General features: G+C 41.1%; 48 protein-coding genes, 1 tRNA gene and 2 pseudogenes (1 of these 51 cut by a window edge). 22 read left to right on the top strand and 29 right to left on the bottom strand.

All coding sequences use genetic code 11. The features are described from left to right. Nucleotides 1–46: 46 nt before the first annotated feature. The gene (locus tag ACLFKQ_RS26840) at nucleotides 47–847 is read right to left on the bottom strand and encodes a bestrophin-like domain (RefSeq protein WP_449002719.1); all 801 of its coding nucleotides are present in this window, start codon (nucleotides 845–847) and stop codon (nucleotides 47–49) included. A gap of 697 nt (nucleotides 848–1,544) precedes the next feature. Between ACLFKQ_RS26840 and ACLFKQ_RS26835 the strand changes: the two genes are divergently transcribed. Further along, nucleotides 1,545–2,312, top strand: coding sequence for a hypothetical protein (locus ACLFKQ_RS26835; protein ID WP_449002718.1), 768 nt, complete (start codon nucleotides 1,545–1,547; stop codon nucleotides 2,310–2,312). 21 nt (nucleotides 2,313–2,333) lie between these two features. Here ACLFKQ_RS26835 and ACLFKQ_RS26830 read toward each other — a convergent pair whose 3' ends face one another. Then, nucleotides 2,334–2,594 (bottom strand): hypothetical protein, encoded by a 261-nt coding sequence (locus ACLFKQ_RS26830; protein ID WP_449002717.1) that lies wholly within the window; start codon nucleotides 2,592–2,594, stop codon nucleotides 2,334–2,336. 956 nt (nucleotides 2,595–3,550) lie between these two features. On the opposite strand from ACLFKQ_RS26830, the gene ACLFKQ_RS26825 reads away from it, so the two are divergent. After that, nucleotides 3,551–5,224, top strand: coding sequence for a DUF3685 domain-containing protein (locus tag ACLFKQ_RS26825; protein WP_449002716.1), 1,674 nt, complete (start codon nucleotides 3,551–3,553; stop codon nucleotides 5,222–5,224). A 53-nt stretch (nucleotides 5,225–5,277) separates the two neighbouring features. Here ACLFKQ_RS26825 and ACLFKQ_RS26820 read toward each other — a convergent pair whose 3' ends face one another. Together ACLFKQ_RS26820 and ACLFKQ_RS26815 are read right to left on the bottom strand one after the other, a co-directional pair. After that, entirely contained in the window at nucleotides 5,278–6,222 is a 945-nt protein-coding gene (locus tag ACLFKQ_RS26820; RefSeq protein WP_449002715.1) for an NAD(P)H-dependent glycerol-3-phosphate dehydrogenase, read from the bottom strand. A gap of 84 nt (nucleotides 6,223–6,306) precedes the next feature. Further along, entirely contained in the window at nucleotides 6,307–6,567 is a 261-nt protein-coding gene (locus tag ACLFKQ_RS26815; RefSeq protein WP_449002714.1) for a SemiSWEET transporter, read from the bottom strand. Between the two features lie 524 nt (nucleotides 6,568–7,091). Here ACLFKQ_RS26815 and dnaK point away from each other — a divergent pair. After that, nucleotides 7,092–9,023 (top strand): molecular chaperone DnaK, encoded by a 1,932-nt coding sequence (dnaK, locus tag ACLFKQ_RS26810; RefSeq protein WP_449002713.1) that lies wholly within the window; start codon nucleotides 7,092–7,094, stop codon nucleotides 9,021–9,023. A 145-nt stretch (nucleotides 9,024–9,168) separates the two neighbouring features. On the opposite strand, the gene ACLFKQ_RS26805 is transcribed toward dnaK, so the two are convergent. The 3 genes from ACLFKQ_RS26805 to ACLFKQ_RS26795 all read right to left on the bottom strand — a co-directional run bounded on the left by ACLFKQ_RS26805 (nucleotide 9,169) and on the right by ACLFKQ_RS26795 (nucleotide 13,533). Continuing rightward, nucleotides 9,169–10,179: a diguanylate cyclase domain-containing protein gene (locus ACLFKQ_RS26805; protein WP_449002712.1), complete on the bottom strand. Its 1,011-nt coding sequence runs from the start codon at nucleotides 10,177–10,179 to the stop codon at nucleotides 9,169–9,171. A gap of 180 nt (nucleotides 10,180–10,359) precedes the next feature. After that, nucleotides 10,360–11,274 (bottom strand): FecR domain-containing protein, encoded by a 915-nt coding sequence (locus ACLFKQ_RS26800; RefSeq protein WP_449002711.1) that lies wholly within the window; start codon nucleotides 11,272–11,274, stop codon nucleotides 10,360–10,362. A gap of 135 nt (nucleotides 11,275–11,409) precedes the next feature. Next, the gene (locus ACLFKQ_RS26795) at nucleotides 11,410–13,533 is read right to left on the bottom strand and encodes a glycosyltransferase family 2 protein (protein ID WP_449002710.1); all 2,124 of its coding nucleotides are present in this window, start codon (nucleotides 13,531–13,533) and stop codon (nucleotides 11,410–11,412) included. 94 nt (nucleotides 13,534–13,627) lie between these two features. On the opposite strand from ACLFKQ_RS26795, the gene ACLFKQ_RS26790 reads away from it, so the two are divergent. After that, nucleotides 13,628–14,434: a DUF4079 domain-containing protein gene (locus ACLFKQ_RS26790; protein WP_449002709.1), complete on the top strand. Its 807-nt coding sequence runs from the start codon at nucleotides 13,628–13,630 to the stop codon at nucleotides 14,432–14,434. A gap of 6 nt (nucleotides 14,435–14,440) precedes the next feature. Here the strand turns inward: ACLFKQ_RS26790 and ACLFKQ_RS26785 are convergent, their stop codons facing one another. Continuing rightward, complete coding sequence (locus ACLFKQ_RS26785) at nucleotides 14,441–15,034, bottom strand: FKBP-type peptidyl-prolyl cis-trans isomerase (protein WP_449002708.1); 594 nt, start codon at nucleotides 15,032–15,034, stop codon at nucleotides 14,441–14,443. 147 nt (nucleotides 15,035–15,181) lie between these two features. Next, the gene (locus tag ACLFKQ_RS26780; protein WP_449002707.1) at nucleotides 15,182–16,135 is read right to left on the bottom strand and encodes a hypothetical protein; all 954 of its coding nucleotides are present in this window, start codon (nucleotides 16,133–16,135) and stop codon (nucleotides 15,182–15,184) included. A 168-nt stretch (nucleotides 16,136–16,303) separates the two neighbouring features. Here ACLFKQ_RS26780 and ACLFKQ_RS26775 point away from each other — a divergent pair, with 168 nt between their 5' ends. Beyond that, nucleotides 16,304–17,443, top strand: a complete 1,140-nt coding sequence (locus tag ACLFKQ_RS26775; RefSeq protein ID WP_449002706.1) for a DegT/DnrJ/EryC1/StrS family aminotransferase — start codon at nucleotides 16,304–16,306, stop codon at nucleotides 17,441–17,443. A 217-nt stretch (nucleotides 17,444–17,660) separates the two neighbouring features. Here ACLFKQ_RS26775 and ACLFKQ_RS26770 read toward each other — a convergent pair whose 3' ends face one another. After that, on the bottom strand, nucleotides 17,661–18,407 hold the full coding sequence (locus tag ACLFKQ_RS26770; RefSeq protein ID WP_449002705.1) for a DUF561 domain-containing protein: 747 nt from the start codon (nucleotides 18,405–18,407) through the stop codon (nucleotides 17,661–17,663). Between the two features lie 74 nt (nucleotides 18,408–18,481). Then, nucleotides 18,482–18,706 carry a hypothetical protein gene (locus ACLFKQ_RS26765; RefSeq protein WP_449002704.1) on the bottom strand — a complete coding sequence of 75 codons (225 nt, stop codon included), beginning with the start codon at nucleotides 18,704–18,706 and terminating at the stop codon, nucleotides 18,482–18,484. A 267-nt stretch (nucleotides 18,707–18,973) separates the two neighbouring features. Here ACLFKQ_RS26765 and gshA point away from each other — a divergent pair, with 267 nt between their 5' ends. Together gshA and ACLFKQ_RS26755 are read left to right on the top strand one after the other, a co-directional pair. After that, nucleotides 18,974–20,113: a glutamate--cysteine ligase gene (gshA, locus tag ACLFKQ_RS26760; protein WP_449002703.1), complete on the top strand. Its 1,140-nt coding sequence runs from the start codon at nucleotides 18,974–18,976 to the stop codon at nucleotides 20,111–20,113. A 148-nt stretch (nucleotides 20,114–20,261) separates the two neighbouring features. Then, nucleotides 20,262–20,750 (top strand): tRNA (cytidine(34)-2'-O)-methyltransferase, encoded by a 489-nt coding sequence (locus ACLFKQ_RS26755; protein WP_449002702.1) that lies wholly within the window; start codon nucleotides 20,262–20,264, stop codon nucleotides 20,748–20,750. Between the two features lie 22 nt (nucleotides 20,751–20,772). On the opposite strand, the gene ACLFKQ_RS26750 is transcribed toward ACLFKQ_RS26755, so the two are convergent. Next, a complete protein-coding gene (locus ACLFKQ_RS26750; protein ID WP_449002701.1) occupies nucleotides 20,773–21,516 on the bottom strand; it encodes a DUF1995 family protein in 744 nt (247 codons plus the stop codon). A 133-nt stretch (nucleotides 21,517–21,649) separates the two neighbouring features. Here ACLFKQ_RS26750 and ACLFKQ_RS26745 point away from each other — a divergent pair, with 133 nt between their 5' ends. Further along, on the top strand, nucleotides 21,650–21,988 hold the full coding sequence (locus ACLFKQ_RS26745) for a P-II family nitrogen regulator (protein WP_449002700.1): 339 nt from the start codon (nucleotides 21,650–21,652) through the stop codon (nucleotides 21,986–21,988). Nucleotides 21,989–22,122: 134 nt separating this feature from the next. Then, a tRNA-Leu gene (locus ACLFKQ_RS26740) sits at nucleotides 22,123–22,204 on the top strand. Nucleotides 22,205–23,270: 1,066 nt separating this feature from the next. Here the strand turns inward: ACLFKQ_RS26740 and ACLFKQ_RS26735 are convergent. Next, the gene (locus ACLFKQ_RS26735) at nucleotides 23,271–26,870 is read right to left on the bottom strand and encodes a WD40 domain-containing protein (protein ID WP_449002699.1); all 3,600 of its coding nucleotides are present in this window, start codon (nucleotides 26,868–26,870) and stop codon (nucleotides 23,271–23,273) included. A gap of 410 nt (nucleotides 26,871–27,280) precedes the next feature. Between ACLFKQ_RS26735 and ACLFKQ_RS26730 the strand changes: the two genes are divergently transcribed. From ACLFKQ_RS26730 to ACLFKQ_RS26715, 4 genes are all read left to right on the top strand, one after another. Further along, nucleotides 27,281–28,513, top strand: coding sequence for a hypothetical protein (locus ACLFKQ_RS26730; RefSeq protein WP_449002698.1), 1,233 nt, complete (start codon nucleotides 27,281–27,283; stop codon nucleotides 28,511–28,513). Between the two features lie 273 nt (nucleotides 28,514–28,786). Then, nucleotides 28,787–29,020, top strand: coding sequence for a hypothetical protein (locus ACLFKQ_RS26725; protein WP_449002697.1), 234 nt, complete (start codon nucleotides 28,787–28,789; stop codon nucleotides 29,018–29,020). A gap of 188 nt (nucleotides 29,021–29,208) precedes the next feature. Further along, complete coding sequence (locus tag ACLFKQ_RS26720; RefSeq protein ID WP_449002696.1) at nucleotides 29,209–29,466, top strand: hypothetical protein; 258 nt, start codon at nucleotides 29,209–29,211, stop codon at nucleotides 29,464–29,466. 25 nt (nucleotides 29,467–29,491) lie between these two features. Next, complete coding sequence (locus ACLFKQ_RS26715) at nucleotides 29,492–30,460, top strand: pentapeptide repeat-containing protein (protein ID WP_449002695.1); 969 nt, start codon at nucleotides 29,492–29,494, stop codon at nucleotides 30,458–30,460. A gap of 171 nt (nucleotides 30,461–30,631) precedes the next feature. On the opposite strand, the pseudogene ACLFKQ_RS26710 reads toward ACLFKQ_RS26715, so the two are convergent. Together ACLFKQ_RS26710 and ACLFKQ_RS26705 are read right to left on the bottom strand one after the other, a co-directional pair. Next, a pseudogene (locus tag ACLFKQ_RS26710) lies at nucleotides 30,632–31,048 on the bottom strand (PIN domain-containing protein). Between the two features lie 3 nt (nucleotides 31,049–31,051). After that, nucleotides 31,052–31,291, bottom strand: coding sequence for a hypothetical protein (locus tag ACLFKQ_RS26705; RefSeq protein ID WP_449002694.1), 240 nt, complete (start codon nucleotides 31,289–31,291; stop codon nucleotides 31,052–31,054). A 1,179-nt stretch (nucleotides 31,292–32,470) separates the two neighbouring features. Between ACLFKQ_RS26705 and ACLFKQ_RS26700 the strand changes: the two genes are divergently transcribed. Beyond that, the gene (locus tag ACLFKQ_RS26700) at nucleotides 32,471–33,685 is read left to right on the top strand and encodes a calcium-binding protein (RefSeq protein WP_449002693.1); all 1,215 of its coding nucleotides are present in this window, start codon (nucleotides 32,471–32,473) and stop codon (nucleotides 33,683–33,685) included. A 130-nt stretch (nucleotides 33,686–33,815) separates the two neighbouring features. On the opposite strand, the gene ACLFKQ_RS26695 is transcribed toward ACLFKQ_RS26700, so the two are convergent. The 3 genes from ACLFKQ_RS26695 to ACLFKQ_RS26685 form a co-directional block, all read right to left on the bottom strand. Then, nucleotides 33,816–33,980 (bottom strand): hypothetical protein, encoded by a 165-nt coding sequence (locus ACLFKQ_RS26695; protein WP_449002692.1) that lies wholly within the window; start codon nucleotides 33,978–33,980, stop codon nucleotides 33,816–33,818. Between the two features lie 347 nt (nucleotides 33,981–34,327). Further along, complete coding sequence (locus ACLFKQ_RS26690; RefSeq protein ID WP_449002691.1) at nucleotides 34,328–34,540, bottom strand: helix-turn-helix domain-containing protein; 213 nt, start codon at nucleotides 34,538–34,540, stop codon at nucleotides 34,328–34,330. 2 nt (nucleotides 34,541–34,542) lie between these two features. Next, nucleotides 34,543–35,010, bottom strand: a complete 468-nt coding sequence (locus ACLFKQ_RS26685) for a helix-turn-helix domain-containing protein (protein ID WP_449002690.1) — start codon at nucleotides 35,008–35,010, stop codon at nucleotides 34,543–34,545. 240 nt (nucleotides 35,011–35,250) lie between these two features. Here ACLFKQ_RS26685 and ACLFKQ_RS26680 point away from each other — a divergent pair, with 240 nt between their 5' ends. The 4 genes from ACLFKQ_RS26680 (at nucleotide 35,251) to ACLFKQ_RS26665 (ending at nucleotide 39,441) form a co-directional block, all read left to right on the top strand. Next, on the top strand, nucleotides 35,251–35,514 hold the full coding sequence (locus ACLFKQ_RS26680; protein ID WP_449002689.1) for a hypothetical protein: 264 nt from the start codon (nucleotides 35,251–35,253) through the stop codon (nucleotides 35,512–35,514). 79 nt (nucleotides 35,515–35,593) lie between these two features. Beyond that, nucleotides 35,594–36,724, top strand: a complete 1,131-nt coding sequence (locus ACLFKQ_RS26675; RefSeq protein ID WP_449002688.1) for a PriCT-2 domain-containing protein — start codon at nucleotides 35,594–35,596, stop codon at nucleotides 36,722–36,724. 174 nt (nucleotides 36,725–36,898) lie between these two features. After that, nucleotides 36,899–38,455: a primase-like DNA-binding domain-containing protein gene (locus ACLFKQ_RS26670; protein WP_449002687.1), complete on the top strand. Its 1,557-nt coding sequence runs from the start codon at nucleotides 36,899–36,901 to the stop codon at nucleotides 38,453–38,455. 461 nt (nucleotides 38,456–38,916) lie between these two features. Further along, nucleotides 38,917–39,441 (top strand): FHA domain-containing protein, encoded by a 525-nt coding sequence (locus tag ACLFKQ_RS26665; protein WP_449002686.1) that lies wholly within the window; start codon nucleotides 38,917–38,919, stop codon nucleotides 39,439–39,441. Nucleotides 39,442–40,051: 610 nt separating this feature from the next. On the opposite strand, the gene ACLFKQ_RS26660 is transcribed toward ACLFKQ_RS26665, so the two are convergent. Next, nucleotides 40,052–40,351: a hypothetical protein gene (locus ACLFKQ_RS26660; protein WP_449002685.1), complete on the bottom strand. Its 300-nt coding sequence runs from the start codon at nucleotides 40,349–40,351 to the stop codon at nucleotides 40,052–40,054. 1,042 nt (nucleotides 40,352–41,393) lie between these two features. On the opposite strand from ACLFKQ_RS26660, the gene ACLFKQ_RS26655 reads away from it, so the two are divergent. From ACLFKQ_RS26655 to ACLFKQ_RS26640, 4 genes are all read left to right on the top strand, one after another. Next, entirely contained in the window at nucleotides 41,394–42,098 is a 705-nt protein-coding gene (locus ACLFKQ_RS26655) for a hypothetical protein (protein ID WP_449002684.1), read from the top strand. A 1,035-nt stretch (nucleotides 42,099–43,133) separates the two neighbouring features. Then, nucleotides 43,134–43,598 carry a GNAT family N-acetyltransferase gene (locus ACLFKQ_RS26650; protein ID WP_449002683.1) on the top strand — a complete coding sequence of 155 codons (465 nt, stop codon included), beginning with the start codon at nucleotides 43,134–43,136 and terminating at the stop codon, nucleotides 43,596–43,598. A gap of 150 nt (nucleotides 43,599–43,748) precedes the next feature. Beyond that, complete coding sequence (locus tag ACLFKQ_RS26645) at nucleotides 43,749–43,997, top strand: hypothetical protein (protein ID WP_449002682.1); 249 nt, start codon at nucleotides 43,749–43,751, stop codon at nucleotides 43,995–43,997. Nucleotides 43,998–44,365: 368 nt separating this feature from the next. Continuing rightward, a complete protein-coding gene (locus ACLFKQ_RS26640) occupies nucleotides 44,366–47,917 on the top strand; it encodes a caspase family protein (protein ID WP_449002681.1) in 3,552 nt (1,183 codons plus the stop codon). Here the strand turns inward: ACLFKQ_RS26640 and ACLFKQ_RS26635 are convergent. From ACLFKQ_RS26635 to cysH, 10 genes and pseudogenes are all read right to left on the bottom strand, one after another. Next, nucleotides 47,914–48,315 (bottom strand): annotated as a pseudogene (locus ACLFKQ_RS26635) (aldo/keto reductase); the annotation flags it as partial. The gene ACLFKQ_RS26640 and the pseudogene ACLFKQ_RS26635 sit on opposite strands and share 4 nt — an antisense overlap. Before the next feature lie 548 nt (nucleotides 48,316–48,863). Next, nucleotides 48,864–50,057, bottom strand: a complete 1,194-nt coding sequence (sat, locus tag ACLFKQ_RS26630) for a sulfate adenylyltransferase (protein WP_449002680.1) — start codon at nucleotides 50,055–50,057, stop codon at nucleotides 48,864–48,866. A 62-nt stretch (nucleotides 50,058–50,119) separates the two neighbouring features. Continuing rightward, nucleotides 50,120–51,916 (bottom strand): SLC13 family permease, encoded by a 1,797-nt coding sequence (locus ACLFKQ_RS26625; RefSeq protein ID WP_449002679.1) that lies wholly within the window; start codon nucleotides 51,914–51,916, stop codon nucleotides 50,120–50,122. A 12-nt stretch (nucleotides 51,917–51,928) separates the two neighbouring features. Then, nucleotides 51,929–52,264, bottom strand: coding sequence for a hypothetical protein (locus tag ACLFKQ_RS26620; RefSeq protein ID WP_449002678.1), 336 nt, complete (start codon nucleotides 52,262–52,264; stop codon nucleotides 51,929–51,931). A 37-nt stretch (nucleotides 52,265–52,301) separates the two neighbouring features. Continuing rightward, nucleotides 52,302–53,042 carry a phosphoadenylyl-sulfate reductase gene (locus ACLFKQ_RS26615; protein ID WP_449002677.1) on the bottom strand — a complete coding sequence of 247 codons (741 nt, stop codon included), beginning with the start codon at nucleotides 53,040–53,042 and terminating at the stop codon, nucleotides 52,302–52,304. A gap of 320 nt (nucleotides 53,043–53,362) precedes the next feature. Further along, entirely contained in the window at nucleotides 53,363–54,175 is an 813-nt protein-coding gene (cobA, locus tag ACLFKQ_RS26610; protein WP_449002676.1) for a uroporphyrinogen-III C-methyltransferase, read from the bottom strand. Nucleotides 54,176–54,252: 77 nt separating this feature from the next. Next, nucleotides 54,253–55,029: a sirohydrochlorin chelatase gene (locus ACLFKQ_RS26605; RefSeq protein WP_449002675.1), complete on the bottom strand. Its 777-nt coding sequence runs from the start codon at nucleotides 55,027–55,029 to the stop codon at nucleotides 54,253–54,255. Between the two features lie 3 nt (nucleotides 55,030–55,032). Next, the gene (gene grxC, locus ACLFKQ_RS26600; RefSeq protein ID WP_449002674.1) at nucleotides 55,033–55,341 is read right to left on the bottom strand and encodes a glutaredoxin 3; all 309 of its coding nucleotides are present in this window, start codon (nucleotides 55,339–55,341) and stop codon (nucleotides 55,033–55,035) included. A gap of 248 nt (nucleotides 55,342–55,589) precedes the next feature. Next, nucleotides 55,590–57,350, bottom strand: coding sequence for a sulfite reductase, ferredoxin dependent (gene sir / locus ACLFKQ_RS26595; RefSeq protein WP_449002673.1), 1,761 nt, complete (start codon nucleotides 57,348–57,350; stop codon nucleotides 55,590–55,592). 68 nt (nucleotides 57,351–57,418) lie between these two features. Continuing rightward, nucleotides 57,419–57,671: the 3' portion of a phosphoadenosine phosphosulfate reductase gene (gene cysH / locus ACLFKQ_RS26590; RefSeq protein ID WP_449002672.1), read on the bottom strand. Its footprint extends 500 nt past the window's final position; the window shows 253 of its 753 coding nt (coding positions 501–753); the start codon falls outside the window, past its right edge; its stop codon occupies nucleotides 57,419–57,421.

Genomic DNA, 57,671 nt, shown 5'->3' with positions numbered 1-57,671 from the left:
TAACACACAACCCAGATAAAGAAGGGTTGGACTATAATACTTCACATTAGTTATCCAATGAGTTCAGTTTTTCCTGAAGTTCTATCAGGGGTTTTTGGCTCACATCGAGGAAAACACTTTTGGCAGAGTCATCGAGATCTACTATGATTAGTATGACTGCTGAAAACATCAAAGCCAGCAATAGGAATCCGAGGGGACTGCTCGAACTGGTTAGTCCAAATTCATAACCTACGCTCATCATTGTCAGTATAGTTATAAAATAAACCAGAAACCAGACACCTCTCGGAATACGATATTGAATACCCGTCACCACCCGCTTCGAATGTAGGTCAATGAGCTCGTTGAGCGAGTCGATATAGCGTCCGAGCAATTCAGGGTCTTGCGCCTGATTCGAACTGTCGTTTGCAAGAGTCCAAAGGCGATCTTGTATCGCTTCCGAATCTACCAAGGCCTGTGGTATCTTTTCACGATGTTGGACGGCCTCAACTCGAAGATTCACATATTCTTTAAGAAGTTTTCGAGACTCAATACGCGGAGACTCGGCGAGAAAATCAGTACGCAACATCGCTGTCCCAATCGCGTTTGCTTCATCTAACACTAATTGCTTCCGAGTATCAAAACGAGCTGACGTCATCGAAAAGACGAATGCCAGAATAAAAGCTAGCAGAGCTAGCATGGCACCGACGAGGGTACCTACCGAGGGAATATCAATATTTCTGCTTTTTTTATGGTGTCGGATACGGCTACCCAAGCGAAAACCTATTCCAATTGAGGCCAGAACAACTCCAACCGTTACCAGATAAATCAATATAAAGGATAGCCACTCCATTAAATGCTCTATTTGCATGACATGATTGTAGCAAGACCCCTTTCTCTATCTGTATATTAATCTTACTTTAGGATAATATTAAAAACTGTTTATAACATAAAAACAAACTGAACAAAAATTGCAACCATACTATCTAATTGAGAGCATTTTTATAAAAAAAATTGGTTGGCTTTAATTCGTAGTATAAAGTTCTAAACTTACTTTAATAATTTAAACGTTGCTAAATATTAATATTTTCAAACTTTTCTAACAAAGAGCAATTATTAGACTTTCAGATACTTTAGAGTTTTGAGGTAATATCGAATAATTAGAAAGACGATCCAAGAACAGAAAAAGTTTAGGCTGGTTAACTAAGTTTTGATTTAAGTCTTGATTACAGTATATAAAATAGCAGAGTTTTTTTATTTTTTTTAATTAAGATTAGAAGAAAATCCAGAAAGTGCGATCATTATTCAACAGCGAATTCTAAATCGCATTGCTTTAGTAGTTCAAAAATTTTGATGTGTAGTAATCGATTGCGGTATTGCAGACATCTTTTTTTCCTGTTTTTTCGCTGTATAGACTTTAGAGATGGTAGCCTAGCAACTAGTAGTAATAATCTTTCGAGTATATTTGCACATTGAAACTTAATTGAAGCTTAATTGTTTCTTGGTGCTAAATCAGGGATAATTTTGTTATAGCGACAGTAGTAATATTTTGTGAAGGAGTGAACGTAATGAGAGTCTCTAATAAAGTTTCTATTTTGCTGAGTATGAGTATCAGTTCGATCGCAGTACTGGGAATTGGCGGAACTGCTAGGGCACAATCAGCCAATATTAATTTTATCCCAATTTCTGAGCATGCAGCGATCGCGGATGCCTATTCATTTGAGCTTCCAAGCAATTTACCCCAATTTATTGTACAAACGCCCGAACTAGAGACAGAAGAAGTGGAAACTGAAGAGACCGAAGTGGAAATAGACGATACAGAAACCGATCGGTTAGAGACAGAAGAGGTTGAAATTGAAGAAACCGAAGTGGAAATAGACGATACAGAAACTGATGAAGGTGTTGCAGGTTTGGGAATAGTTAGCCCTGGGGGCAATTATTTAGGTGTTGGAGCAAGTCTCGGTTTGGTTGAAGATATTTTCGGAGATTTTGGAGCCGCAGCCTTTATTAGTAAGTTTAAACTATTTTCTCTGAATGAAAATAACGATGTTTCGTTTCGTCCCAGCGTTCTCGTCGGAAAAGACGTAACCTTTGTAGTTCCAGTTACTCTCGATGTGCTTTTAGGCGATCCCGATGCCAAAATCGTAGGAAAAACCTTTATTCCTTATGGTGGTCTTGGTTTTTCGTTTACTACTGCTGACGATGTTTTTGATTTTATCCTTACTGGAGGATTGGATATCCCGTTCGAGCGCTTTACTGTTAATCTTGAAACGAATGTTGGCGTTGTAAATGATTTTGCCTGGGGCTTAATGCTGGGAATCGGTTATAATTTTTAAGCCAATGTACTCTAGAGTGTATTAGTGAACCTGTATTGCAAGAGGCTGTTTATAACCCTCTCCTAAGAAACAGATATCTTTCTTTACATACATCGCATCGGGATTGCGATCGCATTCCTCGGACGCTTCAATTACTCTCGGAGAATAAACCATAGCAGAAACGTAACTTATCCACTGCGAACATGAATGACAGTAGTTTTTATGTTCTTGTTCGGTTACTTTCAAGTTAGAGGGCAGAAGGCAGTAGAAACTAAGAACAAAACTAGTCGCTCGTGATTTCATTTAACTGAAGATCGCTGTAAATCCCGGGACAGTAAGGATGTGGCACGAGTAGTTCTGAGAAAACTTCACAACCCAAGTCGCGCCAATCAAGGCTTAAGATCTTGAGGAGTTACGCACTTACCTCTCTATATCTCACCTCGCGCGTTCCCAAGTTTGCGTCGCCTGGGGTTTCCCCAGGCGTTTATGTCGGTCGAATTTTTTTTGAGTAACTTGAATGTAACCAGCTTGGGTCGCTGAAAATTCGACGTCATCTGCGAAATTTTCTGGAATAAATTTGGCAAAAAATTACTCATTTGCCGTAAATTTTCGCCATCTCCCTATCTCCCCATCTACCTTTTACGAGAATGAAATAGCCCTACCACTGTTGCGGAACATACCTTTTGGTCGGTAATTGGCTATAAAATCATACCGTTATTATCGTAAGTCAAGAATATTATATTTGTGTTGAAAAAATCCACTGTAAAAATTAGAGCCGATTGGTATTCTTTAGTAAGCCTAATATAAATTTAATTGCTCCTTGATTGCTCGTTCGGTTGGGAATGGGCAATTTTTTATGTTAACTTACTGCGCTTTTCAGTTGAATAAAATGCAACCGAGCGACTTTTTGCTTTTGCCTACTGACTCCTGGAGGGGCTGTCTTTCAGTTGCGGAGCAAGTCGAAGACTCGGTTGCCTGGGAAACTTGTACGCCCCGTGCCCTTGAAAGCCCCCTGCTTCTGCTAGCTCTGACTAAAATTGACCTCTTATTTGAATGAGCGCTCGAAACCTTTTCCCCTTCACTCAGGTAGTTAACGATCGCTCTTGCGAGAATTATCAGTTAAATGTACTTCGAGCTGTTCGAGCAATGCTATATTGGCATTCCCTAGTAAATTAAAGATTAATTCCATTGTCTTTGTTTATACTTTAGGTTGAATTTAGCAATATATATAATTAACCTCTCTCAAAAGACAGTGAGTAATGCCTCAAGACCAGATTAAACTCTTTATTGTCGATAACGACCCCATCTTTCGTCTGGGTTTTTGTACCGCGATCGCCAGATATCCTGACTTTACCATTGTCGGTCAGGGAGACACCAGTAACGATACAGTCCGTCAGCTTACCCAAGGACTAGTATTAAATATTTTAGCGATCGGGACCGGTTTAGATCTCCCAGAGTTAGAGCTTACTAGTCTCGAATTCTGTCAAAAGTTCAGACAGTTATATCCCCAACTACCAATTTTTTTATTGACTCTCAATCTGACACCCAAACAGCTAGCCAAGATTAGGACTTGGGGAGTCAGGGGTTACTGCCACAAGGGAACGAGTATCGAAACAGTGAAAGAGGCTTTGCGCTCGATCGCTTATGGAGAAAATTATTGGCAAGCTCCCGCTCAGATTCGGGTTAATCTCTGGCAGCAGGCTTTATCTCGCTTGAGTAGATCGGGAAGAAGAGAAATCACTGACCGCTTAGCCGAGATCGAGACGCAGTTAGCTAACCAAGATCTGTCTGATTGGGATCGAGTATTTTTGGTCGGTCGTCAACGAGAACTATTGGCGGCGCAATGGTTAGCAAATAAATTGGTTGCAGAAGAAATCCCAGAAAGAGAAACTCCATCTGATGCCGCCATAGTGCGATCGCGCTGGGGTGCGATCGCACCCCTACCACCCCCTGCGAAACTACAAATAGCACCCGTTTTTGAAGACTCGGTTACCGCCGAAATTTTCCAGCGTATCTTTAACGACATTCAACTTGGTTTAATCAATCGTACTCAAGTTACTTTGGAAATAGATATTTTACAGAGACATCAAAAGCAATTTTTGCTTGGTTTGGTTCTCAACCTCGTTAGCCAAACTTTAGAAGAATTAAAAATTAGAGATAATCCTTCAATTCCCATTGAGTTAAACTTACGCAGTATTTGGCAACAGGCTACTATAGATTTTTTTTTCAAAAATTACGAACAAACGATTGAAATTAACCGAGAAGAGTTTACCAAAATACTATTACGAGAGTTTGAATTAGTTAAAAAAAATATTTTCGATAAAATCTATTCTAGCTTGGAATTGTTTACTTATTTGTTAGGGGAAGGTCAATTAACTATTGACAATATTATCTATAAATCCGACGCTCCCGAAGCAAAAATCAGAGCCGAAAACTTACTGAATAATCTAATTATTCAACTATCAAATGGCGTAATGCAGGTGATTTTAAATAATTTTTATGATTTGGAAATTTTTAAGTACAATCTTTATACGCCCACTTGTAGAACTGCTAGAGAAATTGCTAGTTTCCGAAATGAATTATCCTGGAGGTATCGTTTGGAAACTTACTGGGAAGATCCTAAAAGAGTCTTTGAAAGCCAACATCGTTTGTTCATTTTAAACAACGATCGCATCAAAATTTTATTTATTTATGCTCCTAGAAGAGAAGAATTAGAGCAGCTAAGAGGAATCCCTTGGTTGGCAACCATTGCTATTGAAACTCGTGATGCTCTTGCCCCCCGTGTAAGAGCAATTTTATCATTTGTAGGTAGCGGTGTTGTATTTATTTTGACTCAGGTAGTTGGTAAGGGAATCGGTTTAATTGGTAAAGGTGTTATTCAAGGAATTGGTAGCACGATTAAAGAGGTTCCTAATAATAAAAGTAGAAAGTAGAAAGTTATATCTTATATCTAAATAATTCGGACTTTAATTGTTCCTAATGAAAACTAGTATAATTCTAAATCACAAAATTCTGGCTTTAAATCTCTCGCCATCAACTCTTTGAGTGCTTCTTCTGGAGTAATTACCCCCCTAAGTAATCGATGTACTTGACGAGCAATGGGTATGGTGATCGCTTCTAAATCGGCAATTTTAACCAGGACATTAGTCGTATTAATTCCTTCTGCCGTTCCAGGTATTTGAGCTAAAATTTGACTTAAAGTTTTACCTCGTGCCAACCCATAACCTACTTGATAATTACGAGATAGAGAACTATCACAAGTAGCGATTAAATCTCCTAAACCCGACAAACCAAAAAAAGTTTCTGCCGAAGCACCTAAATGGGTTCCGATGCGGATGATTTCTGTTAAAGAACGAGTCAATAAGGCCGCTTTGGCATTAGTTCCCAACTCCATACCGTCACATACTCCAGCGGCGATCGCAATGACATTTTTTAGCGTTCCACCCAACTCCGTACCGATAGGATCGCAATTGACGTAAACTCTGAAACTATCTGAAGCGAAAATTTCCCGTACCATTTCCGCTGCAGCTAGATCTTTACTGGCAACTACGGTAGCTGCGGGCAAGTTTTGCTGAATTTCTCGCGATAGGTTTGGTCCTGACAATACTACTACAGAATTGTGGGGAAAGGCTGCTTGCCAGATTTGAGAGGGGGTATGAGTCGTATCCGGATCTAAGCCTTTAGTAGCAGTAACTATTACTCGCTCTGGAGGTAAATTTATGGTCTGTAGTTTGGTAACCGTCGGTTTTACGCCTTTCATCGAAACCGCAGAAACTATAATTTTCGCCTCTGTTACCAAAGATTCTAAACTTTCTCTGCTACTTCGCGACCAGGTTGACACTCGATGCCGATTTTTGCGAAGGAGCGTTGCTAATGTCGAACCCCAAGCTCCAGTTCCTAAAATAGTTACTTTGCTAGGTTGAAGATTCACTGATTTAAACAATAATTCTTAAATTCTTAATTGATACTTGAAAAGCTAGTAATTTTGGTTAAAAGAGTTTAGCTTTCCCAGCGATTACCCGTATTTCAGTTTACAAACCAGGATCGAACCAGCTAAGACAAAGGTAGCAAAATTAGCTATAAATACGGGTAGATCGGGAGCAAATATGCCATAGATTACCCAAAGTATGACTCCCAGACAAAAACAAAGAAACATTGCCAAAGAAATATCCCTAGTTGACTTAGTTCTCCAGGCTTTGACTGCTTGGGGTAAAAAAGAAATAGTAGTCAAGACCCCTGCCAGTAAGCCTACATAGGTAATAAATTCTAGTTTCATATAATAGGGCGATCGCAATTTACCAATCTAAATCTAAATTAATCATAAGTTATCGCGATCGAAGATTCGAGGGAACAATTTAACAATTTTTTGTCTTCGCCAGCTTATTGCGATCGAGTTCTACTTAGGAACAATCTTACTACAGTCACGGCTTATGAGTCACACCTCAAGCCAACAACCGCCAAGTTTAGGTTCGGGAAACTACACTACCTAAGATAGATAAATAACTTGCACTATGTAGATGTATTCACGATGCGAAAGCTGAGGCGAGAGCAACTCACAAAATTCTTCTTCAGGTTAGTCTGCCGTAAGGCAGCAAAACCCTGGGTTGTGTGAGTCGGTCAGCCGATAGAATTCAAAGCATTGTAATTTGTTTATGTTCTCAAGGACGCAATTTTTCTTAGAACAACTTGGAAATTGAGTGAGGAAGTTTGGCGCAAAAACCTCGCCGAAGTCAAGTCTTGCTTAAAGTCGTCCGTAAAGAATTTTTTTAATCTTGTTGTTAAATTTGGAGTATTGCTTATATGGCAAAAGTTGTTGGTATTGACCTCGGAACTACAAACTCTTGTGTGGCAGTGATGGAAGGTGGTAAACCTACTGTTATCGCTAATGCAGAAGGTTTTAGAACCACTCCCTCAGTTGTAGCTTACGCTAAGAATGGCGATCTGTTAGTCGGTCAAATTGCCAAACGCCAGGCGGTAATGAACCCTAGTAACACTTTTTACTCCGTCAAGCGTTTTATCGGTCGTAAATATGACGAAGTAACCCACGAAACCAAAGAAGTAGCCTACAAAGTATTGCGCGACAATAATGGTAACGTTAAGTTAGACGCTCCAGCCCAGAACAAACAGTTTGCACCAGAGGAAATTTCAGCGCAAGTTCTACGCAAACTGATTGAAGACGCGAGCAAATATTTAGGAGAAAAGGTAACTCAAGCCGTAATTACCGTTCCTGCTTATTTTAATGACTCTCAGCGTCAGGCAACCAAAGACGCGGGTAAAATCGCAGGTGTAGAAGTGCTGCGAATTATTAACGAACCTACGGCAGCATCTCTAGCTTATGGTTTAGATAAGAAGAGTAATGAAACTATCTTAGTATTTGACTTGGGTGGTGGTACTTTTGACGTTTCTATTCTAGAAGTAGGAGACGGCGTATTTGAAGTTTTAGCTACTTCAGGAGACACTCATCTAGGTGGTGACGACTTTGATAAAAAAATTGTCGATTATCTCGCTGAGGAATTTCAAAGAAACGAAGGTATCGATTTACGTAAAGACAACCAGGCTTTACAACGTCTGACAGAAGCGGCAGAAAAAGCCAAAATCGAACTGTCCAGTACTACTCAAACTGACATTAACCTTCCCTTTATTACTGCTACTCAAGAAGGACCGAAACACCTCGATATGTCCTTAACCAGAGCTAAATTCGAAGAACTCTGCTCCGATCTAATCGATCGCTGTCGAGTTCCCGTAGAACAAGCTCTCAAAGATGCCAAAATTAACAAAGACGGCATCGATGAAGTAGTCATGGTAGGTGGTTCGACTCGGATCCCTGCAGTTATTGATGTAGTGAAGCGAGTCTTAAGTAAAGATCCCAATCAAACCGTTAACCCCGACGAAGTAGTAGCAATAGGCGCGGCTATCCAAGCTGGCGTATTAGCAGGTGAAGTCAAAGACATCTTGCTACTCGATGTAACTCCTCTTTCTCTTGGGGTAGAAACTTTGGGCGGTGTAATGACCAAGATCATTCCTCGCAACACCACCATTCCTACGAAAAAATCCGAAACTTTCTCTACTGCAGTCGACGGACAAAGCAATGTCGAAATCCACGTACTGCAAGGGGAACGTGAATTTGCTAAAGATAACAAAAGTCTCGGTACTTTCCGCCTAGATGGAATTCCTCCGGCACCTCGCGGCGTACCCCAAATTGAAGTGACCTTTGATATCGATGCTAACGGTATTCTTAACGTAACTGCCAAAGATAAAGGTACTGGTAAAGAACAATCCATTAGCATTACCGGTGCATCTACGCTTCCTGAAAATGAAGTAGAGCGCATGGTACAAGAAGCAGAAAGTAATGCTGCTGCTGATAAAGAGCGTCGTGAGAAAATCGATCGCAAAAACCAAGCAGATTCTTTGGTATATCAAGCCGAAAAACAGCTTAGCGAACTCGGTGATAAAGTTCCCGCAGACGATAAAACCAAAGCTGAAGGTTTAATCAAGGATCTCAAAGATGCTGTAGCTGCTGAAGATGATGAAAAAATCAAGACTGTAATGCCCGAATTACAGCAGATTCTCTACACTATCGGTAGTAACATCTATCAGCAAGCAGGCGGTGCTGAAGGGGCGGCTGGTGCTGGTGCACCCGGTGCTGAAGCTCCTAACGGTGCCGACGCTAGTGATACTTCTGGCGACAGTGGCGATGATGTGATTGATGCTGAGTTTTCTGAAACTAAGTAAAATTTCCCAGACTAGAAATTTCGGTCGTAGCCTAATCGGTTAAGACTAGAAATTTCTAGACAATCTCAGTTAAATCTTATCTTTCATGGGGTTATCGATTTGATGACCCTAGATTTTTTTTTTTTAATATTATAAAGCCACTAAATCAATTCATAGAACGCAAAACCGCGCAATCGCGACCCTTGGCTTTGGCTTCATAGAGTGCTTTGTCGGCAGTAACCAATAGCTGGTGGCGGTCGTATTTTGGGCTAGGGATGACACAAGCTACTCCCAAACTGAGAGAGACAAATTTGCTTACGGACGAGCGAGGGTGTTTTAAGCCGAGCCGCTCAATCCGTTGACGAATTTTTTCTGCTACCTGTAAAGCATTTTTAGCTGGTGTTTTAGGTAGAATTACCGCAAATTCTTCGCCACCATAGCGGGCAACTAAGTCTGCTGGACGATTGACTGTTTCCGTCATAGCACGAGCTACTGATTTAAGACAGATGTCTCCTGCTTGGTGACCTAAGTAATCGTTATATTGTTTGAAATAATCGATATCGCATAAAATTAGAGCTAAAGGAAACTGTTCTCTTTGCAAGCGTCGCCATTCACGTTCGAAAAACTCGTCAAAGCGATGGCGATTGGCTACCTGGGTCAAGCCATCGAGAGTAGCTAAGACACTTAATTTTTGATTTAATTCTAGTAGTTTGCGTTCGGCAGCTTGACGCTGGCGGATTTCTCTTTCCAACCTAAGATTTTTTGCTTTTAATTCTGTTTGTAAGCGATAGAGTTCTAATTGATTTCTAACTCTAGCAACGACTTCTTCGATTTGAAAGGGTTTAGTAATATAGTCGTCACCACCCGCTCTAAAAGCTTCTAGCTTATCTATAGCCTCATTTAGTACGCTAATAAAGATTACGGGAATATTGTTAGTGGATGGATTGGCTTTAAGTAATTTACATACCTCATAGCCACTCATCTCGGGCATACTAATATCCAATAAGATAATGTCTGGTGGTGCTACCTTGACCTTTTCAAGAGCCGCTCTACCGCTATTGGCTTGTTCTACTTTATATCCTTGTAACCTAAGTACGGTCGAGAGAAGTTCTAAGTTATCAGCTCGATCGTCAACTACTAAAACTTCTTCTAGCTCGGATAGCAATCGCTGTGACATTTATGTTTTTGTTTCGAGGAATAGAGGAGCGATACGATATGTTCAATGTTACTAGATAATTAAATTCGATTGTATTTATGGCTCTTCCCCCCAACTATCAGCTTGAGCCAAAACAATTTAACTAAGATGCTTTTCAGACTAACAGAAACATAGACAGTTAAAAATAACTATAAACTTTATCTAATGAGATTTCGGAGTATTTTCTAGTGTACTCGATGTTGGCTCTGTCTTTGCTTTACAGTAGTTGCTCAACCAAATCAAACCCTCTAGAGAACGAAGGGGTAAGATAGATAGCTCGGTTGGGGTTGCTTGAAAGCTTGCTAGTTCTGTAGGCAAACTAATTCCAAATAGTTGTAAAAATGGCTCTAAATCTTCGGGATTGAAGTTAAATTTACAAAAACCATCGAGCCAAGCTAGCTGATTCTGTAGGGGAGCGACGGCTTCGGTTCGAACTGCAGCGAGAGTCGCGCGCACTTCTGGAGATTCTTGGGCGATTAATTTTTCTTGACCCATCGCCAAGCCTACTGCCAGTTCTGTTGTCTCGTAAAACATAGGCAAGACAAAGTGTTCTACTAATCCTACTACTCCATTGACGATCGAAACAAACTGTCCTGCCTGAAGGGCGATGGTTACTTCTCCGTTGAGATTTTTAACTTTTACCAGACCTGCAGGACTTTCAGTTAAAACGCCCACGAGAGAAGCATTGCGTGTGGGGTCGTGCTGTACGAACAGAGCAGTTCCTTGAGTCACTATTCTGGCTTCGGGAGTAAAGATGGTGCTTTCTCCCCGTTCGGGACGAATTATAATCAAAGCTGCCCCACTAGTCAATTCAAAGCGGCGTTTGCCTAGGGGAAAGCGAAAGATCGTTCCTGCGGCAGTTCGAACTAAAGTTCCTTCGTTAAATAATAGTTCGGCGCGAGAATTAGCTCCAGTCCTAACGCTATCTTGTGGAACTACGATGTCACCGGTCTGGGCTGGTTTCCAGTCGGCTCGATCGCTACGGTTGAGATCTACTTGATTGCGTACTTTATAAATTTCGGCGCGGTCTAGGGTAGTCTGAGCCAAGACGAGATCGCCATTTAAGCTAGCAAGCACAATACCGACAGCAAGTTGCCGTATGAAGAGAGAAATTTTCCGACAGTTCAATCGCATGAGATTCGGCATAAGAATATATTTACAGTAGATCGCTCGTTCGGGAAACTATTAGGCGCTCGCCGCCTAGACAGCCTGCTATTTTTTGTGTTGTATGCTACAAATATAACCGATTATAAAAGGCAACCACAAACACCAAGTTTCCAGTTCATTCAAACGCCAGCTATAGTTTCCCAATGCTTGGCGATAGGGTAAAAAGAAATAAATAAAAGCTGAAAGACTAACTAGTCGCACCCCCCAGTTTTGGGTATTGACGGCAAAAGGCACTATCCAAGTAAAATACCAACCGTGAACGATTGGAGAAATAATTAACAACCAGAAGAAAAAATTTCTACTAAAGCGTTGGAAATTACTAACAGTAAAAACTAAGGCGATCGCTCCTAGACTTAGAGGAATTGCCCAAACGCTGTTGGTGCTGCGGGATGCCTGCCAAACTTTGCCGATAAAGTAGGGTATAAATTCAGCACTGCGACCATTTTTGACAAAACTAGAGTCGGTAGGAATTAAAGAACAGCTTTCACTATGACAAAATGCAGCAGCAGAGAGCGCCAAAGGCAATAAACCACAGAAAATGAGAATTATTGCCGTCTTAAGATTTATTTTCCACCAGGCTCGCCAGGCTACAAAGCTCAATATCGGTAAGGAAATCCACTTAATGGCGATGCTAATGCCGACAAAGAGGGCGCTTCCATACCATTGCCAGGATGACTTAAGGTAGTCTGAGAGTTTTGCAATTGGGTTTCTCTGTCGATCGCGCTGTTTATTTTTTGCTGTTTCCTGGCTGTGAAGTGACCTGGTTGGTTGGCGATCGCATAAGAGACCAGCAGCAACTAAAGGTAGAATAAACCAACTATCGTAGTGCGCTCCTCCGGCAAAGGAATATATAATTAGAGGATTCCAAGCATAGAGAGTAGTTTGCAGATAGGTAAACTGACGACTCAGCAAGAAACAGATTGTCAGATCGGCAAGAACGAAGGCGGCTTTAAATAATAAAAAATTAGCAGAAATTGCCGCTAAACTCTGAAATCCTAACTGAGCCAGAGGTGGATAAATTGCCGATACATTAGGATGATTGATTTGCGACCACCAGGAAGTTCGATAGGGAATTAGTTCGCTCGCACTAGGAGAGAGTTCGTAGGGATTAAAACCTTGAGTTTGAATATAGCCTTCCCAGACATATCGCCAGACATCATCACCTGGGTACATGGGAAATAAGACCAGTCTGGTTAAGATAGCGATCGCCCAGAACCACCATACCGAGACCGACTGTAAGCCCCAGGAACAGATAAACCCCAGGCTCATAATGGCAACGCCCCAACCAAATTGAATCAAGGCTTCAGGATGGCGAAAATCGCCATAGGAGACGATTGCTACTGCACCTAATAACAGGAAAATCCCACTCGACCAGAGCAAAAAGTTAGGTTTTTTTTTCCTCTTCCCGCCAATAAAACGCCGCCAAGATAATTTACCCAAAGTAGTCAGAATAATCGTTCCCGCTTTGATGCTACCTACAATAGTTCCAGAAATTTTCGATTTACCACCCTGACGGGGACGATATCTTACGGGAAGTTCGCAAATTTGTAGTTTTTCTTCGATCGCTCTAACCTGCATTTCTACCGTCCAGCCCATGCCCCGATCCTCCATAGCAATTTGTGCTAGAGCGGTTCGTCTTATCATCCGCAGGGGTCCTAAATCCTGATAGCGGTGTTGCCAACCCCAACTAATTAACCGAGTAGCTAAAGCGTTGCCGAATTTCTGTACGGGAGTCATGACACTGTTGCCCGCCGCAGTAGCCGTGCGATCGCCCAAAATTAGCTCGTAGCGATCGCATCTGGCAAAAAATTTTGCCAGACAACTGAGGTCATCACTGCCATCTCCGTCGCAAAATAAAATCCACTCGATATTCTGCCCAAACTGCTTGCGGTCAGTGCTGCGATCGAGCGAAATAGTTTGTAACCCCCGCCAACAGGCACGACCATAACCGGCAATAGGCTCAAAAATAGTCTCTGCACCAGCCTTTTTAGCCTCAGCCGCACTATTATCCGTGCTGCCGTTATCCACGACCAGAATGTTAGTTAATCCATAACTCTGCAAGTCTCGAATTACCGAGGATATGGTTGCTGCTTCATTCCGAACGGGAATAATCACCAAAACACGATCGAGATTGATGTCAGCTAGATTACCGTTTCCCAATCGCTCCATGTTTACAATCAGATTAATCTAAGGTTACTTTAATAATTTTTCTGTAACTTGCTGAGTAGATATTTAAAATTAGCTAAATAAAGGTTGATAGTTGATGAATTTAAATTGGATAAACAGTCTTCAACCCCAGATTACGTTGGCTTTTACCTATTTAAAAGCTGAAGATCTAGTTGCCTTGTTACATCCCGCTATTGCCGTTGCCTTAGTCTTTCCTCTCATTGGCATGGTCGCTAATTTTGCCTGGCAGACTCGTCAACGTAGGTTGCAAACTGCCAAAGGTGGTAAGAGTAAGATTCCTCCAGTAGTCGGTCGAGAACACGTCCAAATCGGTCGCTGGCTGACTTCAGCCGTAGTAGGTGTGACTTTAATTGCCCTAGCGTACTCAGTAGTGTTTGGTAGTGGCGGTTTCGTCCAACAGGGAACGGAACTAAATTGGTTTCAAGTAGCGTTTGTAGTTTTGCTATTCATCGTCACCATTGCTTCTCTAGTCTTGTTGTATCGTGCCAGAACTAAGCTAGGACGAGGCGTTTTTGCTACTCTGACGGGAATGGGTTTGGTAGTCTTAGGTTGCCAAGACGGCGTATATCGCCTGGGTAATGAATGGTATTGGTCGCACTATTATATTGGGATTACGGCCTCTTTGCTGATGATTTTTTCCGTAGCAATTGTCGAAGATATTTATAAAGACCGTAGCAAGCGCTGGCGTTACGCTCATATAGCTTTAAATTGCTTTGCTCTACTGCTGTTTGTCGGACAGGGAATTACTGGCACGAGAGATTTATTAGAAATTCCTCTGAGTTGGCAAAAACCAGCCGTATATAGCTGTAATTTCCAACAAAGAACCTGTAAAGCCTCATCAATCGACGATTCAGCTATCGGGGCGATTCGCGAATCGCCCTAAAATAAATCAACCAATTTTTAATAATTTCACGTCGAAAATTAAAGTTGCATTAGGAGGAATTACGCCCCCCGCACCGCGTTCGCCGTAACCTAACTCGGGGGGAATAATTAGAGTGCGTCTTTCTCCTACTTTCATATCGGCAACTCCTTCGTCCCAACCTTTAATCACTTGTCCCACTCCAATAGTAAAAGAGAAAGGACGTTTGCGATCGCGCGAACTATCGAATTTTGTCCCGTCTTCTAAGGTGCCTGTATAGTGTACAGTTACCCTTTGACCTACTTGAGGACTGGCACCGCTACCTTCTTCCAAGACAATGTATTTTAGTCCCGAATCAGTAGTAACGGCATTAGACATATCCATAGAACTATTTTCCTCTAGTGAACTAGCATTTTGAGCAACGCTCGTTCGCACGCGCGGATCGGTTTTTCCAGCGTCCGATTGAGCGACTAACTGAGAATAATCAGAAGTAGACTGTTGCGGCTCGGCGATCGCTTGTTGTGAAGAATTATTTCCCATTAAAGCTGAAACTACTAGTACCGCTCCACAAATTACAACTACAGCAAGACTAACTAAGATTTCGTTACTCAATTTTTTGACCACCTTGACTAATCCCTAAGAATTTTTCCAAAGTTATTGTAAAGGAAAGTAGAGAAATGTCGAAAGCTGTCAGCAGTTAGCTAGTAGCAAATTAAATATTGGTAAAACCGATCTGAAAAACTCGACCGATCGATGGCGATCGCTTACTAGCTACTCTTCATTTATCTCTCGCCGTTTACTGTAAATGATAGCACGGTCGCCTACTACGGGGCTACGGGCGATAAGGTTATCGTCAGCATCTTTGAGTTCTAGTTTGGAAAAATCTAATTTTCGTGCTCGCTCTAAAATGTCGTCTGCCAGTTTGCTTTGACGAGAATCGCTTAATTGATACCAATCATTACTAACTGTAATGATTAATTTGCTGGCGGGAAAATCGGCGCGTACCGATAAGATCTTAGCTTCTGAGTAATTCTGAGTAATGGTGGCAATTCTTTCCTGAATGGCGGCAATTAAACTTTGCTCTGGAGTTAACTGTAATGGTAGTTCTACTGTTTTGAGGGGAAGGTTTACCTCATCTCCAGGGGCTGTAAGCTCTTGAGGGATCGTCTTTTCGATAATTTCTGGTTCGCTGGGTGGGTTGGGATTTTCGGCTTCGGGAGGAGCTATTTCTGCTGGTGGAATAACTGGATTTTCAGCAATTTCTGGAGATTTAGTAGCATTGGTTTCGGGGATTTCTGCGACCGGCGCTGCTATTTCTGGTTGGGGAGATTGCCGAGTTAAAAATTTTAACGGCGGAGGCGATAACCACAACCAAAATCCAACCACAATTAAAACTACCATACCAGACAAGAGCGCGATCGTCCGACGGTTGTTGGTTGGGGGTTTACGCACTGATTGTGGTGCGGCTACACCTGAAGGTGTTGACGGTGATGGCGTAGCTGCCTGAGAAATAGATTCAAGGCTTTGAGGATTTTCAACGACAATAGCTAAATTGGCAGTAGTTTTCGCCAAAGTTCTTACTGATGCTAAATCTGGTAAATCTTCGGTAGTTTTAGACTCGATCTTACTAACAATAGTTTTTAGTCGCTCGATAGTATCGTTTAACAGCTTAATTGTTTCCGTTTTAGACATAGAGCGATTGTCCTGATACTCTTCTGATTCCATAACCTCAAAACTCGATTGAATGACTAAATTGCGATCGCTTGTTTAACGACATCTGGTAGTAAACTAGCAAAGGTTTTCTAGGTTTTTTCTCTTGCTCCCTCAAATTCGCGATACTCTATTTGAATAATAATCTTTTATCATCTATATAAAAATTTTCAGCTAAAGCGAGTGATTAAAATTCCACCAGTAGATTTAACCAGACAACACCAGTCGATCGGCGAAGAAGCTACCAAAGCTGTATTAAAAATTCTTAATTCCGGGCGTTATATTGGTGGGGAGGCTGTAACTTCCTTCGAAGGGCAATTTGCCGACTATTTGGGCATCAGCCACAGCGTTGGCTGTAATTCTGGCACCGATGCTCTTTATTTGGCTCTGAGAGCCTTAAATATCGGGGAAGGCGATGAAGTGATCGCGACTCCTTTTACTTTTGTGGCGACTTCTGAAGCGATCGTTAGAGTTGGTGCCAAACCCGTATTTGTCGATATTGATGACACCTTTAACTTGAATTTAGATCTCCTGCCTGAGGCAATTACCAAACGCACTAAAGCAATTATTGCCGTTCATCTGTTTGGACAACCGTTAAATCTAACTCGCTTAATGGCGATCGCCAAAGCAGAAAATCTCTACGTTATTGAAGACTGCGCCCAAGCCACAGGAGCCCAATGGCAGCAGCAAAAAATTGGCACCATTGGTGATATAGGGTGCTTTAGTTTTTTCCCCACGAAAAATTTAGGTGCTTGTGGAGATGCCGGGGCAGTGGCTACTAATGACGAGGCGATCGCTCGTAAAGTCAGAATGCTTAGAGAACATGGCACTCAGGTGCGCTATCGTCACGACGTTACGGGGATTAATAGCCGTCTCGATGCCCTACAGGCTGCGATTTTGAGCATCAAATTACCCTATTTAGATCTTTGGAACCAACAACGCATAACAGCGGCTGCCTATTACCAAAAATTATTAGAGCCTATTGCTGGAGTTAAATTACCGTCTGCTTTACCAGAAGGTAAAACCGTTTGGAATCAATATACGATTCGCCTAGAAAATACTCATACCAACAACCTTCGAGACGATTTACGGGAGCGGCTAGAGCAAAAAGGGATATCGACGATGGTTTATTATCCTCTCCCCTTACATTTACAGCCAGTCTACCGTAATTTAGGCTATCAAGAAGGGCAACTCCCCAATGCCGAACGAGCTGCCCGTCAAGTTTTATCTTTACCGATGTTTTCTGGGATTTCCCTTGAAGAACAACAGCAGGTGGTTTACAGTCTCAAAGACAGTCTGTTGGAACTAAGCACTGTGGGTTAGGGATGGATCGAGAGGAAAGAGTTGAGGGGTAAAGATTTTGATACTTTCTTACCTTTTACCTCTTACCTCTTACCTAGTTTAGTTGCGTAATAAAATTTGAAACGGCTGAAAAGCTTACAAGTTAAGGTTTACGGCTGTTTGCGCTCGCAAATCGCTGAACACCTTGATTCACAAGGGTTTTAGCTACTTTTGTAGCTTAATTCGCAACAAGTCAAGTCTATTGAGTAACCGAAGCGGGTTTTGGGTTGAGAGCTTCTACTAGACTGCGAACCGCAGCAATCATTGCCACTTCGCTATTGAGCTGATTGATTGCCGAACCGACACCAACACCGGATGCTCCTGCCGCGATCGCCATAGGGACGGTAACGCTAGATAAGCCCGAAGCACAAAGCACGGGTACGTTTACCGCACCAGCGATGCTGTAAGCTGCCGCCAGAGTTGGAGCGGCTTTTTCGATTAATCCTCTCACTCCTGGATGAACTGGATGAATGCTCGTACCGCCTTCGGTTTGAATCAAATCTGCTCCCGCTCGAACTAAAGCTTCAGCTAATTTTACCTGTTTGTCTAAGGCTAAGATGTGAGGTACGGTGACCGAAAGAGTTGTCTCGGGCAGTAAAGCCCGAGTTTGCTTAGTTAATTCGAGTACTTCTGCTGCTTCAAAACGCCGCCCCGAAGCATAAAAACTATCAAAATTGCCAATTTCAATTAAATCTGCCCCAGCTGCTACTGCAGTGACGAATAGTTCTGGTTCGACAGCAGAAACGCAGATCGGCAAATCGCTCAGACTGCGAACGTATTTTACTAAGTTAGGATCGGCAGCAATATCGACAAAAGTCGCTCCTCCTGCTGCTGCCGCTTTGACAACTGCTCCTACTCGTTGGCGATCGAAGTTGTTTAAGCCGCTAATTACTTTCAGAGCTTTTTTTTGCTGGAAAGCCCGTGCGAGTTGAGAATTAATAGTCATATTTACTTCCTTGGCTAAAATCTTACTTGCTACAGTTGCAATGGAATTATTTTAAAACTACTTAGCTATTTGGATTAATCTGACTTACGAGTTGGAGTAGATAATTGAGCTTCTAAATCTTGTTTCTGCTGCTTAAGAGTTTGCAGTTTTTGCCAGAGTAAGTCTATTTCTGCTTTGAGGTGGAGATATTTGATTTGTCGGTCGGCTCGATAGCATTTACCCACTTTCGAGCTAGACTGATAGTGCTTGGTACAAGCAACAGCAACAGGTCGATCTTCTGATGGCAAAAGAGTTGTCATAAAGTTCAGTTATAAATTTTTGGTTATTTTCAATTTGAGATTCTAGCTCAAACTAGAGCCTCAAACATGTCTCCCAGAGTTTTGTGAAGACAATTTTATCCATAATAGTAGCTAAAACTATTGTTACATATGCATTTGACACTTTAACCTAAAATTATTTCGATCGGTATTGGTTTTTTCAATCAATAATATTAAGTTGTGTAAGTTTTTCTTGTTTAATAGTTATAAGCAAGACCACAAGTAGTAAAAGAGCGATCGCGAAACAACATGGTAACACTGTCTAAAGGCTTTGAAATAGAAATGTATACCGGTACGCCTCAAGGAGAGGTCGTCGGGCTGTCAGATAAAATAGTTCGAGCTTTAGACGGCTTCGTACGCGAACCCGATACCCGTAATGTTGAGTATACAACCGCTCCTTGTTGTAGCTACGATCGCGCCTTATGCGCTCTACTCAAACCGCGACAAAAATTAAGAGCCTATTTGCAAAGCTTGGGTAATTACACTTTGATCCCCGGGAGTACACTCTCTTTAGTAGAAAGCGATCGCTTCTATCGTTCCGATCCCAATAATCCCTACCATGACTATATCGAACAAACTTACGGAATTAAAGTTGTTACCGCCAGCGTGCATATTAATCTGGGTATTAGCGATCCCGATTTGTTGATTAAAGCCTGTCGTTTAATTCGGGTCGAAGCTCCGTTATATTTAGCTTTGAGTGCTTCTTCTCCTTTTTTCCAGGGTCAAGCTACGGGGTATCACTCTACACGCTGGCAAATGTTTCCCAAAACTCCCGACCACGTACCTCTATTTGAAAGTCACGCTCATTTCGTGCATTGGACGGAAGCTCAGCTAGCCGCTGGAACGATGCAGAATGTACGCCATCTCTGGAGTTCCGTACGTCCTAATGGCGACCGCCGTCCCTATAAACTCAACCGTTTAGAATTGAGAATCTGCGATCTCATCGTCGATCCCCTGGCATTACTCGCCGTTACCACTCTTATAGAAGCTAGACTGTTACAGATGTTTGGCGATCCTACTCTCGATCCCCTCAAGGTTACTCATTCTCAAGACTTAGTGGCTCTTACCGATGCTAACGAAACTGCTGCCGCTAAATTTAGTCTCGATGCGGAATTAAACCATTGGCGAGACGGTAATAAAATCATTGCTAGAGATTGGATTCAGGAAATGTATCGGGAAGTTTATCCCGTGGCTAAAGCTAACGGCATTGGCTGTTTTCTCTCTCCTCTCAAAAAAATCTTGCGCTCTGGAAATAAAGCTCAACAATGGCTAGGACTTTACCAACAGGGAATTGACATTCCTAATATAATCCAACAGGAAATTAAAAATATGGCTCAGCAAGAACGAGACTTAGAAGATGCTGTCTGCCGAGAAATTTTAGTAGCGTAAGTGAACTCGGGTTACTTGAAGGAAAGAAAAGATAAGAACCAGAAGCAGAGAAAGCAGAAGTACCAGGGTAGGACAAGGTGACAGGTAGACTGGAAGACTAGGAGAAACATTTTCCTTTTTATTTATACTTTTTAGTTTCTAATTAATTATGCCCCGTGTCGTTCTCGTTAATCCTCAAATTCCTCCCAATACTGGCAACATAGCTCGTACCTGCGCCGCTACTAAAACCGAACTCCATCTAGTCGCACCGTTAGGATTTGAAATTAGCGATCGCTATTTAAAAAGAGCGGGTTTGGACTATTGGCCTTATGTAAATCTACACTACCATCAAGACTTAGCTGCTTTTCGACAACTCCATCAGCAACGAGGAGGTAGACTGCTCGGCTTTAGCGTCAGAGGTCAACATGACTATTTAGACTGTCATTATAGAGATGATGATTGGTTATTGTTTGGCTGCGAGACAGCAGGTTTACCTCCAGAAATGCTTCACGCTTGCGATCTTACTCTTCAAATTGCGATCGCTCAGCCTGAAGTACGCAGTCTCAATCTTTCCGTTAGCGTCGCTGTAGGTTTATTCGAAGCTTTACGACAGTTGAGAGTTGGAAGTTCAGAATTAGGAGTTATTGATAACTATTAACTCCGAACTAAAATATTGCCTTTTACTGACTTAGTGCTCGCAGAAAATTTTGTAAATTACTTAAAATTCCCGATTTTTTGCGTTGAGATCGAGCACTATCCCCCTGTACCTCAGAATCGGACAATTTGGATAACAAAAGGTCTAAGTCTTCTCCTATAGGCTTATTATTCAATTCCGTAGCTAGTTCGTAACCAGTGTCAGTGTTTAGCCAAACTTGCCACTTGGCAGGATGACGGCGTAGAATTGCCGCGCCTTCTAAAAGACGAAAATAATAGCTGGTGTAAATAGTGCTGATAAAACGCTTGCGTATTTGTCTAGCTGTGTAACCAATGCCCACCACAGCGACATCTTCTAACTGAGGAATCAAGAAAACTACGGGACGATCGCCTGCTAGATTGCAGAGTTCCTCGGCACGACCGACTTCTACTGCCGAAGGACAAACTACAATAAACAGTCGATCTTCCGGACTAACTTGAGTCTCAATAGAAGTAAAGCGGCTACCCATATCCGTTACCTGAAAGGGTTTTTCTCCCCAGTCCCGCTTTGCCAACATTGCCGCACCCGTATCGGGAAACATCACTTTGACACCAGAACCGTATTCTTCAAACATTTCGGCAAATTCTAAAGCTAGTAATTGAGCCTTAAGGGCAATTTCGGCAACTAAAAGCTCCACCTGAATGCGACCGTAACCATAGGCGATCGCGCTTTTAGTCGCTACTTTGGCTTGTTCTACTGCTTCGTCTAGGTTTTGAGGAAAAGTATTCATAGAATTTTTTAGAGATCTCGGGAGATCGAACATAAAACTTTTATTGAAGATGTTACCAACAAGCTAGCTAATTACATAAATAACCGTAGAATAATATACATAAAATTTATCGGTAGAAATAGGAGACTGAATTTTGAAAAAGATCGAAGCTATTATTAGACCCTTTAAATTAGATGAAGTTAAAATCGCTCTAGTCAATGCTGGAGTGGTCGGAATGACCGTTTCAGAGGTTAGAGGTTTTGGTCGTCAAAAAGGGCAAACCGAACGCTATCGAGGATCCGAATATACTGTTGAATTTCTGCAAAAACTTAAACTCGAAATTGTTATTGAAGATGCTCAAGTAGATATGGTAGTAGATAAAATTATCGCTGCGGCGAGAACTGGTGAAATTGGTGATGGTAAAATTTTCGTCCATCCCGTAGACCAAATTGTTCGAATTCGCACGGGAGAAAAAAATTTAGAGGCTGTTTGATTTAGCCTATCGTTCTAGGGAGTAAGGAACTGAGTTCAACTTGTCTATTCTCCCTAGACATTATTTATTATTCGAAACTATAAATTTATATATGTTATGATTATTCCTGATGAGCTTAAACAACTCAAGCTTGCGGGCGAATGGCGAAATTGGTAGACGCACCACACTCAAAATGTGGCGTAGCAATACGTGTCGGTTCGAGTCCGACTTTGCCCATGAAGTATACACCGCAATGATTTCAGAGTCCATCAATCAAAGAAAATGGATTTAACTTGGCTGGACTAAGTTAGAATTTTACCCAATTATTACCCAAATATAATACGTAGTTGTAGTATATGTTTACAAACAAGATCCGGTTGCCAGCTAAACTCAAAAGAAAAATCGCCATCTTGTTCTGAAAGTTAGCTAAGCTCACTGCGTAAATCCGCTCTGACTCTGGAAATGTGGGTTACCAGCGATGGTTATGTAACAAAATGTTAAGTTGCCAGCAATAAGGCGCTCCCAAGGATATTGGACACCAGGACACTAGACCCGTAGGCAATCTGACAGACATAGAGGTGTCGCGCGAGGAATTATAGGGTACGTATGAGGATTAATAGCTATTTAAATTGGAAGCGTTTGATATGAGAGAGGTGCGGTGCTTCCAGAACGTTTACCTTGTTATCTTCAATATTCGGTAAGAAGCGACCTTGGTTATCAATATGTAGTCAGTAATAATTAAGCGATAGTTACAACCAAAAGCGCAGTGCGTGTCGCTGCTTTTTCTCGAGCGGCGGTTTTATTCAGGGACAAGTGTCACTTCTGTCACTCAAACTGTCACTTTACTGTCACTTTTTGTAACTAATCGCAAGTATTGCCATACCGTTGTTTGAGTGTCTTTTCCAAAGTTTTTAGTGACAGATAAATTTTAGAACTGTCACTAAGCGAAAGCATTACCATACCGTTGTTTGGGACAATTTAGTAACACAATGACACTTATTTTAAGAAAGACTTTGCAAGTACTTTATGGGATAAGGAGGAGGTAGGGAGAGGGATAGGGATAGGTAAGGAAAAAGATAAGTAGGGGAGTGCTCGGTCAAAAAACAGCGTTTCGGTCACTTTTTGACTTCAAAGCTATATAGGGACGAGCTTTCGCAAGTGACACTTCTCAAAAATGTACTGTCACTAACTGTCACTAAAATTAATTGAAACTCGTGAAATGCATAGAGGGTATATGTTTCGGGTAATGACCAAAAGTGACAGTTTGAGTGACAGAAGTGACACTTTAATTTTTCTTAATCAGTCAAAGATTCTTTTCAACTGTTCTAGTTTCTCTCGCACCAAGAGTTTTCAAAGTGTCTTTTTGAGCCTCAGTTAAACCTGTAACTCCTGTAATGTTCATTTCTTCATAAAGTCGAGCGGCTCTAAGAGTTTTAAGACACTCACCTATTTTGACATTCCACAGTTTAATCGTTCCATCTTGAGAACCACTAGCTAGGGTTTGACCGTCGCTACTGAAGGCAACTGAATATACTTCTTTTGTATGACCAGCAAAAGTTTTGAGGCATTCACCTGTTTTGATATCCCAGAGTTTGACTGTGAAATCGTGAGAACCGCTAGCTAAAGTTTGACCATCGGGACTAAAAGCAACGGAAAAAACCCAATTTTGATGACCGATAAAAGTTTTGAGGCAGTCACCGCTTTCTATATCCCAGAGTTTGACTGAGTTATCAGCACTAGCAGAAGCTAGGATACGACCATCAGGACTTATTGCTACTGACCAAACCACATTATCGTGAGCGGTAAAAGTTTTGAGGAAGTTACCACTGCTAACATCCCAAAGCTTTACTGTATTATCGGCACTGGCAGAAGCTAGGATACGAGCGTCAGGACTGAACGCAACTGACCAGACCACATTTTCATGACTGGTAAAAGTTTTAAGACAGTTACCACTGTTACCACTTCTAACATCCCAAAGCTTTACTGTATGGTCAAAACTACCACTAGCTAAAATCTTGCTATCGTTACTAAAAGCTATAGAACATACCCAACCACTATGTCCGGTGAGAGTGTTTGAGTTTTCGCCCGTGGAAATAGACCACAGTTTAATAGTTTCATCGTAACTTCCACTAGCGAGGATATTGCTATCAGCACTCATGGCAACTGCACAAACCTGAGCTTTATGTCCAATAAGAGTTTGACGACATTGACCACTCTTAAGATCCCAAATCCTCACTTTATCGTCTGTATGACCACTCACTAGAGTTTGACCTTCATTACTGAAGACAACCGAACGAACCCAATTAGTATGTCCAGTAAATGTTTTGAGGCAATTACCAGTGCGACTAGACCACAGTTTGACAGTTTGATCGAAACTACCACTAACTACAACCCGATCGCGAGGATGAAACGCTATCGACCAGACTGCATTACTATGTCCAATGAATGTTTTAAGACAAATACCACTTCCTACATCCCAAAGTTTTACTGTACGGTCGGCACTGGCAGTAGCTAGGGTACGACCATTAGAACTGAAGGCAATAGAATTAATCCATTCTCTGTGTCCTGTAAAAGTTTTGATACAGTTATTACTTCTAAGTGACCATAACTTAATCGTACAGTCAGCACTGCCACTAGCTAAAATCACTCCCTCTACTTGGTTAATGGGAATCATACTAAAAGCAACTGAAGAAATACCATGAGCATGTCCTGCATAAGTCTTGAGACAGTTTCCATTGCCTATATCCCATAGTTTTACTGTATGGTCGGCACTGCCACTAGCCAAGGTTTGACCATCAGGATTGAAGGCAACAGAATTAACCCAGTCTGTATGTTCAGTGAAGGTTTTGATACACTTATCTTCACTTACCGACCATAGTTTTATAGTGCGATCGTAACTGCCACTAGCTAAGATTTGACCATCGGGACTAAAAGCAACTGAAGCAACACCATGATTGTGTCCCGTGTAGGTTCTCATACAGTTACCGTTGTTAATATTCCATAGTTTTATAGTGCGATCGTAACTGCTACTGGCAAGGATTTGACTGTCGGGACTAAAAGTAACTGAGCGGATCCAATTGTCATGTCCTTTAATAGTTAAAAGTGATTTAGCTGAAGGCATCTGCCAAAGGCGAATTTGACCGTTAACATCTCCAGTTGCTAACAGATGACCATCTGAACTGACTGCCACAGACAAAATACTTTCCAAGGTCTCACTAAAAACCGATTTAGCTAAATCTGAGTTGGCAAAATTGACCGATCGCAAGTTTACTTCTTGAAGATCGGCTTGCCAGATGGTTAATCGAGAAACATCAAAACCTGTTAGATCTACTCCTAGTTGACACAATAAATTGAGAATATTGCCCCCTGCATAACCTTTAACTGGCTGGGATTTTGAGCGTAGCTTGTCTAGAAGTAGTCGGAGGAAATTTTCCAGGTTTTCTGGAGAATCAAGAATAGCGATCGCGCGTTCGATTACTGGTTGGAGGATAAGGCGAATTTGCGATTCCCTGACATAATCTGGAGCTTGTGCTTTGATTAAAGCGTGACTGTTAAAAAGATCGATCTTTCCAGAAATAACCTCGGCACATACCTGTTTAATTAATTTATTGGTCACATATTCCATCACCACTGATTGCTGAGTCACGGCACTGGCAGTTTTTTCAATTAGGGAACGACGTTGCAAAGAAGCGATCGCCTGAATGATTTCGCTAGGTGATACTTTAGTAACTAAATCTGCGGTTAATTCTTTAAAGGATACTGGTTCTCGATCGATCGCTAACCAGTACATGATTTCTCGTTCTCTGGCACTGAGGCGATCGAACTGTTCCCCTAAAAGCTCGTTAAGATCGTCAAATAGAAAAGAATCTCGTTCTAATAGCTCTAAAAAGCGAGTAATATCGCTATCAAACCAATCGGCGATCGCTGAGGCGACTATTTTTAATGCCAGGGGATTGCCAGCATAACGATTAGTTAAGGTTTGCCACTGAGCGGGAGAAGCAGAGAAAGAACCCTTGCGATCGCATATTGCCTGTCCGATCTCTGAAGGCAAACCAGACAGTTGTAGAGAACGAATAGGTAAGGTTTCCCCTTCCAAACTGCTCAATCCTTGGGGTTTTTCCCGCGAAGTCATTAATAAGCAACTCTGGTGGCTAGTTTGTCCCACAGCCTTGAACAATTGATCATAACCTTCATATCCCTCTCGATAGCTACCCGTACGTACCCCACTTTCTAGTATTGATTCCCCATTATCTAAAATCAACAGACAATGAGAAGTTCGTAAATACTCAAGTAAGCGTAAGATTCTGCCGTCCAAGCGTTCTGGGAAAGTAGTTTCCTGTTGCTGAGAGAGAAATTGAATCAATTCAGCTAAGATATCCAATATATCAGGAGCATTACGCAGACTACGCCAAATAATTAACTCAAATTCAGACTCAAGCAGATGAGCTAGTTTTGCAGCTATGCTGGTTTTCCCTATTCCCCCCATACCCAAGAGAGTTACTAGCCGACAGTTATCGACGACAAGCCATTGCTGAAGAGTATCTAATTCTGCTGTGCGTCCCAGAAACAGTTCCACATCTGGGGCATCTCCCCAATCGCAATGTTGCTTGGGAACATCCCCCAATAGGGGTAATAACTCTCCTGAGTTTATTTTCTTTTCCAGAATGCGCTTAAAACTCTTCTTACCAACCTTTTCTCCCAATACTTCTGATAATTCACGCCATAATTCCGCCGCCACATCCCTAGCATGACCTTCCGTACAGTAGGCAACTTGGGCGATCGCAGGATAGGTTTTCCCATTCCAAGAACCCTGCAAAATCTCTCTTTGCAATGCCGTAAGGTTCTTACCCGTCTGGTTGCAGAGGGCTGTATCTACCAGGTTGAGTACTTCTTCCAAGTTCATGACTGGGAAAAGTTTGGGAGTTGAACCACTGAAATTACTCCCAAATTCTCCCTTTATTTTACGACTCCCTGCCAGATTTTCATTCTACACAGATAAAGAACTTTTTATTTGACGTGAGTGAGATAAGTGAATTTTGTTTATTGTTGCACTGATAAAAATAAGCTGAAAGCTTTAGTAATTAAAAGTTTTTTAGTTAGTTGAATAGAAAAATTTTGCCTTTCAAAATCACTCGATCTAACCAGCCGACATTCTATCCTACATTTGCCTGACTTTTCCGACAGACAAAGCCTTGGAGGGATTGGCATGATTGGAATATGAAAGCCAATATTCACTAAAACAAAAACAAAAAATTTTCATTGACTTTCTTCTCGCAAGAATCACTTATAAACTTCAAAAAGGAGAAATAAATCATGTTTTCCAATTCAGAATCTAAAGAATCCATTGTCTTAAACTCCTCCGGGAAGGTGTTAGGTTCCTTCAATCCAGAAAAACTAGCTGTAAGTGCTATTGAAGGAGGTGAGACTCCCGAAATTGCAAATTTTCAAAGCAATTATATGGAGAAAATTATCAAACACTCGAACTTAGATATCGTGACTACGGATGGTATCCGCTATGCAGTCAAACAACTAAAAGACAGTAAACCCAGTGAACCTCCATCAAATGAAGTATCTGAGAAAATCACACAATATTTGGTCGAGCGTAATAAAGAGTTCAAAGTGATGCCTAGCTCGGAGTTTAATCCGATTCAATCAGTTTCTCTACCTAAATCTGGCTGGAAAAAAGGTGAAGTACCATTTACAGGAAAGATTTCTAGCTCATCAGTACCAATTGTATCAATTAGGAAAGCAAGCAAAGAGAAGATTGAAGAGAAGCTACAAGAACCTTATGCAAATGAATTTCCAGAAAAATTTGATACTTTCGATATTGGCTTTACGACAGATTTAACGACAGAAGGATCTCTGCTCCAGCAAAGTTTCGTTTCTCGTAATAGTGATGGCGTTTTAACTGGAGAACAAGACTCGGAAACTGGTAAAGTCGATGAAGAAGATGTTGAGCTTCCTGGCGGATATGAAGATGACTGTTATATCATGACGGGTAAAGCAAACAAGGGATGTACTCCAGTAGGTAAACCTATTTGCAAACATAAAGGAACTGTTATTGCTCCTGTCCGATTGGAACCAACATGGAATGGCACAATCGTTTATGGAAAGCCCATTGTTAAAACACAATCGACCCACACTGTGCAGATAATTATTTCACGTACACTGATTATGAAAGGCATAGCCTATAATAAGCTTTATACTCGCGTTGATTGCTGTTGCTCTGTTGATGTTGAGTTGTTTGACTTTAATGGAGATTGCTGGACAGAATTAAGATACCGTGGTGAAGGACAAAAAAAGGAAATTACTAGAAAAAGAAATCTGAAACCTGCAGTCAAAATTGTACGCGATTGGAGCGAATGGACAATTGAGATAATTCTGGATATGCTCAAGAGTGGTATATCAAGTGCTGGTAGTGCTGCTGGAGGAAAAATTGGCGCGGCAGTCGCCGAACCATTCGAGATTGAGGCAAAGAAGGCAGCTAAAGATATATTTGATGAGACGGTTGGTGAAGTTAAAAAAGGTCTTGGCTTGAAAGAATAGCTAATGTAAGCATTGGTATTGTTATAGCACCGATATTTTAGGTGCTTTACATTTCATTGACTCACCGTCTATGCAAATAATTTCCCTTGAAGTTAAATAATCGCAACTATCCTATTCCCCTCTTGAAGGATGATCGCTTTATCTCTCTAATCCTCAAACAGAACCGATTTCATTAGGAGATCGCTACTTCGTATCAATAGTAGTAATGAAATCCAAACGCATTGCAAAATCACACAAATCAACAAAAAAATAGAAACATAAGGAGTCAATATAATGTTAAACAACAAAAACAACAGTAGAATAAGCATTGAGCAATTAACCCATCGAGAGTTAATCGACATATCGATAAAAGAATTGACTGAAGTATCAGGTGGAATGTTAACAATTTCGGATCGAAATCTTATCAAAACCGATAGCCAGCCAAGACCATTACTAAAAACAGATGTAGTCTTGCAACCAACTAACGATCGCTTCCGACGTTGCGCGATCGATCCAACATTATGTTAAATCTGACGCATACTTGCTTCACAAATAATCTAGAGATCGTCAGCTAGCAGCCAAAATTATTACTTAAGCAGAGTAAAAATCTAGAATCTATTTTCTTGAGATTTCTTGGAAATGGTATTACTTCTGGCGATCTCTATTCCTTAGTTGTGAATATTACAGTAATTAATTAAAAATTTCTCAAAACAACAATGAACGAACAAATATTAAATCTTAGTCCTTACCAAAAAGCAAATAATCAAGGAGGCAATTTAACTCAAGCTGGTAGAGATTACATCAACACTAACACTACGAATATGAATTTTTTAATTTCATTTTTCATTATTGGTGTTTTTGCAATGGGGGGATTAGCATGGGCAATTAACGTAGGGTTAAAGCAAAACATAAGCAATACCCAATCAGAACTACAAAAAGCTTCACCCAATTCCATAAAAAGTTTTTCAATATAATTTTGACAATGGAGGCAGACTAATCATGATACAAGATGGTAATGCTGGTAGAGATCTAATTCAAGTTGGACGTGACTACATTCGACATATCAATGTCAACATTGCTAGTGGTAATTGGCTAACAGTCGGTGTTAGCTTGCTACCTGCTATAGCTACTGTATTTGTAGCGGGAACTGGAATTAAGCTTACTTTAGAAGTCGTTCAAGAGCAAGTGCTACCAACTATAATCACTAAATTTTCTAGAGACTCAGTTGCTCTAACTCCGCAAATAGATTCATTGTCAACCTCTGAAAACAAATCAGGCTCAGACTCGACAAATGCTTTTCAAGCTAAATCTCAGATTGAAGAAACTAAAATTGCCACAAATATTAAGAGTCTCCAAGAAACAAAAAAGTGTCGAAAGTGCGATCTTATAGGAGTCAATTTGAGTAATGCTGACTTAGTTGGTGCAGATTTAAGAGAAGCCAACTTAAGCGGTGCTAACTTGAGTGGTGCTAGTCTGAAAGATGTCAAATTAAGCAGGGCTAACCTGGAACGTGCGAACTTATACAACGCTGAACTTATTGGTAGTAATTTAAGCAATGCCCAGTTGCAAAGAACCAATCTGAGTTATGCCAACTTGTCATTAGCAAATCTAAAAAAAGCTCAGTTGCAAGAAGCCAACTTAAGTAATGCTATTTTAAACCTAGCAAAATTAAGCAATGCCAATCTATGGAAGGCTAACCTAGGGAGTGCGAAATTAATCAATACCAACTTGAACAACACCGATCTAAGAAGTACTTACCTAAGTTTTGCCAACTTTAATAATGCAAAATTGATTGGCTCTCAATTGAGTGATGCGAATATATACTCCGCTAAATTTTCTGGAACTAATTTGAGTAGTGCAGACTTGAGGGGAACTCAAACAAATAACGAGTGGTTTGAAAAATGGAAAGACATTAATCTGTGTGGAGCAAAAATGCCTGATGGTACAGAATCTCGGCAGGGTTGCTAGTTTTTGGGAAAATGGTTAGTAAGATGTGCCGTTCTATTTTCTTGGAATTGTTATTGATTCAGGCGATCGCTTTAAAATAACTACAACCAGATGAATTAAGGCGATCGCATTGTCTAAAAGAGAACAATTGTAGAAGCAAATAAAATAGAAAAAGAACCACGTTTACTCGTCTTAAGTAGATAGAATTGCTAAAAAATCTTCTGTAAGCATTGCAGGAACAGCAGAATTAACAAAATCCGATATATTTCGTGTAACGACAATTTCTAATCCTATAGCTTTAGCTGCCTCACTCGTTACCGCATCTTCAAAATCTGTAATCGGACTTTGTAGCGCAGCTCTAATCACTTCATCCGTAACGCTAGCAATTTGAATACGCTGTAATAACTTTGATATTAGTTTTTTAGCGACTTCATTACCAACTTGACGACGTAAGATATAAAAAATGTTGGTGACAGCATGACCTGAAAGGTATCCTTGTATTTACCCTAAAGCAACGGTGTTTAATGCTTTGGCAGAAGCAACAATAAATGGTTGTCGTTTTGCTAAAACATCAAGCAATACGGCACTATCAAATAGAACCCGCCTCAACTATTATTTTTCCTCTAAATAATCTACATATGATTCTTGAAAATTTTCGTCATCAATTTGAACTATACCAATCAGACTCTGAGTCCAAGGATGGAGATCGTCAGCGATCGATTTTGCTTCGGGAATAGGAAAAGTAGATACTTGCGTTTCATGCTCGATAGAAGTCAATAGAGACTGAACCAACCGCCAACGCTCGCTAATTGGTAATTGTAAAGCTTGTTTTTGCAATTCTTTTAATGTCACGATTCACGATTTCAATATTCTGTTTCTAATTTTAAATTAATGGGATAACCGATCACTCGTTCCACTTCTTACAAAAATTTATCGCCCAAAGCGATCGCAACTATTGAGTCTCAAAGTCTTCGTGCGATCTCGCTTTCTACTTTCTTGGAACTGGTGTTGATTCAGGCGATCGCTCTAGAGTTGAATCTAATCTAAACGAGCGACGAGTTTACTTGATTCGATCTATCTTTAATAAAAGCGATTGCGACTAAAGTATCCCAGCCTAAGTCTGACCGAGAGCGATCGGATAATAGATTGAACTTGTATCGGTTAATTGAGTAGCAGCAATTTGCGTTTAGAATCACTCTTTCCAAGTATCCGACATTCTTGCCTACATTGTTCAAACTTTTCCGACGGTCAAGGCTTTATGAGTATTGGCAGGATGTAACTGTTAGTCGATTGAGCAATAAAGACAAGAGCAGATGAAATTATTGACAAACACAATTGTTGCTTCAGTTCTCACTTTTCTAATTTTTACTGCCAATAAAACTACCAGGCAATGTGACCAGACCGCTGAAGAACAAATTCACTATTACAAAGCTTATATCGATCGAAAAAACACATAAGTAAAAATTGCTATTACGCAATTACTAATACAGCATTCTTTTTTGAAGACACCTTCGGCTTTGAGACCCATGAACAAGCAAAGGAAAAAATGGCTAGTAAAAATACTTGTGTGGTTAGTCGCTGAGATTTTACTCAACTTCGTCGGACTCGATAATTTAGCTGACTATAGCGAGTATGTTTTTGAGAGAAATATCATCGTATTGAATCGATGATCGAGCAAATCTACCTGACTGACCAAAACACACTTATTAGTCAGTAATTAGCATCGCGTTTAATCAATAATTTTGTGAATCTGGTTGATTGATAAAAATAAAGTTGTTACTTGGCAGTTAACCTAACCATTGCCAAAGCAGGAAAATCTGGCAATGACAACCAAACAGTATGGCTTTAAATTATCTTGATGCCTTGGCAATCAAATCAAGAGATTTTAGCGTTTCAAAATCATTGTTTTCAAACATCCGACATTCTTGCGTGCATTTCTCCGACTTTTCCGACGGTCGCAGCTAGAGAGAAATTGGCAGCATGAGAATGTCAAACAAAAAAATACTTTGTATTTAAAAAAGGAGAAAAAAGATGGATCTTTTATCTGACAACTTATTGGCAGACAACCTTACTGCTTTATCTCAAAACAATGAACTACTTACCACTTCCATAGACGATTTGCAATTAGTATCTGAATTGTCCCTAATCTCAAAATTGGAAGAATCTCAACCCCAAGACAATGAATTAGAACTGATTACTAATCCTACTTCCGATTCCCTTATAACTGAGTCTACTTTTTTATCAGAAGATGGAGGGATTAATAATCAACCAATTTTCGATCCAATCGAAGATACGCGGGTAACGGATTTTTTTCTCCCCATAGAAGAAATACCCGAACCCGAACCTAATTCCGAACCCGTTCCACATAAGTGTGGTAAGGGTAAAGATCTTTATGGTAAAGAGCAAGATGAGACTCTAACTGGCGGAAAAAACAACGATCTAATAACAGGTGCTGGTGGTGACGATGTTATATCTGGCAAGGAATGTGATGATATTCTGCTCGGTGACGAGGGAAACGACACCCTGAAGGGCGGTAAAGGCAATGACAATTTGATCGGTGGTAATGTCAAGAAACTAGAAGGAAAAATAGAATTTGTCGAACTGCCTGACGGCAACGACTCTTTAGAGGGAGGTGATGGCAACGATTCGCTAGCAGGTGCTAAAGGCAATGATACTCTCAAGGGGGGTAATCACAAGGACGAGCTGTTTGGCGGAAGTGGCAATGATTTTCTGGAAGGAGGTAGCGGCAATGACTATCTATTAGGTGGTGTTGGTAATGATAATCTCAAAGGGGGGGACGACAACGATATATTACATGATGACGAAGGTAATGACGAATTATTCGGTGGAAATGGCAATGACCAACTAGTTGGAGGTGACGGCGACGATCTGCTATTTGGCGGTGATGGTGATGATATTTTAGCGGGATCATTTCCAACTACCCTGGAAGCAATAGATCCTTTGATGGGTGGCAAGGGCAATGATGTTTTTGTATTAGGGAATAAAAATGCGCCTTTTTATACCAATGATGATCGTAAGGGTTATGCTCAAATTCAAGATTTTCAGCAGGGTCAAGACTTAATTCAACTACATAAGCTTCCAGGAGGTAATGGAACTTATAGCTTGAATCAGGTTGGAGTCAACATAGAGATTTTTATTACACAGCCACAAGGTATTTCCGAGCTAATCGGCATTGTTGAAAATGTGCAGGGACTTATTCTTAACAACGATTTTTCTATGGTGTAGCCCACATCAAATCCCTTTCAACAGTCCCATCTTTACCTTCAAGCTTGCATCCTATGTATACACATTTAAGGATTAGCTAATCCTTGTACAATTTCCAACTAACTGTAACTGGACGAAGAAGCGCGCTCTTTTATCGGTTCTCAAGTTTCGCCCGTACCTGATGTTCTTTGGCGATCGCCTTAACCGTATCAAACCAAGCCTCGGTCTTAATTATCGTCAATCGCTTCCAAATATCGCTCGATAGGTTATTCGATGCGGCAAGACCTTTGTTCGTTCTAATGTCCCGTGATATCATAATTCCTAGAATGTAATATGCGATCGGAACATCGGGATTTCTAGAGGCTCAATTCTTTCAATTCCGATGTTTCCGTGTTTCCAGGACTTATAGTACGGCGACAAGACAAGATGGGGAGCCCGTTGCCCAATGATTTTTAATGTTTGGAAGAGAGCGAGGGAGAAAAAACTAGATAGGTTGAGTTTTCGAGCTCATCAGTACTTTATTACTACCAATTAATAAAAGCTCAGGTAGCTAAAACCTGGACTCAACCAAACAATTATTTCGAGTCAGGAAATATTCTTGACTCTTACTTACCGTTGAAATTCGCTGATACCCCCTCAAGATTTTGCCGCTAATTCATTAAGCTAGATTTCCCTTTGTGGTACAAATTCTAGAACATCATCTACATCGCAATCGAAGTAACTACAAATCAAATCGAGGGTATAACTCTTGGGAAGTTTTTCTCGGTCTTTTGCCAATTGATAAATAGTCTGAGGATACAGCAACAGATCTCGTGCTACGGCGTATGCCGTTACATTATGTGATTCGAGCAGTATTTGTAATTTGTTAAATATCATCTTTAAGCACTAACCCCCCATTCAGCTTTTATCCCTTGCAATAACCTCTCATCGACATTCTGAAAATACGTCAACTCAGGCTCATAAACAGGAGAACAAGCATACTCCCAATTAACAATGTCTAGATTTACGATTGGCAGATGATAATCAGTAAGAGGTTTGATGTTTTGGCACTCGTTATGTTTTTTCCAAACCCAATATCCTCGGTAGCACCAGTAACTGTATTTCTGTGTTCCGGGGGTTAAGGTTCTAAATTCATCCTCATCCGCCAAGGTAATGTGGACGATTAATGTACCTACCGTTACTTCAAAAACTTGGCACAATTTATCTAAAGTGTTGGCAGTAGGTAAAACATCAGGGTTATTGACCAGATTATATAAAGTCACTTCTTTGATTCCCGATAATCTCGAAAGCTGGGGTACGGTTAAATCTCGCTGACTGAGAAGTACGTCTAAGGTGTTTTGGATCATTTGATTTAGGGTAGTTAATTTTAATTTGTTGACAAAGATTCTTACCCTAAATTTTTTACTGGAAATTTAATCAACAGCGATTGCGAGATACCTATAAAATTTTCTTATAGTAACTATTTGTTTTTATCTATATTAAGCCTCCAAACCACGCAAAATCGTTAATCCCCTTCAAGCACGACATTTAGTAGACATTTTGCCTGTGTAAGAGTATCTGACGCTCAAAAAATAAATAAATTTCACATGGTTTATAAGCATCCCAATCCCAAGAACGAAGTAATTTCGCTCGGTTTACATCCAGATTTATTAAAACTGATCGATATTGCGGCAAGTAACGAACTCAAGACTCGTAGTTTCTTTATTCGCGAAGCACTATCTAACGCGCTAATCAATCGCGGCGCAATTCCTAGTTTGGGAAATAATACTGAGTTCCAAAAAACTTTGCAGGGTTTGTGTGGAGAGCAAATTGCTCCAGGTTCTGCGGCGAGGGTGCCAACCATTATTTGAAAGTTGTAACTATTTTTGGACAAAAAATTCGGGGGCTAAAGCGTCACCTCGCCCCCAGAGAAAACTTACTACTTAAAAAATGAAAAATTCAATTTTAGAGCCTCAAGTGGCTATCAATAGTTCCATTGTACCAGAAAATAGTCTGTCATCGAACTCTATAAGTCTTACACAGACAGAGATGGAGACATCTGAAGTGGTCAAAAATACTTTAGTCTCAGAGGGTCATAGACTACATATTGAAAACTTCGATGTCCTAAAAAGAGTAGAGACAGTAAATCTGAAGTTCTTGAGGCTTCTTAACTATCATCCCACAGACACTATTTTCGTCCGCGTTATTGGAGAATTTTCTGAGAACAAAAGTGGTCAGTTAAGTAGTCTCATGAGTGGTTTGAAAAAATCCAATGAGGTCAAAAACCAAAACGTCTACTTTGTGGTTAATGGTGGCGGTCATAGAGCTGAGGACGTAAAAGTCGGTCGTGCCTTAATGCTTGAGATAGACAAAGACGAGCAAGGAAATTTGCTCCCAATTGACGAGCAGTATCAAATAATGGTTGATAAATTCGGAATACCCACAGTAGCGGTATTCACAGGAAATAAGTCTTTACACTGTTATTACGCTTACAAAGAACCCATTGATACTAATTTATGGAAGCAAATGCAGGAAGATGCTCTGGCATTCTGTCCTATTGCCGACCAAAGTATCAAGGATTTGCCTCGCGTATTACGTTTAGTCGGTTTTAAGCATTCCGAGACTGGTAATTACTCCGAAGTTTACGCCGAGTCTGGTATTAAGTACTCCTATGAAGAGTTAAGAAACAAGATACCAGCAAGAACCGTTAAAACTAAGAAACAGAAATCCGTTGAAAAAACTAAAAAGGTAACAAAACCCTCGAACAATATAGTAGATATTTCAAATTTCCAAAATACTAAGTCAGCTAAAGGCTCTGAGCCACAAAAGGCGCTCGACTACCAGATAGATTACGACGCTTATTCTCAAGAGGACATTGACTGTCTACAAAAAATAATTGCTTGTCTCGAAATAGTTTCCGAATCTGATTGCGATGCAGAAAGCTCTTGGTTCGAGATTACTTGCGCGCTCAAATATGAAGCTTTAAAGCATCCAAATATAGAAGCAGAAATCGAAGATATTTGGGATAAATGGTCGTCTCAATCCGATAGCTACAATCGAGAGGAGAATCATTCTCGTTGAGCTAGTTTAACTAATACCTCCGAGCAAGCGATTACTCTGGGGACTGTGATCGAAAAGTACTGCGGGTGCTGGGATAAAGTTCGCAAACACATAGAGAAACTTTTCCCAAAGTTAGAGTCTGATAGCATAGCTCTTTATCTTGTAAGTTCGCGGATTGGTACTTTCCAATCTTGTTTGGCGCAAGTCCTAGAATCACAAGGTTACATCAGCCTGGGAGGAAAGTGCTATGAATGGACTGGCACTCATTGGACGATGGTAAATGATGAAGCGATGATGACTCATATCGCTAGAGAAAGCCAGAAGTTTTATCGGCTCGATGACTCCGAAAAAAGATACTATCCATTTGCGACCAAACATAATGTAACTAGCGGGCTGAATTTCTTTAAATCCCTGCACAGCCATAGCGATATCAATATGAGTAACGCCCATTTGATTGCGTTTGACAATGGTACCTTGGATATTCGTACCAATGTCCTATCGCCAGGTCATAACCAGGACGATTATCTAATTTACAAGATTGTCGGCGATTATGTCGAGGGCGCAGAATTGCCAGAGGTGGCGCGAGAATTTTTTACTTCGGCATTTGGCGAGGAACTAATTCCTTATCTTCGCGCCGTTTATAAAATGTATCTCGACCCCACATTTCCCTATGGCAAATTCGTTCATGTGATTGGACCTTCTGGTAGTGGCAAGGGAACTTTTATTCGTTTATTGCTTTCGATGTTGAGTCCGATATCAGTCGGTTCGGGTAACGACCTCACTTGCTTTAATAAACCAGATAAAGTGATGCAGGAATTATCGGGAAAGTCTATTTATGCACTGCCAGATATGAGTGGGTTTACCAGTAACTGCACTGGTTTCTATGAATTAGTTGACAATGGAATCCTTAGTGGCAGAAATTTATACGCCAGTCATACCATTACCAAACGTTGGAATGTCCGATTTATAGTAGGTTCGGTCACTCCTTTAAAAGTCGGTAGTTCCAGTGACGGTTGGGCAAGAAGAGTTCTGCAATTACCCACAAAACCCAGAGAAGGTCAACCCGATATTTATTTAGAACAGAAGCTAAAAGATGTTAGCGCACAAATTGCTTCCTGGGCCTTACAAATGCCGAAGGAAGAAGCCTTGGAGCTCATCCAGAATGCGGGCACTAATGAGATTATTAGGGAATCGACCTTAGAAGCTACCATCTTTGGCGATCCAGTAAAACAATTCTTAGATCAGTGCGTATTATTAACGGGGCGTAGTACTGAATTTGTAACAATCTCCGACTTGCATAAATATTACAAGTTGTTTTGTGATAACAAAGGATATAGACCAATGGCGATGAATTCTTTTAGCAATACTGTTCAATCGGAGCTGAGACACTTGTATCTAAAACGCACAACCATTAAGGGGAAAAGGCGTCCGGCTTCTATAGGTTACATCAAAGTGGTCGAAGGTTTATTTAGTCAAGCAAGTTACTATGGTTCTGTAGGATATTGCTCGGAACATGAAAGCGAAGGCAATCTCAAAAATCTCTTGAAGTTCGATCCAAGTAAAGTAGACTCTGACCCCGACTTGGCTGAGATAGAAACTGCCATTTTATTTTATGATGAGGTCGTTTTAAAAAGTATTCATGAACGTAGACGGACTCAAAAGCCCAAACTTCGAAAAATCTATGAGACCATCGATGAATCGAAACTAAATGAGGCGCAAAAAGAACTTTTGGCACAGGCCAGAAAATGGTAGGTTGAATTCTCGTCGAGTAAATTGATTTGAGGGGCGGTTAAATCAAGGCCGCCTTTTTTAAGTAAGTGTTAAGTGTGGGCTAAGAAGGAAAGCAGGCTGAAATAGGCTTTTTCTGTTGGTTTACTGCGATACCTATGACCTCGAAGACAGCCATAATGCCAATGCGATCTGGAAGTGCATATGGCTTGCCAACTACTAAACTCTATTAAAGTTACTAACGCGGCGAGGGCTTGCGAGCTAATTTTCAATTGGGCTGCGAGAGCAATAGAGACGATCAGAGTTGTTACCGCTTTCCGTCGAGAAGTTTGTAGAATTTATCGGTAATAAGTCGTTGTCAGAGGTAATACTCGAAGATTTACAGCAGTGGCTTGACGGCTTGAACCTTAGATTTAAAACCTACCACAACTGCTAACATCGTTATCAAAACTGCCTTAAAATTGCTTCACAGGAGAGTATCTTGAGTGGACTTCCAAACAATTCTAATCAGTGCAATAGTCGGTATTATTACAAGTGCTATAACAGCTTACATAACTACACTGTTAAAAATAAAGGAAGAAAGAAAAAAATGGTTCAGAGACTTTGCTCTTAAATATGCTGAAAAGCAAGCATCGGATCTTATAGTTGCTCAAAGAATGGCCGAGCAATTTGCTATAGGTGTCTTAATATATGAAAATCCAACAACGGCAGAGCGTGAAAGATTCTTCATTCCACCGAATTGTCGCTTAACAGCAGGTCGTAGTGAAACAAACTCAATTTCTATAAATGACATTTTTCTTTCACAACGGCACTGCGCTTTTGATGCTGATGAGAAGAATGTCTATGTTCTAGATTTGGGTTCACCAAACGGTGTCTTCGTCAGTAGTTCTAAGTCCGGTCGCGGATATATAAGAGTCTCTGGTAAGAAGTATAAACTATACACCGATGATGTTGTAATGCTTGCAAGTACTACTAAACTAAGATTTCACCAACTAGATAAAAGAAGGTAGGTCTAATGGCGTTAACGGGGTACGAGTAGTAGGTGTACCAATTATTACGCTAAGGCTAAAAACTCTTTTACCTTAAGCATTTCACGATTCCTTCCCATTCGCGATCTTGAAAACAGAGCCGTAATTCTCGATAACGGAGAATGAACCAATTTCCATGATGCAGAAGTCCACCATTTAAATATATGGGAGAGAGACGTAAGACCAGAGGATAATATCTGGCTCGGTCCGGCGATCGAAGCATCGTTTGAATTATATGCCCTAAAAGAGCCTTATATTGCCGTGTTGAAATTTCACGATTGCGATGAAATCCGAATGGGAGAATTCGATCGTGAAAGTGCGATGATATAGTATATAGTCTACCAATCGGAAAATGGTGTCGTACCTTCTATCTCCTTCACGCCCTTACACTTTAAGCCACTACTTCCATTTTTAAGCCACTACTACGGTTTCAAGTAGTGGCTTAGCGCGTAACCATTGCCCTCTATACATTTCGCGCGCCAAAAGGTATTAAGAGCTTGATTTTTAAGCCACTACTTTTTTTACAGTAGTGGCTTGAACGAAACTTAATCCCTGTATGTGTTTCGAGTCATGATTTGGGACTTTTTTGACTTTAAGCCACTACTTTCTTGAAAACTAGATAGGAGAGGGAGAGAAAAGAAGAATATAGAAGTAAGTTTGTCAAAAGTAGTGGCTTAAAAGGCCAAGTAGTGGCTTGGAGCGTCAGGGACTGGGTTTCGGAACTTGGCAAGTAGTGGCTTAAGGTCAAAAGTGGTGGCTTAAGTAGTGGCTTAAGAGTAAAAGTAGTGGCTTGGAGCGTCAGGGACTGGGTTTCGGGTACTTTGGCATTAGTTTGGGATATAGAGAACAAGAGATAGGAAGCAACATTTACCGTCAGAATCTGTAGTTCCATCCCCCGCAAAAATCAAACTCGCGGGTTATTATTTAGTCTCGCAAATCGTGGGGGGGGCAGTTGCCTTGGGAATATCTCGCAGAAGGAGGAGAAACTCATCGCATACTGAGAAAATTATGACTCTTACGTACCTGTTATGCCAAACTGTTAGCCCGACCAAAATCAATCCTTTTTATTAAATAGAGCTGTCAAACCAACAGAAACACTAGTACTAAAGAACCAAAATTATTTACTTTCTGGCAATTTTTTCTTTTTTGTTTATCTCTACTTGATAAATACTCTCTCAAAAACCGTCTAATTTTTACAGACAGTCAAAAAACCTAGTGCTAAACTTGCAATATCGACATTCTTGGTGAAGCACACAATTAATAATTAATACTGACATCAACCATTTATTATGTCATATTGACCAAACTCAAGAAAATAAGATTTTTGTAAATTTGAATAACAACAAATCCCTGACTTGACAAGGAAATTTATTGATGCCGCTCAATAGCAAACATAGGTGTACCAGCTTCTAAAACACTGCCGGTGATTGCTCCCCCTTTCTGGGCGGCACAATGAGCTAATTCCTGAGAAATGTATTAGTAAAAATGTAGCCTAAATTTCCCGAATGCTATTAGTAGGGTTAAAAAAGATAAATCTGCTCATTTTTTGAGTAAATTGTCTGTATTGTCTATCGAACTAAGTTTCTGACAATCGATTGACTCTATCGCTCCTAGCACTCTGAAATATCTCAGACCAATTCTGTCAAAGTTGCACTTGATTGAGTTACTTAAACTACCATCCTAGTTTAATCAACAGTGCATCTTTTTGGGAGATAGGACGTTGCTGCCTCAAATTCACAGGGGATTTTAGAGGTCTGTCTCCAGCATTTGGGGATGAATGACCAACCAAATAGTGAAAACTTTTTTAAACCTAGAAATAATAAAATATGACAACATTGGAGCCAAAAAGCGTAGAGCAGACTATTAAAAAACTACCTTTAGAGATCGTAAATTTGTTACTAGTAAAGAGCGACAAGAATTGCCAACTAACTTCAGTGGACGACGCTCATAGTCCTAAAATAGCTTTAAAACTAAATGGACAAAAATTAGTCGCATATATTTTAAGTTCTCAAGATAGCGAGACCTACGATAGAGCCCAAGAAATTGCCGATTCCTTGGCAGAATGCGAGCGCAATATTAAAGCCAAAGAAGAAGAACATGCTCCAATTAAGGCAAAATACCAAGAAGGGCGAGCAGAACTCAAAAAATTGAAACTAGCAAAACAAGAAGAGATTGAGACTAAAGTAAAAGAATTAGAACGAGCATTAAGTATCGAAGACTCAGAAAAAATTGCTCGCTATAACGCAGATAAAGAAAAAGAAGCTACCAAGTCAAAACGTCAAAAACAAATTAAAAAGTCTTTAAAAGAAGTCGGCAAGGGTTTTCTGGCAGCTGAGCTCGATGGTCTCACAGAAGAATTTGGAGAGGCGATTTGCCAAGTAAATACAATTACATTTAATTTTTGGCAAAAGTTACGCCAACAAATCCAAGAAAATAAAGAACCAAAAATAAATTTCGATACTGAAGAAGGTTGGAAACAAGTTAGCCAAAAATACGACCGAGAATGTAAAACCCATGAAACCAATATTATTAATAAAACCAGATTAAATCCAGATTGGAAAGATGAGACAGACGATGAAGCACGGGTAACGCCACAGCTCGTGTCTCAGAGTAACGAGATTGAAGCTGTCGCTGCCTGAGACAGATTGAGACTGTCCCGTGCCAGGCTCTAAAATAGCTGTTTGCCTCAGTCGCGGGAATCTCCGAGCACTTAGTTTAGTAATGAGAGCAGACTATAGCCAATACTTTTTGATGGGGCAGGATGCAATACTGTTCGGATAAGCCATGAAATCGAGGTCGAGGGAAGATGTTGGAGTTATTTCTTCTCTACACCCTACACCCTTTCTCACCGATAACTTTAGTTAACCGAACAGTATTGGGGCAGGATACTTGACGGCAAGTCTTTTGGCAAGTTGAAGACTTCAATCAGTTCCCGCTCTCATTAGTAAAGATGTCTAATAGGTATCGAGTTCTATTAAGGTCTCTCCCAAATTTAAATTCTCATTGTTGATAACGTATCAACTTAAAGCGTTTGCTAGACTTAGATTGTTACAAAATACCAAAGAATCCTGATGCAAATGCATCATCTTGTGCAGCATTTAAAGAAAAGAACTAGAAATTTTTAAACCCATAACTCATAACATCAATTATATGGTTAGCACTGTGGACAGATGAAACTCACAAATGTCCTACACTCTTATAGCTCTTAACAACCTCAAAACTATACAGAAGTGCTGTTTCATCAAAATCTCTCAATGGTGAGCAGCATAGGTACCATTCTTCTACTTTTTTCTACTACTCAAGAAAAAAATTTTTCTCCGAGTGTTTTTTCTCCGATTTTTGCTGTCTGTCTAATTTAGTCCCTTACCTCGTAATGTCTAGGCAACTGGGAGATGGCGAATACCGTATCTGAGGCAATTGAGAATATAGCAGATAGTGACCAAGTAATTTAACAGTTTTCCTCTTATCAAGAAACTATTGCCTATTAGTTTCAAAGGTCAGGGCAAAATCAGTCTGGAGAACTTATACCTTTCTTCGCTCAACACAAAAAGTTGTTTGGGGATCGTAGACCACGAATTCTGTTGTTCCCAATACATAGAGCTGAATGGACACCGCAGCCCAAAGTAGATAGTTTAAGATGTGTTTATTAGATTAGGAAGATAGTTAAGCGAGTTATGACTGATAACTGTTTACCTTCTGGATGTATTTTGCGTCGAGCTACGGTTAAGGATATTTGGACCATTCGTAGATTAGTTTTGTCTGCTCGACTCGATTTTACTCAGTTACGTTGGCAACAGTTTTGGTTGATTGAACAAGAAAAAAAAGCGCTCGCCTGTGGACAGTTACGCAATTTTACTGATGCTCAAGAATTAGGTAGTTTAGTAGTAGTACCACATCAGCGCGGACAAGGTATCGGTGGTTATCTTACTCTTCATTTAATTCAACAAGCTACCAAACCTTTATATCTGGAATGTTTGGGCTCAAAATTGGCTGATTTTTACTCCCATTATGGGTTTGAGGTAATTACTTGGCAAGAGTTACCGCGAGGGCTTAAGTTAAAGTTTGGCATATCTCAAGCGGCTAAAACTGTTCTTCGTTTGCCTGTGGTTTTTATGCGTTACCAAGAATCTCATCATTAACCATTAAAAATCATTGGGCAAAGGGCTCCCAATCTTGTCTTATCACCGTAATATAAGTCCTGGAAACACGGAAACATCGAGTTCTTAAGTTGTTGGAAGCACTGAGATCCCGATGTTCCGATCGCATATTACATATTTCATGCTAGGACAATGATATCACGAGAATTTAATGCAAACAAAGGTCTTGCTGCATCGAATGACCTATCGAGCGATATTTGGAAGCGATTGACGATTATTAAAACCGAAGCTTGGTTCGATACGGTTAAGGCGATCTCTAAAAAATATAAGGCAAGAGCCAAACTTGAGAGCCGATATCTAAAGTCCGTAGATGTTTTCGATGCTGACGGGATAAGACTCGGACACCTTTGGCAACTCGATGAAAACGAGCCGATTTATTAGAGTAGGAAGCAGTGGATTAGTCATTTTGAGGTTGCTAATACGATAGCAGAGGCGATTGAGAGGTTGGCGAGTTATTGAGCAGTAAATAACACAAAGTATAGGTGCTGCTACATTAAGTGGCACCTATATTTTTGGTTACAGAAAAAAAGTAGTCAGCTGGCAGTTTAATTGTTGTTTGCATCGAGATAAATTTATGTAACTTTATGTAATTTCAGTGCGTACACACAAGTTTCTCACATTCTTTATTTAGCTTAAAAGAAATAGTTAAATCAGAAAAAATACAAATCTTGGTTATGAATCCGTGATTAGCCTATTATACGCTCGCTATTAAGTAAAATTCATAACCTGAGCGAATCGGTAGGAAAATTATGACTAACAAGATTTACGCTCTGCTAGTAGGTATTAACGACTATCCCGACCCAAAAGATCGCCTCGAAGGCTGTGTGAACGATATTACAGCAATCAAAGAGTATCTTAACGAACGATTCGATCGGCAAGAATACCAACTTCATTTACAAACACTTAGAGATGAGCAAGCCACACGCGAGGCAGTTATTAATGGCTTCCGTACCCATCTTCGTCAAGCTGAAAAAGATGATGTAGTTCTGTTCTACTATAGTGGGCATGGTTCTCAAGAGCAAGCCCCAAAGGAATTTTGGCCTCTAGAACCAGACCATCTGGATGAAACTTTAGTATGTTATGACAGTCGTACCGAGAACGGCTGGGATTTAGCAGATAAAGAATTGGCAAAACTAGTTGGGGAAGTAGCAGAAAACGAACCGCATATGACCATTATTCTCGATTGTTGCCATTCGGGTTCTGGCACCAAAGACCCAATGCAAGTAGCTAGGGAACGTCGCATCCCCGCAGACAAGCGAAAACGTCCCCTAGATAGCTTTATTTTTAAGCTGGAAGAGTTAGAGAAACTTTCAGATACCAGTCGCGATCCCGAAAAACACCCCACTGGCTGGAAGATACCAAAAGGTCGTCATGTGCTTCTAGCAGCTTGTCGAGACCACGAAACAGCAAAGGAATACGGTAGCAAACATCGGGGTTATTTCTCTTATTATTTGATGGATACACTTTCCAAGACAAACGGAAAGCTGACTTATCGAGATTTATTTGCCCGCACCAATGCTATTGTCCGCAGTGAAAGTATAGATCAGTCTCCGCAATTGGAAGTGAATCATTCCGAGGATAGTGACAAAGTTTTCCTCGATGGTGTGATCGCCGAAGTTGAACCCTATTTTATTGTTAAGCACGATCGAACCTCTGGCTGGGTGATTGAAGGGGGTGCTGTTCACGGAGTTCAATCCCCCAAAGACAGCGAAACGACTTTACTAGCACTGTTTGACTTTGATGCCAATATCGACGATCTACGCGATCCCTTAAAATCTGTGGGGACAGCAAAAGTGACTCAGGTATTGCCAACTAAGAGCAAGATAGATATCGAAGAGGTGCAAAATCTGACTAGCGATCGCACTTTTAAAGCAGTTGTTACCAGTTTACCCCTACCGCCTTTAGGAGTGTACTTTGAGGGAGATGAAGCGGGTGTAAATCTGGCGCGGGAACAGCTACAAATAGCCGGACTGAATGGTAAACCCTCAGCATATGTCCGCGAGTCACGAGAAGTTGGTCAAGCCGAGTTTCGTCTATTGTGTCGCAATAACCAGTATGTAATAGCCAGACCAACAGATGACCGCCCCCTGGTAGCTCAAATTGATGGTTATACCCCAGAGAACGCAGATAAGGCAATTAAACGCCTAGAACATATTGCTCGCTGGACACAAATTTCCCAACTCTCAAATACTGCGGCAACTCGGATAAAAGCTGGTGATGTGAAGATGGAACTCATCTTTAGCGATCGGGATTTATCGCCTTCAAAGCAAATGCGTTTGCCATACAAATATCAGAATGGGGAATGGCAACCACCAGAATTTAAACTTAAACTTACCAATACAACTAGAAAACCACTTTACTGTGCTTTGGTCAATCTTTCAGATAGTTTTTCCATTAGTGCCCCATTTTTTACAGCAGGTAGTGTCAGGTTAGAAGCAGGAGAAGAAGCTTATGCTTTAGATGGAGAAGAATTGGTACTCGAAGTCCCAGATGAGTATTGGGAACAAGGAATTACCGAGTACAAAGACATGATTAAATTGATTGTAAGCAATGACGAATTCGATCCGAGATTGCTAACTCAGGATAAACTTGATGCTCCTCGACCTAGATCGAGAAATATAGAATCTTCAAATCAAAGTAGTCTTGAGCGTTTAATGAATCGCACGCAAGAGCGCGAAATAGAAGCGGCAGACTCAATCAGGTTTGACGATTGGTATGCAGAAGAAATCACAATCGTTACAGTCCGCCCTTTGGATTCCACACCAGTTTCAAAGGAACAAGAACAACAATTAGGAGTAGGGGTAACATTACAACCCCATCCCAGCTTGGTAGCAAATGTTCGCCTCACTACCACTCCGCAGGTTAGTCGAGATTTGGGTAATAAAATTGTGCCCCCCATCCTGCGGGAAGACCCAGAAGTTATTCGACCCTTTCAATTTACTACTAGTCGGGGTACAAACCCAGGATTAAGTGTACTGGAACTGAGCGACGTTGCAGACTACGAAGTTGTCTCCCCAGATACACCTTTGAAGTTATTAGTTGATGCACCCCTAGCAGAGAATGAATACCTGCTTCCTGTGGGTTATGACGGTGAATTTTTCTTACCTTTAGGTCGGGGTAAACCAACGGTCGATGGTAAAACTGAAATTGAGCTAGAACGATTACCAGCCCCTGTTAGTCAGGGAGAACGCAGCCTGCAAGGTTCTATTCGCATTTTCTTTCAAAAAGTGATCGGTAAGTATTTTGGGCGGGGGTTTAAGTATCCGATTTTAGCGGTGGCTGAGGTAGGAGAGGACAAGAAAGTAACCTATAATCGGGATGAAGCTGAGGTTAAACAGCAGGTGGCGCAAGCAAAACGAATTGCCCTCTATATCCACGGAATTATCGGTGATACTGAAAGTTTAGTATCTACAATTAAACAGCCCGTATTGCAACCAGATGGGCAAGAGGGTTCCATCAGCGAACTTTACGATCTGGTTCTTGCCTTTGATTATGAAAATCTGAATACTACTATTGAGCAGAATGCCCAACATTTGAAACGACAACTAAGAGATGTGGGTTTATCAGAAAACCACGGTAAAGAACTACATATTATTGCTCATTCAATGGGTGGTTTGGTATCTCGCTGGTTTATCGAACGAGAAGGTGGTAATAAAGTTGTCCAACACCTGATTATGTTGGGTACACCAAATGCAGGTTCTCCTTGGTCAGTGGTGGAGGATTGGGTCAAACTTACCCTGGCTATTGCGCTTAACGGTCTTTCTCTAGTTGCTTGGCCGGCAAAAGTGGTAGCTATGTTGATGGGTACATTAGAACAAAATATTCGGGTAACTCTAGCCCAAATGAACCCCACTTCCGATTTTCTCAATTCTCTCGCAGCCAGTGACGACCCCGGTATTCCTTACTCAATTATTGCTGGCAATACCTCGATTATTCCCGCAGCCTTGGAGCAAGAAGTAGAGAAAAAATCGATATTAGAGCGGCTACAACAACGTTTATTTAATCAAGTTGTAGAATTGCCCTTCTTTGGTGCGCCGAATGATATAGCTGTAAAAGTGGATAGTATCACGGATATTCCTACAGGGCGTAAGCACTCTCCCAACATTCAAGAAGTACCTTGCGACCACATGAGTTATTTCCTGAATGAACCTACTAAAGTTGGCTTAAAAGCTTTAGTTGCAGCGATCGCTCAAAGGCAAATACGGCTAATTGTAGCGACAGAATCAGTCTCCAAGGCATTTGCGCTTAAACACTCAATCAAAAATATTTTTGTAGCGATAGAAGATACTCGCAGATACTAGAATGTGGTTAAATGCTTCAAATAAGTCAGGCTTAAGATCATCTGTTCTTCTAATGATAAGTTTGGTTTACGACCGTCCCTACTAGCAATTATCCTGACTTTTCTGGGCAACACATTAGTAACAAAGCTCTTAAAATGAGGGTCGGCAGGGTTAATCGGTATCATCGAAGCAGCCATCTTCATCCCCCGTTTTTCGATCTCCTCCAGCATCTTGAGATGAGCTTCAAAAGAATCATGACCAGTAAAACCAATGTGCCTGACCTTGCCTGTTTCCTGAGCCTCAAGCAAAGCGTCGAGCATACCGCCTCGGACGCGCTCTTCTACTCGTTCTGGAGTTTCGAGGGCATGCACTTGCCATAGGTCTACGTAGTCGGTCTTCATACGGGACAGGGAAGCATCGAGATCTGTTAGGGCATCTACGCTTCAAAGTGATTGAGAAGAAAAGTGCAATCATGTCTAGGTTAAGGAATTTATCAAAAACCTGTATCGGGCGATCGCCTGAGACTTTTAAACAGTTACATAGCGCGATATCTCCTTGCAGATAGGCACATCGCGATCGAGAGAATCAAATAATCGCGGTGACAGTAAAGACGGATATAGTTACTGAAAACTTTAGCTTCTGCCGCAGCCAAATAACCTCACCGCGATTTTGCTCCTTTGCCAACTACTTTAAATTTGTAGTTCTCAAATCTGAAAATCCTTTTCTCCTCTGCACCTCTGCTTCCTCCGCTTTTTCCCACCACCTAAGTCTCTTATCACTAAAGATAAATGATATCAGACTGTTTCAATTCCCGCTCTCGATTGATGTAGAAGCATAGTCGATTAAGTCGATTAAGGCGTGAAGGCGAGAGTCTGGTTCGAGCGGCTTGTAGAGCAGTTTTAATTATTGTGTTGTCGTAGAGGATGGGAGCGTTTGTTCATTACTACCTTCCAGGGTTATTTGGTCTTTAGCTACTTTTGGCGACAGCACCTCGAACATCGCTCATCGAAGTAACTAAAATTTCGGCAATCTCAGGACGAGAAAACTCTGGCGGGGGAACTTTTCCCTCTCTAAGAAGCTTACGCACTTTAGTTCCAGATAAATGAATCCTTTCTTCAGGAGTTGCTGGACTAGTTTTAGCAGTACCCATAGTTTGAGTTCTCAGGCAATAGAAAGCGTGTTCAAACTTTAAAGGCTGGATCTGTAACTCCTCAGCGTTGAATTCCTCGAAGATCTGTTGAGCATCGTAGGTTCCATAGTAGTCACCCACACCAGCATGGTCGCGACCGACAATAAAGTGAGTGCAACCATAGTTCTGACGGGCGATCGCGTGCAGAATAGCTTCTCTCGGTCCTGCATAACGCATCGCAGCGGGAAATACGCCTAATAAAGTTCGGTTTTGAGGATAATATTTTTCAATCAAAGTTGTATAGCACTGCATCCTAATCTCGGCAGGAATATCATCGGCTTTGGTCATACCTACCAGAGGATTGATAAACAGACCGTCAGTTATTTCTAGAGCAATTTTAGTAATGTATTCGTGGGCACGGTGAATCGGATTGCGCGTTTGAAATGCAGCTACAGTCTTCCATTGACGCAAAGCAAATTCAGAACGAGTAACTTTTGGAGTTAAGCGATATTCCAGAAATTTATCATGGGGTATCGCTTTGATTTTTTGGATAGAACCCCCAAGATAAACCTCTCCCTCAGCGCGCATTGCTCTAACGCCAGGATGTTTCTCGTCATTAGTAAGATAGACTTTTTGAGCTTCATAATCTTGGTTTGGTTTAAATTTGCTGGTAACGTTCATGACCGCCAAGATGTCACCTTGGGGATGGACGAGAGCAATTTCGCCATCGAGTTGATATTTTGAAGCTTCTGCTTCTGGTATTTGCAGAGTTACGGGAATACTCCATGCCAATCCATTACTCAAACGCATATGATTGACAATGTTGTGATAATCAGCTTCATTGACAAACCCTTCCAAGGGACTATAGACACCCGTAGCGATACATTCGAGGTCTGCAAGATTGCGTTGAGAAAGAGTTAATTGGGGTAAAGTGTGGGCATACTCCTTAATATTTTGCACTTGAACTTCACAGTCTTCGCGATTAACTAGCTTGTTTCCGTGGGGAAAAATTATGCTCTGATTCATTTCCATTGCTCCTATTTGTTAATTAAGGTATTCGATTGAACGAGATGTTTTTTGATAAATTGGCTAGTTTACAAGCCGTATAGGCGAATGATGAGGGGTGGCACGATTAAAGTCATCAGGATGGTTAGAGGTGTGCCCACACGGACGAAATCGATAAATTTATAACCGCCAGCACCATAGACCATCGTGTTAGTTTGATAGCCGAGGGGGGTCATAAAGCTATTAGAGGCGGCAAAGATGACCGCAAACATAAAGGCAAAAGGATTGAGTTCCAGCATTTTGGCTACTTCGACAGCGATGGGCAGCAATAGCAAAACCGCAGCATTGTTAGAAAGAATCTCTGTGGTCAAAGCGGTAATTGCAAAGAAGAAAGTTAACAGCAAGCCAGGGGAAAGATGAGATCCCAAGACCATCAAATTAGCAGCCAGCCAGGAGGTTGCACCCGATTTCTGCATTGCTATTCCCAGGGGAATTAAACCCGCCAGGAGAAAAATAATATCCCAGCGTACCGCTTCATATACTTCCCCTGGTTTGAGACAGCCAGTTACTACCATTAACAGAACACCAATTAAGGCACTGATAACAATTGGTAGTATGTTAAAAGCAGCCAGCAGAACTACGCCCAAGCCAATGGCGATCGCGATTTTTCCTTTATTAAACCTTATAGTCGATAGTTCTAAGCGATCTATAACTAGCAGACCATTACCATTGTGGGTTTGCAATCCTAATAGACTTTGTTTGGGTCCTTGCAATAATAAGACATCCCCAAAACGCAACGATAACTTACTCAGCCGCTCGCGGATCAATTCTTCACCACGCCGAATTGCTAAGACGGTAGTATTGTAGCGTTGGCGAAAATTCAATTCTTTGAGAGTAGAACCAATTAAGCTGGAGTGTGAGAGAATCAAAACTTCAGCAATACCTTCTTCAGCGGAAATTAAATTCGCTTCGAGAGAATGCGTACCGAGTCTTACCTCTGGCAGAATGCTGACACATCTTTCTTCTTTTACTTTGAGTAATTCTTCCCGACAGCTCCGCACCAGTAAAATATCTCCTTCGTTCAGCACTTTATCGGCTAGTGGCTGCGGGAAATGATAGTCGTTACGGATTATTTCTAATACGTCGATATCAAATTGATGTTGCAGTCCGCTATTATCGAGAGTTTTGTTGACTAAGTAAGGACAAGCTTCGATGACTAATTCAAAAACATAGTCTTTTAAGTCATAATCTTGAACGATAAAACCACTGTTGGGAGTTCTGCGCTTGGGCAATAATTTTGGTGCCACAACGATTAGATAAACCGAACCAACTAAAGCGACAATCAAGCCCAATTGGGTAAACTCAAAAAGACTAAAAGCCCCATAACCCAACTGTTCTGATAAGCCACTGGCTAAAACATTTGTGGAAGTACCGATTGTGGTGATCATGCCGCTAAGAATAGCGATATAGGAGAGAGGAATGAGTAACTTAGAAACCGAGATGCTCTGTTTGTGACACCATTCCTCTACTACAGGCATGAAAACTGCTACTACAGCAGTGTTGTTGATGAAGGCAGTAATTGGAGTCAAGATGGCTGCCATTGCCAAGATTTGCTGCTTAGAATGCTTTCCGCCCCACCTCATCAAGAGATAACTTAGTCCCTGAATTCCCCCAGTACGAGCTATACCAGCACTTAGAATGAACATTGCCATAACGGTGATAGTAGCCGAGTTGCTGAAACCAGATAGCCCCTCTTGAGGAGTAACCAATCTTAGGGACATCAGAGCTACCATGACGGCGATCGCGGTAATGTCAATCGGTAGCCATTCGGTAATAAAGCAAATTAAAGCTAAAACAACGACGCAGAGGGTGAGAAAGATAGACATATTTTAATCTTCCTAAATAAAATCGAGGTCGGGATACGAAGCCATCATTTCGGATATTTCGTCACTTTCGGATACTTGATAGTTAAGGACTTCTTTCAAAAAACGGGAATAAGCCGTATAAACCTGGATAGAATCATCCTCTCGCTCGACCAGAAAGAATGGTGCAGCCTGGACTTGGTGTTGAATTGCTAAAGACATTCCCAGACTAGATGGTTGACCTTCGTGGGCAAAAACAATGCGGTCTATATGACCTAATAACCGAGCTTGCTCTAGCTCTTGCCAGACTTTAGCCGACTTACGGCATAAACTACCATCTGTCTTCACTTTTTTGACTACCGTAATTTTCATTGCTTAAGACTCCTCAATTATTTACCCGATCTCGATCTTAATTTTCCACGTGTAGACCACACTCTTTGTCTTGTGCTTGCTCCCACCACCAGCGTCCTTCTCGCTCGTGTTGATTGGGCAAAACGGCTCTGGTACAGGGTTGACAACCAATACTGATGTAGCCTCGTTCGTGTAACTTGTTATAGGGAACGTTATGATAGCGAATGTATTTCCAAACCCGCTCTGAAGACCAGTTTGCTAAGGGATTGAATTTGGTCAAAGTGCGTTCTGGAGTTGAGAAAGCCCGATCTATCTGAATTACGGGAATATCGGAGCGCGTGTCGGGATTTTGATCTTGACGTTGACCGGTAATCCAAGCATTAAGAGTAGACAATTTACGTCGTAAAGGTCTTACTTTACGAATGCCACAGCACTCTTTATGACCATCTTGATAAAAACTAAACATTCCTTTCTTCTTGACTAAAGCTTCGACCTGTTCGTTTTCGGGAAAAATAACCTCTAAATCGAGGTCGTAATATTTTCTAACGCGATCGATAAACTCGTAAGTTTCAGGATGTAGACGACCAGTGTCCAAAGAAAATACTTGGAAATTTTTGGTAATCTTAGATGCCATATCAATTAGAATTACATCTTCGGCACCGCTAAAAGAAATAGCAATATTGTCAAATTCAGCCAGTGCCAATCTCAGAATTTGCTGCGGACTTTTAGTAGCATACTCAGACTGAACCCGAACTATTTTTGATTCGCGAGTGGTAGTATTGGTATGTGTTGCAATCATGGAAATCTCCTTGTGGTTGAAAATTAATTGAATGAAAAACTGTGTTTATTTGAGTTGAAACAACTCTTGCTTTGTCAAGATGCTACTTAGTCTGTTTCGAGCAGCAAAATAGCTAGAGAGTAAAAAAAACTAAGTTGTAACAGGGTGGAATTTCTGCGATCGCTTGGAACTAATCTAATTTGGGTCGAGTCTTTTTGTTTTGGAAAAACTAGGGAATCTCCAAAACTAGTCTCTAACTGATAATTCTGTATTCTCTAGATAAACTGACTGCCGATGTAAAATATCGAGCAAAATCAAAGTATCTGAAGACCTATTCGAACTCATTTGTAACCGACCGTTGTGGAAAAATCCAGTTTGGGACGACAAGCTGTCAAAATAGATTGAAGTCGAACCACATTACCCACTACAGCAATGGCAGGTGCGCTAAATTTAGCTGCTGCCATCTGAGCAACTATAGTTGCTAGGCTTCCCGTTAACCGTTCTTGTTCGGGTCTTGTCCCCCAGCGAATTAGCGAGATTGGAGTCTGTTGGCTCAAGCCAGCCTCAATAAGTTGAGTGATAATGTGAGGTAGATTCTGCACTCCCATGTAAATAACGATGGTTTCAGCCGAATGGGCGATCGCCTGCCAGCTTACTTTGGGTCGATATTTACCCACAGCTTCGTGACCAGTCACAAAAGTTACGGTAGAACTATAATCGCGATGAGTCAGGGGAATACCTGCGTAAGCTGGTGCGGCAATTCCCGAAGTGATTCCTGGAACTGCTTCTACAGGTACTCCAGCAGCAATTAAATCTGCCATTTCTTCACCCCCACGACCAAAGACAAAAGGATCTCCTCCTTTGAGTCGCACAACTATGGCATTGTTTTGGGCTTTTTCGATTAGTGTTTGAGTAGTTTCCGCTTGAAGCATCGAATGTCGCCCTCGTCGCTTTCCTGCGTCGATTCGCTCTGCTTGAGGATTTATCATCGCCAAAATTTGCGGACTGACCAAGGCATCGTAAACTACGACATCAGCATACTCCAATAAACTTTTGCCTTTGATGGTCAATAAACCAGGATCGCCAGGCCCTGCACCTACTAAATAAACTTTACCGATAATTTTGGGTCTTGTCGCTGTTATAGTTTGATTCATGATGCCAACATTCCCTCAGCAATTAAAGTCGCCAATTCTGCTGTTGCATCTAAAGGCTTGCCCAATGACAGTTGCACTTAGGGAAATCTGGTTTGCAAAGTCATTACTTCTAGCTCCATCGCCTCCATAATTCTTCCCTGACAGAGCAAATAAGGTTGAATGGCAATAGTTCTCTTACCTGACGCGACAAGCAGTTCTAATTTCTCATCTAGAGAGGGAGATACTGATAGATAAGCCGTGATTGCCCCCAGTTGCTTTGCTGTTTCCTCTACTGTCCGATTGCCGCCCGAACGCTTTGTTCCGTGGGAAAACAAAATTTTGGCATCGGCTTCAGTCCCTACTAATCGATTTGCCCATAGTTGTGTTAGTTTGGCATCAGAACCCAGATAAGGTAGCTGTTCGATGGCGATTGCATCCCCTAAAATTTCCCTCGCCCGATCTATCTCAGCACAGATATCTTCTGTTACATGAATTCCTGGCAGTAGAAATAGTGGTAAAACTTTTACTCGTTTGCAGTAAGCCCGTTGAGCCGATATGGCAAATTGCTGAACTTGTCGGTGTAACGGTAAAGAAGCTGATTCTAAAGTACCTGTTTCTACCAGAGGACAACCCATGTTAGTTAGTATCATACTAGCTGTAGTAGTTACACCAGCTTGAGTATCAGACGCATAAGAGGTTAAAAAATTGGATTTCTGGGATTCTATTACTCCTGCGACTTGGATATTCTGACTTGCCAGCAAAACAGATACTTGTTCGGTAAGTTTGTCCACAGCCCATCGAGCGCGAACATCTCGACTGCCGTGAGTAACTAACATATAGGCAGATGAAAGTAATAGATTGCGGTTGAATAGCATTTTCTATGTTTCCGAGTTGAGAGAATAAGCTCGATGTTGAAACTTTTGTTGTTCTTGAATGAGTAGTTCGTCTAAACTGCCAATCTCCTCTAGGGTATGTAAGTCTTCACAACCACCAATATGAGTATTGTTGATAAAAATTTGGGGCACGGTTTTGCGACCATTTGCTCTTTGACTCATTGCCTCTCTTGCTTCATCGTCGCCATCAATGCTGTACTCGGTATATGCAATTTCTTTTTGCTGTAATAAGGCTTTAGCTTTTGCACTGTGAGGACAATGACTCCAGGTGTATATTTCTACGTTAGGTTTCATGGGATTTTTCTCTTGAATAATTTCGATCTACTGATTCGGTTGAAAAAATTAATTTGCTTCTAGAAACAGCAACTCATTCGACAATCGACAACTTAATAATCAGAGCTTGGCAAACACAAAGACATCGCTAGAAATATCCAAACCAATATCGTTTTGTACCAGGCGATATAGGTTCGGAGGCTTAACCTGCGGTATCTTTAATAATGGATGTATCTTTTGGGAGAGTTGAGTTTTAAGGGAAACTAACTTTAACTGACAAATTGTTCGGAAAACTCGTGCAGTTTCTCAAAGCCAACGCGATTACAAAATACACCAAAGCTTTCACCCAATTGACGGTTCGATTGGAAATAAGTCAGTAGTGGAGTTAAAAAATCTTCCAAATTGTCAATGTGCAACTTTTGCATATATGGTCGAGCTAGCTTAGTCTGGTCGGGGGTTCCTCCTAGCCAAATTTGATAGGTATCGGGCGCACTGCCAACAAAACCTAATTCCGCCATGTATGGTCGGGCACAACCATTGGGACAGCCAGTCATGCGGATTACTAACTCTTCCTCTGCCATGTTTAGTTTATTTAATAATGCGCGAAGGCGATCGAGTATGGCTGGCAATGCTCTTTCAGATTCGGTAACTGCTAACCCACAAGTAGGTAGAGCGGGACAAGCCATTGAATAGCGAATTAAGGGATCGATCGCCTCTGGGTTTAGTTGAATGCCGTGTTGTTGCAATAGTTCTTCAATCGCTGCTTTCTGTGCGGGTTCAATTTTATAAAGAATGATATTGTGATTTGGGGTCAATCGCATTGGTAAGTTGAATTGCTGGATAACTTTACGCAGTGCAGTTTTGAGTTGGAAATCACCTTCATCTTTGACGCGACCATTTTCTACCAATATGCCTAAAAACAGTTTGCCATCACCTTGTTCGTGCCAACCTAAATAGTCTTGATACTTCCATTCAGGAAGTTCTTTAAAAGGTGAAAGGGATTTACCAAAGTAGGATTCGACCTTGACTTTGAATTTAACCAAACCCCAATCATGAACTAGATATTTCATGCGCGAGTGACGGCGGTTGAAGCGATCGCCATAGTCTCTTTGAGTAGCAACAATTGCCTTAATCAGATCGTAAAGGTCGTTTTTATCTACATATCCAAGGGGGTCTGAGGTACGAGCAAAAGTCTCTTCTTTATTATGAGTGCGACCCATACCGCCACCGACTAACACATTAAAGCCTTCTAACTCTCCAGCTTTATTAGTTATCACTACCATACTGATATCATGGGTGTAGACATCAATCGAGTTGTCCCCTGGTACGGTAACGCAACACTTGAATTTCTTGGGTAGATAGTGCGTACCGTATATTGGTTCGACACTATCGGTAAAGTTTGTCCCGTTTGAATTGCGATCGCGTGCTGCTTTAATTTCTGGATCTTCTTCGCCACTGATAGCTTTCTCCCCATCGAGCCATATTTCATAATATGCCCCAGTTTGGGGTGTTAGCAGATCGGCAACTTTATCGGCATATTCCCAGGCGTATTGATATTCAGGTTTATTCTTATAAGGTGCTGGGGGAGCCATAACATTACGGTTGAGATCGCCACAAGCACCTAGAGTCGAACCCATGCTGCGAACAATATCTGCAATGACGGTTTTTAAGTTTTGTTTGAGAATGCCGTGCATTTGCCAAGCTTGGCGAGTTGTGGCTCTAAGAGTTTGATTACCATATTCCTCTGAAAGCCGATCCATCGTTAGATAGAGTTCTGGAGGGATGAAACCGCCTGGGGTGCGAGTACGCAACATCATCTGATAGTCTTTTTCCTGACCCTTAACTCGATTATCACGATTATCCTGCTGATAAGAACCGTGGAATTTGAGGATTTGTATGGCATTTTCACTAAAGTGAGTTGTGTCTTGTTGTAGTTCAGTTGCCAGGGGTTCGCGCAAAAAATCACTGCGCTCTTTGATGCCTTCTACTTTTGAAAGTTTGCCTTGAGTGGACTTGAGATTTGTAACCATGTGCCTAACTTATTAGTTTTCGTGAATAATCTAGAACTTGAACGTCAGATAAAAAAGCTTTTTCGGTTTTAAGCAGCTAATCCTGAAGAATCTGAATTTAAATGCAAACCGCACTCTTGTTTCAGACCCTTAAAACGAGTGTCCCGCTCATTAACATCGTCAGCGAATAGCGGTCGGCTCGAATGCCAATCACCAATAGTCACGTATCCGCGATCTAACAGAGGGTGATATGGTAAATTATGAGCTTGCAAATAGTGATAAACGTCTTGAGCAGTCCAGTTGAGAATTGGGAGGATTTTGTAATATGCTCCTTGTTGGCTA

The sequence above is a fragment of the Myxosarcina sp. GI1(2024) genome, from assembly GCF_053543375.1.
Note: the sequence above shows the minus strand (reverse complement) of the source record. Positions and strands in the feature narration are given on the sequence as shown.

What these genes read in the sequence shown, in the direction of transcription:
- ACLFKQ_RS26840 (WP_449002719.1), bottom strand. Translation starts at nt 847, where the DNA reads ATGCAAATAGAGCATTTAATGGAGTGGCTATCCTTTATATTGATTTAT.
- ACLFKQ_RS26835 (WP_449002718.1), top strand. Translation starts at nt 1,545, where the DNA reads ATGAGAGTCTCTAATAAAGTTTCTATTTTGCTGAGTATGAGTATCAGT.
- ACLFKQ_RS26830 (WP_449002717.1), bottom strand. Translation starts at nt 2,594, where the DNA reads ATGAAATCACGAGCGACTAGTTTTGTTCTTAGTTTCTACTGCCTTCTG.
- ACLFKQ_RS26825 (WP_449002716.1), top strand. Translation starts at nt 3,551, where the DNA reads ATGCCTCAAGACCAGATTAAACTCTTTATTGTCGATAACGACCCCATC.
- ACLFKQ_RS26815 (WP_449002714.1), bottom strand. Translation starts at nt 6,567, where the DNA reads ATGAAACTAGAATTTATTACCTATGTAGGCTTACTGGCAGGGGTCTTG.
- dnaK (WP_449002713.1), top strand. Translation starts at nt 7,092, where the DNA reads ATGGCAAAAGTTGTTGGTATTGACCTCGGAACTACAAACTCTTGTGTG.
- ACLFKQ_RS26805 (WP_449002712.1), bottom strand. Translation starts at nt 10,179, where the DNA reads ATGTCACAGCGATTGCTATCCGAGCTAGAAGAAGTTTTAGTAGTTGAC.
- ACLFKQ_RS26795 (WP_449002710.1), bottom strand. Translation starts at nt 13,533, where the DNA reads ATGGAGCGATTGGGAAACGGTAATCTAGCTGACATCAATCTCGATCGT.
- ACLFKQ_RS26790 (WP_449002709.1), top strand. Translation starts at nt 13,628, where the DNA reads ATGAATTTAAATTGGATAAACAGTCTTCAACCCCAGATTACGTTGGCT.
- ACLFKQ_RS26780 (WP_449002707.1), bottom strand. Translation starts at nt 16,135, where the DNA reads ATGGAATCAGAAGAGTATCAGGACAATCGCTCTATGTCTAAAACGGAA.
- ACLFKQ_RS26770 (WP_449002705.1), bottom strand. Translation starts at nt 18,407, where the DNA reads ATGACTATTAATTCTCAACTCGCACGGGCTTTCCAGCAAAAAAAAGCT.
- ACLFKQ_RS26765 (WP_449002704.1), bottom strand. Translation starts at nt 18,706, where the DNA reads ATGACAACTCTTTTGCCATCAGAAGATCGACCTGTTGCTGTTGCTTGT.
- gshA (WP_449002703.1), top strand. Translation starts at nt 18,974, where the DNA reads ATGGTAACACTGTCTAAAGGCTTTGAAATAGAAATGTATACCGGTACG.
- ACLFKQ_RS26755 (WP_449002702.1), top strand. Translation starts at nt 20,262, where the DNA reads ATGCCCCGTGTCGTTCTCGTTAATCCTCAAATTCCTCCCAATACTGGC.
- ACLFKQ_RS26750 (WP_449002701.1), bottom strand. Translation starts at nt 21,516, where the DNA reads ATGAATACTTTTCCTCAAAACCTAGACGAAGCAGTAGAACAAGCCAAA.
- ACLFKQ_RS26735 (WP_449002699.1), bottom strand. Translation starts at nt 26,870, where the DNA reads ATGAACTTGGAAGAAGTACTCAACCTGGTAGATACAGCCCTCTGCAAC.
- ACLFKQ_RS26730 (WP_449002698.1), top strand. Translation starts at nt 27,281, where the DNA reads ATGTTTTCCAATTCAGAATCTAAAGAATCCATTGTCTTAAACTCCTCC.
- ACLFKQ_RS26725 (WP_449002697.1), top strand. Translation starts at nt 28,787, where the DNA reads ATGTTAAACAACAAAAACAACAGTAGAATAAGCATTGAGCAATTAACC.
- ACLFKQ_RS26720 (WP_449002696.1), top strand. Translation starts at nt 29,209, where the DNA reads ATGAACGAACAAATATTAAATCTTAGTCCTTACCAAAAAGCAAATAAT.
- ACLFKQ_RS26715 (WP_449002695.1), top strand. Translation starts at nt 29,492, where the DNA reads ATGATACAAGATGGTAATGCTGGTAGAGATCTAATTCAAGTTGGACGT.
- ACLFKQ_RS26700 (WP_449002693.1), top strand. Translation starts at nt 32,471, where the DNA reads ATGGATCTTTTATCTGACAACTTATTGGCAGACAACCTTACTGCTTTA.
- ACLFKQ_RS26695 (WP_449002692.1), bottom strand. Translation starts at nt 33,980, where the DNA reads ATGATATCACGGGACATTAGAACGAACAAAGGTCTTGCCGCATCGAAT.
- ACLFKQ_RS26690 (WP_449002691.1), bottom strand. Translation starts at nt 34,540, where the DNA reads ATGATATTTAACAAATTACAAATACTGCTCGAATCACATAATGTAACG.
- ACLFKQ_RS26685 (WP_449002690.1), bottom strand. Translation starts at nt 35,010, where the DNA reads ATGATCCAAAACACCTTAGACGTACTTCTCAGTCAGCGAGATTTAACC.
- ACLFKQ_RS26680 (WP_449002689.1), top strand. Translation starts at nt 35,251, where the DNA reads ATGGTTTATAAGCATCCCAATCCCAAGAACGAAGTAATTTCGCTCGGT.
- ACLFKQ_RS26675 (WP_449002688.1), top strand. Translation starts at nt 35,594, where the DNA reads ATGAAAAATTCAATTTTAGAGCCTCAAGTGGCTATCAATAGTTCCATT.
- ACLFKQ_RS26660 (WP_449002685.1), bottom strand. Translation starts at nt 40,351, where the DNA reads ATGGAACTACAGATTCTGACGGTAAATGTTGCTTCCTATCTCTTGTTC.
- ACLFKQ_RS26650 (WP_449002683.1), top strand. Translation starts at nt 43,134, where the DNA reads ATGACTGATAACTGTTTACCTTCTGGATGTATTTTGCGTCGAGCTACG.
- ACLFKQ_RS26645 (WP_449002682.1), top strand. Translation starts at nt 43,749, where the DNA reads ATGATATCACGAGAATTTAATGCAAACAAAGGTCTTGCTGCATCGAAT.
- ACLFKQ_RS26640 (WP_449002681.1), top strand. Translation starts at nt 44,366, where the DNA reads ATGACTAACAAGATTTACGCTCTGCTAGTAGGTATTAACGACTATCCC.
- sat (WP_449002680.1), bottom strand. Translation starts at nt 50,057, where the DNA reads ATGGAAATGAATCAGAGCATAATTTTTCCCCACGGAAACAAGCTAGTT.
- ACLFKQ_RS26625 (WP_449002679.1), bottom strand. Translation starts at nt 51,916, where the DNA reads ATGTCTATCTTTCTCACCCTCTGCGTCGTTGTTTTAGCTTTAATTTGC.
- ACLFKQ_RS26620 (WP_449002678.1), bottom strand. Translation starts at nt 52,264, where the DNA reads ATGAAAATTACGGTAGTCAAAAAAGTGAAGACAGATGGTAGTTTATGC.
- ACLFKQ_RS26615 (WP_449002677.1), bottom strand. Translation starts at nt 53,042, where the DNA reads ATGATTGCAACACATACCAATACTACCACTCGCGAATCAAAAATAGTT.
- cobA (WP_449002676.1), bottom strand. Translation starts at nt 54,175, where the DNA reads ATGAATCAAACTATAACAGCGACAAGACCCAAAATTATCGGTAAAGTT.
- ACLFKQ_RS26605 (WP_449002675.1), bottom strand. Translation starts at nt 55,029, where the DNA reads ATGCTATTCAACCGCAATCTATTACTTTCATCTGCCTATATGTTAGTT.
- grxC (WP_449002674.1), bottom strand. Translation starts at nt 55,341, where the DNA reads ATGAAACCTAACGTAGAAATATACACCTGGAGTCATTGTCCTCACAGT.
- sir (WP_449002673.1), bottom strand. Translation starts at nt 57,350, where the DNA reads ATGGTTACAAATCTCAAGTCCACTCAAGGCAAACTTTCAAAAGTAGAA.